The organism is Kitasatospora sp. NPDC047058, assembly GCF_040643935.1.
In the GTDB taxonomy this organism is placed as follows: Bacteria; Actinomycetota; Actinomycetes; order Streptomycetales; family Streptomycetaceae; genus Kitasatospora.
In genome coordinates, this window is the sequence record NZ_JBEYVJ010000023.1 from 1 (window position 1) to 46,167 (window position 46,167).

Consider the following 46,167-nt stretch of genomic DNA (forward strand, 5'->3'; position numbering starts at 1 on the left):
GTCGGCCTGCGTCCAGCGGGCGGTCTTCACCGAGCGGCCGGGCTTGGGCCAGAGCACCGCCTGCTGCTCCTCCCCGGTGAGGACGCCGTCCGCGCACGCGGCGAGGAACTCCGGATCGGAGAGCAGCCGGAGCACCAGCTTGGCCGGGTCGACCAGGGGCCAGCACTCCTTGACCACCGCCTTGACCGCGGAGTTGCGGGCCACCGCGTCCTGCACCCGGTCGTCCGGGGCCTCGCCGCCCTGCTCCATCTTCAGCAGCACGGCGTGGGAGATCCGCTGCGGGAGGGCGTCCCGGGCGGCGCCGTAGCGGATCTCCCGGCCCTTCAACTCCTCGATGATCTCGACCAGTTCGTAGGCGGGTACACGCCAGCGCCGGGAGCCGCGGACCACCACGCAGGGCTCGGTGGGCAGCGTGATGCCGGACCGGACCGCCCGCCGCAGCACCTCGGCCATCCGGGCGTCGCCCTTCAGCCGGGCCGCCTCGGCGCCGTCCTCGCCCCTCACCTCGACGTGCGCGACCAGCTGCTGCACGGTGGCCTGCGCGACGTCCAGCTCGCCCAGGGCGGGCAGCACCTGCTCGATGTAGGAGAGGAAGGCGTTGTTCGGGCCGATCACCAGGGTGCCGGTGCGGGCCAGCCGCTCGCGGTGGGCGTACAGCAGGTACGCCACGCGGTGCAGGCCGACGGCGGTCTTCCCGGTGCCGGGGGCGCCCTGGACGCAGACGGTGCCGGAGACGTCGGCGCGGACGATCTCGTCCTGCTCGGGCTGGATGGTGGCGACGATGTCGCGCATCGGGCCGACACGGGGCTTCTCGATCTCGGCCGCCAGCAGGGCCGAGGCGGAGTCGGACTCGGCCGGGTCGGTGAGGTGCTCGTCCTCGTACGCGGTCAGCTCGCCGCCGGTGTAGCCGAACCGGCGGCGGCGCTCGACGTCCATCGGCTCGGTCCGGCTGGCCCGGTAGAACGGCTGGGAGACCGGCGCGCGCCAGTCGATCACCATCGGGTCGCCGTCGGCGTCGTGGACGTGCCGGCGGCCGATGTAGAAGCTCTCTCCGCCGGAGCCCTCCGAGAGCTCCTCACTGATCGCGTGCAGGTAGTCGAGGCGGCCGAAGAACAGCGGGGTGTGCGAGAGGTCGGCCAGGGCGGCGATCCGGGCCTCGATCTGGTTCTGCAGCACGACGGCGGTGACCCAGGTGCCGGTGACGTCGCGGATGTCGAGCGACTGGACGTCCTCGCGCATGGCGCGCAGTGCGGCCCGGGAGGCGGCGAGGTGGTCGCGTTCGCGCTGGAGGGGGTCGGTGGTGGGGGTGGCAGGCACAGCGAACCTTCCCGGCTGCCCCGGAGGCGGGCGCAGCGGATCGTAGGAGCTCACGGTGGATACAGCCGGCCGGTTGCCGAGCGGTCGGCGCCTCCCCCGGCTGCCTGCGCGACTCAGCAGGTACCACGGTTCGGGAGGGGGCAGGCGAACGATCTTAGACCCGGCGGGGTCAGGGTTCCAGCCCGGATGCCTCAGGGGCCGCCGTACACCCGGAGGACGACCTCCGTCCCGGCGGATACGGCCTTTGGGGTGATGTCCGTGGCGCGTCGGGTGCCTACGGTGGAGACATGAGCACACAGAAGACCACCCCCACCGCCCCGGCCGGCGCCACCGCCGTGCCCGGCCACCGCCGCAACCCGCTGCTCACCGCCGTCCGCAACGTCGGGATCGCCCTCGACACCGCCGCGCGCGTGGTGTTCCTCGGGCGCGACGGTGTCGGGTACTGACGTCCGTTCCGGCAGGGCCTACAGGACGTCGTCCGCGTCGATGATGCGGTAGGCGTAGCCCTGCTCGGCCAGGAAGCGCTGCCGGTGGGCGGCGAAGTCCTGGTCGACGGTGTCGCGGGCCACCACCGAGTAGAAGTGGGCCGCATGGCCGTCCGCCTTGGGGCGCAGCACGCGACCGAGGCGCTGGGCCTCCTCCTGGCGGGAGCCGAACGTCCCGGAGACCTGGATGGCGACGGTCGCCTCGGGCAGGTCGATCGAGAAGTTGGCGACCTTGGAGACCACCAGGACGCTGATCTCCTTGGCGCGGAACGCGTCGAACAGCTTCTCGCGCTGGGCGTTGCTGGTCTCGCCCTTGATCACCGGGGCGTCCAGGACCTCGCCGAGTTCGTCCAGCTGGTCGATGTACTGGCCGATGATCAGCGTCTGGTCCTTCTCGTGCTTCCTGACCAGCGCCTCGACCACCCGCCGCTTGGTGGCGGTGGTGGCGCAGAAGCGGTAGCGCTCCTCGGGCTCGGCGGTCGCGTAGGCGAGCCGCTCGGAGTCGGTCAGGGTGACCCGGACCTCGCAGCAGTCGGCGGGCGCGATGTAGCCCTGCGCCTCGATCTCCTTCCACGGGGCGTCGAAGCGCTTCGGGCCGATGAGCGAGAAGACGTCGCCCTCCCGGCCGTCCTCGCGGACCAGGGTGGCGGTCAGGCCGAGCCGGCGGCGGGCCTGCAGGTCGGCCGTGAACTTGAACACCGGTGCGGGCAGCAGGTGCACCTCGTCGTAGACCACCAGGCCCCAGTTGCGGGCGTCGAAGAGTTCCAGGTGGGCGTAGACGCCCTTCCGCTTGGTGGTCATCACCTGGTAGGTGGCGATGGTGACCGGGCGGATCTCCTTCTTCGTCCCGCTGTACTCGCCGATCTCGTCCTCGGTCAGCGAGGTGCGCTTGACCAGCTCGTGCTTCCACTGCCGGGCCGAGACGGTGTTGGTGACCAGGATCAGCGTGGTCGACTTGGCCTCGGCCATGGCGGCGGCGCCGACCAGCGTCTTGCCGGCGCCGCAGGGCAGCACGACCACGCCCGAGCCGCCGTGCCAGAAGCCCTCGACGGCCTGGGCCTGGTACGGGCGCAGCTGCCAGCCGTTCTGGTCCAGCTCGATCGGGTGCGCCTCGCCGTCCACGTAGCCGGCGAAGTCCTCGGCGGGCCAGCCGAGTTTGAGCAGCACCTGCTTGATCTGGCCACGCTCGGACGGGTGGACGACGACGGTGTCCGGGTCCACCCGGGCGCCGACCAGCGGGGCGATCTTCTTGGAGCGCAGCACCTCCTCCAGCACCGGACGGTCGGTGGTGGTGAGCACCAGGCCGTGGGTGGGGTGCTTGCTGAGCCGGAGCCGCCCGTAGCGCGCCATGGTGTCGGCCACGTCGACCAGCAGCGCGTGCGGCACCGGGTAGCGCGAGTACGTCACCAGGGCGTCGACCACCTGCTCGGCGTCGTGGCCGGCGGCGCGCGCGTTCCACAGCCCGAGCGGGGTCACCCGGTAGGTGTGCACGTGTTCGGGCGCGCGTTCCAGCTCGGCGAACGGCGCGATCGCACGGCGGCAGTCGGAGGCCTTGGGGTGGTCGATCTCCAGGAGAAGAGTTTTGTCGCTCTGGACGATGAGCGGTCCGTCGTTCACGCGGGGGAGCCCTCCACTGGCTGGCAGGTCTGTCGGGACGCAGACCCTCCAGTGTCGCGCATCCGACGGGGAAGCCGGGAGGCTACTTCCATTCGTAGAGCTTGCCGGTGGACTTGCCCTCGGCGTCGGTGTCGAACTCGAAGAGGCCCGCCACGCCGTTCAGGCGTTCCAGCTGCGGGGCGGTGGTGGAGAAGAACAGCGACCCGCGGAAGCTGGTGCCGCCGTTCTCGGTGAAGTGGCCGACGCCGGCGCCGTGCCAGGTGACGCTCTGGCCGTCGGCGGTCATGTCGACGCCCTGGCCCTCGCCGTAGAGGCTGCCGTCGGGCCGAAGTTCGGACTCGTAGGTGCCGATGCCCTGGACCTCGATGCCGAAGTAGCTGCCGCTGCCCCGGAACGAGACCTCGACCGTGACGTGGCCGTCGCCGGCGTCGAGGACGCGCCGACCGGTCTCCTGGCCCTCGGTGTCGCCTATGTGATCGCCGAGCATGATGACTCCTTTCGGACTCCCCCCTGCCGGACTCCCCCTCTCTTCCGGACTACGCCGGGGTGCCGGGCCCGTCAAACGGAGGGCGGTGACCGGTGCGGAGGCCGCTCGTTAGAGCAGGTCATGAACAAGCCGAAGCGTGTCCTCACCGCTCTCGCCCTCGCCGGCACCGCCTTCGCCGCGACCGCCTCCTCCGCCGGTTCCGCGTACGCCCTCGCGGGCGTGGGGGAGGGCCCGGGCGGGCTGCTGGCGTCCCCCGCCTTCCTGCTCGCGGACCTGACCGGCGCGGGAAACCTGCCGGTCGGCCAGGGCCAGATCGGCACGCTGGCGGACCAGGCGGTCAAGGAGAAGATGAAGGAGGCCCAGGGCGGGCACTGATCCCGTGCCGGCTCCTCCGCCGACGCGGGCCCCCGCCGGCGCGGCTCCTCCGGGCGCGGCTCCTAGGGGCGGCGGCTACTCCTCCAGCTCGGCCACGCCGGTGATCCGGTGCAGGGCGAAGGTGCGGAGCTCGTCCGCGTGGTGGTCGAAGGCGGTGACGAAGCCGCCTTCGACCTTGACCGGGTCGATGATCCGCTGGCTGGCGAGCCCCTCGGCGTTGAGGTAGCCGATCCACATCCGCTCGCCGAGCAGGACGGCGGTCTGCAGCGCGGCCAGCGTCTCGGCGGCCGGGGTGCGCGGGAGGTGGCGCGGGTCGGTTGTCGGCTCGCGGCGGACCGCGGTGGCGGCGCGGTCGCCCGCCCGGATGGCCTTGACGGCCGCCGCGAGCAGGGTGTCGTCGGGGGTGGGCGGGCCGTCGGGGACGGGGACGGGGGCCGCGCGCGGCGGGGTGCGGTGGCTGTCCGGCCGGGTGATCAGGACGTCGCCCTCGGCGGACTCGGCCGCGGGCGCGTAGCCCATGGTGCGCAGGGCGGCGAGCAGCACATCGGGCGCGGCCTGGGCGGCGAGGACGGTGGGGGCGAGCAGGCGCAGCCGCAGGTCGGCGGAGCGTCGGTCGGCCAGCACCTCGCCGAGCAGCTGCGGGTCGTCGCAGCGCAGGTACGAGGAAGCGGCGCCGACCCGCAGGATGCCGTGCCGGCGGGCCACGTCGTCGATCAGGTAGGCGAGCGGCTGCGGGACGGGCGTGCGCGAGTGCTGCTCCAGGAAGGACTGCAGGTCGGCGGCGGTGCGGCCGGCGTCCAGGGCGCGGCGGACCGACTCGGGCGTGAACCGGTAGACGGTGGCGCCGCCCTTGGACTCGATGTCGGCGCAGAGCGCGAGCGCCTGGGCGAGCGGGGTGAGCAGCGGGCCGGGCGCGATCGCGGTGAGGTCCGGCTGCAGGATGACGTGGTCCAGCGGCTGCGGCAGCAGCGGGGCCAGCACCTCGGCCGGGTCGGCCTCGGCGGTGAGCAGTGCGCGGGCGGGGGCGGAGAGGGCGCCGCGGCCGGTGACGCCGAGCAGTTCGGCCTCGGCGAGGGTCCAGGCGGTGAGCTCGTCCCGCAGGTCGCGGGGGTGCCCGGTGGCCGGGTCCTGGCCGGTGGCCGGGCCGCCGCGCAGCGGGCGCTGCCAGCGCAGGGTGGGCAGCAGCTCGTCGGCGGTGGGGGCGGTGCCGGGCGGCAGTTCGGCGAGCAGGGCCAGGGTGCCGCGGCGGACGGACGGGGCGAGCGTGCGGTCCAGTTCGGGGCCGAGCGGGGCGCGCGCCTTGCCCTTGGCGTCCGCGGTGCCGGTCAGGGCGGACACCCGGGTGGCGGCGAGCCAGCTCTCGGCCAGCAGCACCCAGCGGTCGGCGGTGTCCTGCTGCAGCCAGCCGTCGTACGCCGGGGTGGGCGCCCAGCGCTCGTCGGCCTCGCCGTCCGGGGCCAGCAGGCCCGCGGTGTGGGCGAGTTCGAGCCAGAAGGCGGCCTGCTGCTCGGTGGTCTCCAGGGCCTGCGCGGTGCGCTTGAGGTCGCGCACGCCGAGGCCGCCGGCGCGCAGGGTGGGCGGCGGGTTGAGGCCCCAGAGGTCGAGCAGCTCCTCGACGGTCCGGACGGCGGTGTGGGCCTGCCCGGCGGCGGCCCGGTCCACCACCTGGGGATCGCGCGGGGCGGAGGCCGGGGCGGGCTCGGGCTGGACCGGCTCGACCTCGCGGTGGGTGCGGCCGCCGCGCAGGTGCAGGGCCAGTTCGCGGGGCAGTACGACGCTGCCGGGGCTGCTGGGCAGCAGCAGGCCGCGGGCCAGCAGCCATTCGACCGGGCTCTGCGCGTCCTCGGCGGTGACCGGGCGGGTGGCGTCCGGGACGGTGCCGGTGGGCGGCCCCCAGACCAGCCGGTCCAGCAGGCGCAGCGCCGGTTCGGGGGCGGTGGCGAGCAGCGCGTCGCAGCGGGCGCGGTCGGTGAGCAGCGCGGTGAGCGCGGCGACGGCGGTGACCGGGTCCGGGGTGGCGGGCTGCCCGGCGGAGGCGAGGAGTTGCTGCAGCCGGGCCGGGGACATGCCGGTGGTGGCGTCGGCGAACGTCGGGCCGAGGCCGGTCCGGCCCGGGTTGGCGGCGGTCGGCGCGAGTGCCTCGCGGGCGGCGATGACCAGGCGCAGCCCGTTGTCCGGGCCCCAGAGCAGGGCGCGGTCGCGCAGGGTGACGAGCGCCCGGGGGAGGGCGGCGGCGACGGCGGACCGGTCGGCCGGGGTCAGCGGGGTCGCGCCCGGGTGCGGCTTGACCTTGGCCGGGCCGCTGAGCAGCGACTTGACGGCGGCGGGGGTGGCGCCGTCCGGGGCGGCCGCCAGCGCCTCGGCGACCTGCAGGGTGAACCGGTCGAGCCGCTCCAGGGCGCGCAGCGCGGACGCGCGGGAGGAGAGCCGGGCGGCGAGCTGGGTGAGGTCGCCGGGGACGGGGTTGAGCAGGTCGGGGCGGGACCGGAGCAGGGCGGCGAGGTCGTCGTCCGCGCGGCCGCGGAGCTCCTCGGCGAGGGTGCGGGGGCCGGCGGGCGCCTTGCCGGAGCGTTGGGGGCCCTGCTGTGTGGTCATTCGACCTAGGTTAGTCGGGAGGACGGACGGTGGGGACCGGTCGGCGTGGCCCCGATTCCGGTGGGTACCGTCTGACCGGCGGCCTCACGGGGGCCGCTGCGGCACGGGTGAGGCGGGGTGTTGGGCGATGGCGGACGGCGAGTGGTGGCGCAAGCGGGGGCCGTGGAGCGGGCCGTCGGGGGGTGAGGCCTCCGGGGGGCCGGGACGCCCGGAGGCTTCGGGGGGTGGCGGGGCTCCGGAGGCTTCGGCGGGCGCCGGGGACGAGGACAGCGTGTACGCGGGGGGCGGGGCTCCGGTGCCGCCGCGTCCCTCCGCGCCGCCGTCCGTTCCGGCGGAGCCGCCGGCGTCCGGTGCCTCCGGTGCCTCCGGTGCGTCCGGGACCGCCGGGCCGTCCGGGCCGCGTCGGCCGGCGCGGGCCGCGGACGAGGCGGGCTCGCCCTGGGTCGCGCAGCCGGTCGCGGACGCGGACCCGGACCAGGACGGCGACCCGGAGGCCGTGCCGGCGCCGTACATGTCCGTCAACGCCAACGGCTGGATGGTCAGGCTCGACTTCTCGGACGGCCCGGCCCCGGAGACCAGGCCGGTCCCCGGGCAGCGGGCCGGGGAGCAGGCGGAGACCGCCCGTCCGGCCGAACCCGCCCGGGCCGCCGCGCCGGCGGAGCCCGCGACGGCTGCGGGTCCGGCGAGGAAGGCCCGCAGACGGGCGAAGGCCGCGGCGAAGGCCGCGGCGAAAGCCGCCGACGCTCCCGCGAAGCAGGGCGCGCTCTCCGGCCGCCGGCCGTCCCCGCTGCTCCTGCTCTCCTGCGGCCTGCTCGTCGGAGGCGCCGTCACCGGCTTCTTCCCGGCCATGCTGGCGGGCTGGGGCCTCGGCTACCTGTCCCGCCGGCTGAGCGACTTCATGCGCAAGTTCGTGATCCTGGGCATCCCGCTGATCACCATGAGCGCGACCACCTTCCTCGCCATGCAGCATGCCGGGAACGGCCAGGGCGGCGGCCTCCAGCCGGGCTCCCAGCTGGGGCAGATGACCTGGTCGGCGGCGCCGGGCGTGCTGCGCGTCTCGGCGGCCCTGTCGGCGCTCGTCCTGCTGGCCATCGCCCTCAAGCGGCGTCCCGTGCCGGAGGGTTGAGCAACGCGTCCGGGGCAGCCGGCGGCTTCCGTGGCCGGCCGTCGCCGGTCAGCCGTCGGCGATGGTGACCCGGCGGCCGAACGTCTCAGGGGCGCCGAGGTGCCCGACGATCCAGGCGGCGAGGGTGGCCCGCGAGGCGGTGCCGGCGCCGGGCAGCGGGTGGTCGTAGGCGACGCGCGGGGCCGCTGCGGGCGGGCCGTCCTTGAGCATCGGCGCGCGGACGACCGTCCAGGCCGTGCCGGAGGCGGCGAGCACCGCCTCCATCCGGGCCAGGTCGCGGTGGATCTCCCGGTAGAGCCGGTCCACCACCAGTCGGGTCACCACCCGCTGGGCGAACGGGAGATGGCCGGTCTCCAGCCCTGCCGAGGACATCGCGACCAGGTGCCGCACCCCGCCGGCCTCCGCGGCGGCCACCAGCTCCCGTGCGCCGTCCGAGAAGACGGTGGTGGCGGACCGGCCGGTCGTGCCGAGCGTGGAGACCACCGCGTCCTGCCCGGCCAGCGGTTCGTGCAGGGAGCCGGGGTGGTGGACGTCGGCCCGTGCGGTGAGCGGGGTGCCGTGGGCGAACTCCGGTAGCCGGGAGGGCGTGCGGGCGACCGCGGTGACGGTGTGCCCGGCGGCCAGGGCGAGGTCGACGACCAGGCGGCCGGTGCGGCCGGCGGCGCCGACGACGGCGATCTTCATCAAGTCCTCCTTGCGGTCCTGCGTGCGGTCCCAGGGCGCCTGCCGGGCCCTGCGAACGCTTGCCGATTCATTCAGACAGGCTGTATGACTGAATCCAGTGAACCACACCACCGAGCTCAAGGGAGCGAACAGCCATGGGAGTTCAGTACCCCGACCTGGCCGGCAAGGTCGTCGTGATCACCGGAGGCAGCCGCGGCATCGGCGCCGAGACCGCCCGGTCGTTCGCCCGGCAGGGGGCCTCGGTCGCCGTCCTCGGCCGCGACGCGGCGGCCCTGGACGCCGTCGCCGGGGAGCTGCGGTCCGCCGCCGACACGTCCGCCGCCGACGCGACCGCCGCCGGGGCGCTCGGCCTGGTCGCCGACTGCACCGACGCCGCGGCGCTCGCCCGGGCGGCGGCCCGGATCGAGGCGGAGCTCGGTCCGGTCGACGTCCTCGCGGCGTTCGCCGGCGGCGACGGCTACCCCGTGCCGACCGTCCGGGAGACCGAGGAGCACTGGCGTTCCGTGCTGGACGCCAACCTGACCGCCACCTTCCTCACCGTCCAGGCCTTCCTGCCGGGCCTGGTCGAGCGCGGCAGCGGCTCGGTGATCACCATGGCGTCCACGGCCGGCCGGCTGCCCAGCGGCTCCTCGGCCGCGTACGCGGCCGCGAAGGCCGGGGTGCTGATGTACTCCCGGCACCTGGCCCTGGAGTTGGCGGGCGCGGGCGTCCGGGTCAACGCGATCGCGCCGGGCGCGGTCCGGACCGAGCGGACGGCCGCCCTCATGCCGCCCGAGGTGCAGGCCGCGGTCGCCGCCGCCCACCCGCTGGGGCGGCTCGGCGAGCCCGGGGACGTCGCGGCGGCCACGCTCTTCCTGGCCTCCGCCGGGTCCTCCTGGATCACCGGACAGACCCTGGACGTCAGCGGCGGGCGGGTCATCGTCTGACGCTCCCGCTCCCGCCCGGGACTCCCGTTCGGGTGATCGGGGATACTGCCTGTTCACGGGAGTCCGACCCCCGGCGCGACGGCGGCGGGGCGAGCGAGTGGAGGCGAGCGCGATGACCCCCCGGGCCTACCGGATGGGACAGCGGCAGGCGGACGTGGACGAGACGCGCGCGCGGATCACCGACGCGGCGCGCGCGCAGCTCGCCGGGACGGGAACGCTCTCGCTGGACGCGGTGGCCAAGCGGGCGGACGTCGCCCGGGCCACCGTCTACTACCAGTTCGGCTCGAAGACCGGCCTGCTGGAGGCGGTCTGTGACGCGCTCGCCGCCCAGGGCGGGATGGCGCGGCTCGCCGAGGCGTTCATCCACCCCGAGCCGTGGCCGGCGGTGGACCTCTTCGTCGAGGTGATGGGCGGCTTCTGGGCGGTGGACCGGGTCTGCACCCGCCGGCTGCGAGCGCTGGCCGCCCTGGACGAGGAGGTCGGCCGGGTGATCGGGGAGCGCGACGCCCGGCGTCGCGGGGGCGCCGAGGTCCTGGCCGCCCGGCTCGACGGCGCACCGGAGGACGCGGCGGCGCTGCTGTTCGTCCTCACCGGCTTCGAGACCTTCGACGCGCTGGCGGGCGAGGCCGTCGGCCCGGACGGGGACCTGCGGGCGGCCGTCCCGGCGGTGACCCGGCTGGTGCGGAGCGCACTGGGCGGGCCCGCCGCCTGAGCCCCCGGCCCGCTGCGCCGGCGGCGGGTGGGGCGGGCGGCTCAGGCCCGCTCGCGCTCGACCATCAGCGCGCGGAGCAGCCCCGGGAAGGCCTCGTCGAACTCCTCGCGGCGCAGGGCGTTCATCCGCGAGGTGCCCACGTAGTACTGCCGGATCAGCCCGGCCTCGCGCAGCACGTGGAAGTGGTGGGTGGCGGTGGACTTGCTGACCGGCAGCTCGATCGTGCCGCAGGCGAGGTCCTCGCCGGCCGCGTACAGCTCGCCGACGATCAGGCGGCGCACCGGGTCGACCACGGCCTCCAGGACCTGCTGCAGGCTGATCGTCCGCACGTCGGGGTGGGGCGGGACGCGGTCCTGCTGTCCGCTGCGCCGTGCTGCCGTCATGGGTCTCCGCCCTCCTCCTGGCCCGTCCCCGGACCGTCCGCGCTCATGGTACGGCAGCCATCGAAGTATGCCAGCGGTCGAAGTATGACGCTCATCGAAGTTTGACAGCTGACGTACTTTCGGCTTCAGTGGAGGCACGGCGGCGCTGATCCCGCGTCACCGACCAGGACCGGAGGGGGAACGACGATGGCCAGGACGGTGCGGTTCCACGAGCTCGGCGGGCCGGAGGTACTGCGGCTGGAGGACGTGCCGGTCGGCGAGCCCGGCCCCGGCGAGCTGCTGATCCGGGTGGACGCGATCGGCCTCAACCGGGCCGAGGTGATGTTCCGCAGCGGCGAGTACGTCCAGCCGGTCAAGGAGTTCCCGGCCCGTCTCGGCAGCGAGGCCGCGGGCGTGGTCGAGGCGGTCGGCCCGGACGTCACCGGCTTCGAGGCCGGCCAGGCGGTCAGCGTGGTGCCGGCCTTCTCGATGAACGACTACGGCGTCTACGCCGAGCGTGCCGTCGTCCCCGCGCGGGCGGTCGTCCACCGCCCGGACGGGCTGGACGCCATCGGCGGCGCGGCGGTCTGGATGCCGTACGTGACGGCGTACGGCGCGCTGGTCGAGATCGGCGGCATGCGGCCGGGCGACACGGTCGTGCTCACCGCCGCCTCCAGCAGTGTCGGCCTGGCCGCGATCCAGATCGCCAACCGGATCGGCGCCGTCCCCGTGGCCACCACCCGTACCCGGGCCAAGCGGGACGCCCTGCTCAAGGCCGGGGCCGCCGAGGTGATCGTCACCGAGGAGGAGGCGGTCACCGACCGCGTGCTCGGCCTCACCGGCGGCCGGGGCGCCGAGTTCGTCTTCGACGCCATCGCCGGCCCCGGCGTGGTGGACCTCGCCAAGGCGCTCGCCCCCGGCGGCACCCTGTTCGTCTACGGGCAGCTCAGCGGCCAGGAGACGCCGTTCCCGCCGATGTCGGTGGTGACCGGCCGGAACATGCGCAGCTTCACCCTGCACGAGACGACCACGGACCCGCAGCGGCTCCGCCGGGCCGAGGCCTTCGTCGCCTCCGGCCTGCGCAGCGGTGCCTTCGTCCCCGTGGTGGACCGGGTCTTCGGCCTGGACGAGATCGCCGACGCCCACCGCTACATGGAGGCCGGCAACCAGCTGGGCAAGATCGTGGTCACCGTCGAGCACTGACGGCGGTCCGGCCGGGGCGCCGGTCCGGTCGGGGGCACCGGTCAGCCCTGGCGGCGGACGCGCTGCTCGACGCCCGAGCGGATCTGGCGGCTGAGCACGCCGGCCGCGGCGGCCAGGAAGACGAAGTTGTACGTGATCTGCAGGGTCACCACCAGCCGGGGCGCCTGGCCGGCCGGGGTGATGTCGCCGTAGCCGACGGTCGACATGGTGACGATGGTGAAGTAGATCGCGTCCAGCCGGGTCTGCAGGCCGACGAACTCGTCGGGCTGGGCGCCGAGGACGTAGTACGTGGCGGCGAAGACGGTCAGCGCGAGGCAGATCAGGAAGACCAGCCAGAGCCCGGGGTTGCGGCCGGTGCCGCGCAGGATGTCGATGACCCGGGCCACCAGCAGGCTGCTCAGCACGACCAGCGCGGCCACGAAGACGAGCCAGCTGACCAGCGGGCGGCGCTCGCCGAGGTACCGCAGCGGCAGGGTGAAGTAGCCGGCCATCATCAGTCCGAAGGCGCACAGCAGCAGGCACCAGGCCCGCACGTCGGTGCGGTTCGGCGGCGGCGGCGCGGGCTGGTCGGCGGACATCCCGCCCAGCCTCCCCCCGCGGCGGGGCACGCCGCCCGCCGGAGTGCTCCGCCCGGGGGAGGCCGCGCGGCGGGTGGGCGGGCTGATCGTGCCTCAGGGCGAGGGCGGGGGCTCCTCCTTCGGGGCGATCGCCCGGGTCCGTGTGGCCGCCCCGCCCCGCCCCGCCCAGAGCCGGACTCCGGACACGACGAAGCCCCCGCCGTGGCCGGCGGGGGCTTCGTCGGAAGCGTGCGAGGCTCAGGCCGTGGTGGTCGGCCGGGAGGTCTCGGTGGCCTTGGTCACGTTGGTCGGGGTGACCGCCGGGCGCGCCTGCTCGGCGGCCGGCTGCTGCGGGGCGGCGGTGCTCTGCGCGGTGCCCTGGGCGGCCGCGTCGGCCGGGGCCTCGTCCTCGCGCAGCGCCTTGGTCTCCGCCTTGAGGATGCGCATCGACTTGCCGAGGCCGCGTGCCATCTCCGGCAGCTTCTTCGATCCGAACAGCAGGACAACGACAGCCAGCACCACCAGGAGGTGCCAGGGCTCAAGACCGTTCCGCAGCATCCCTGGCCACCGGTCCCTTCTCTTCTAGAGTCACAGGAGGGCAAAGCGCCCGACCTGGCCAGTATGCCTGGCCGCGGCGGCGAACGTATACACCGGCCGGGAAACGCTGGTCAAAAACCAGATGTTGTCCGGGCGGCCTGCCGGAGGTGGTCTGAACCACCCCGTGACCAGCGGTCCCTTGCTCAGTTCGCGTACCCGATGATCAGGACGCAGAACACCACCGCCACCAGGGCCACCCCGGCCGACAGCACCAGCAGCACCGGCGTCCGCGGCAGCGGCGCCCCCGCCCGCATCGCCGCCTCCACCCGGGCCCACCGCCGGTACGCCGTCACCCCGAGCAGCGCGCCGCCCAGCGAGCAGACCACGGCGAGGGCGATCCGCAGCGGCTCGGGGGCGACCCCGGGGGTGAGCTGGTCCACGGCGATGCCGCCCGCGAGCAGGCCGAGCGAGGTGCGGATCCAGGCCAGGAAGGTCCGCTCGTTGGCCAGCGAGAAGCGGTAGTCCGGCGCATCGCCGCCGCCCGGCGGCCCGTCCGGATCCGGCTCGGGGTCAGGATCCGGCTGCCGTCCCGGCTCCCGTTCCGACCGTGGCATCGGCCCTCCAGCTCCGCCCGGCATCGTCGTCCCAGGCCAGTCTCGCCGGGGCGGCCCGGCGGCGCAGCCCGGCCAATTCGGGTGCGGCCGCCGTCCGCCGTCCGGGACACTGCGGCGATGAGCCCAGAAACGCCCCGCACCGCGCAGGAGCGCGCCCTCCGGCACGTCGCCGACCGGTCCTCCGGACCGCCGCTCGACCCCGGCCTGCGCGTCACCCTCAACTTCCACCCCGACCGGGCCGCCGGCGACCGGCCGATCCTGGCGGCGCTCGCCGAGGGCGGCGTCTACCGCTCCCAGTTCGTCACCGGGACGAGCAACGGCGGCCTCACCGCCCACCCGGGCGGCGACCGCTGGCGCTGGGAGAGCCGGATCTTCGGCGGCGCGTACGACGGGGCCCCGGCCGAGCAGCGCCCGGTGTACGGGGCGCTCGACTTCCGCCGCAAGCCGCTCGGCGCGGCGCCGCGGTTCGGCTCGGCCCACTTCCGGCTGACCGCGCAGGCGCTCGCGCGGTCCACGTTCTGCTACCCCGACAGCTACCTCGAGCCCGCGGACTTCGGCGTCGCCGACCGGATGCCCCTGGTCGCGCTGGCCGAGGCCGACGACGCGGACGCCCTGGACGACTACATCGAGACCCAGGTGCACGGCGAGGTCCGGCTCGACCGGGACGTCGAGGCGCTGGTCCTCGACCCGAGCCACCGCGGCACGCCGGTCGAGGAGCAGGCCCGCCGCCTGCCCTGCCCGGTCGAGTGGCACCCCGGTGTGCGCCTCTCCACCGACGAGCTGCGCCGCCACCCGGACTACCGCGGCCCCGAGTACGTCGCGCTCGGCGTGGCCGTCGCCGAGGACGGCCACCTCGACCCGCGCATCCTCGGCGACGCGGTCCGCACCGGCCGGTACGACCCGCAGGACCTCAAGAAGGTCTGGCACTACCTCGCCCGCTTCGGCTCCCCGGCCTGAGCCGGGCACCGGCGGTCTGTCCGGCGGACCCTAGTCGCGGCGGGCCAGCAGGTAGCCGCGGCGGGTCTCGGCCTCCTCGGGGAGCGGTGCCCGCTCCAGCCGGGCCTCGACGGTGAACCCGGCGTCGGCCAGCAGGCCGGCGACGGCGTCCGGCTGCAGGAAGTGGAAGTCCACGTCCACCCGGTGGCCCCACCACTCGTCGAGCCGGCGGACCTCGGTGCCGATGTGGAACGAGACCAGCACGGTGCCGGACGGCCGCAGCACCCGTCGCAGCTCGGCGAAGGCGGGCGCCAGCTCGGCGGGGGCGAGGTGGATCACCGAGTAGAGCGCGACCGCGGCGGCGAACTCCCCGTCCGCCGCGGGCAGTCGGAGCAGGTCGCCCTCGCGGAACTCGGCGCCGGGGTGCTCGCGCCGGGCGAGCTCCACCATGGCCGGCGACAGGTCGATCCCGACCACCTCGGCCCCCTGCCCCGTCAGCCACCCGGCGACGTGGCCGGGCCCGCACCCGAGGTCGGCCACCGGCCCGCCCGCGGCCGCCTCCACCACCGCCCCGAGCAGGGCCCGGTCCACCGGCTTGTACGCCAGCTCGCCGCCGATCCGGTCGCGGTACTCCTGCGCGACGAGGTCGTAACTGTCCCGAACCCGCTTGTGGTCAGCCGTATGTGTCATGGCGGCAGCCTGCCACCGGGCGGGCCCCGGCGGGACCGGTTTTCCGCGGCCGGGGCCTTCCCGGCGGACGTGCGAGAGCCCCCGTCCGTCCGGACGGGGGCTCTTGATGACGCGCAAGCGGTGGGATCAGACGGTGGCGGCCTCGGTGGCCGGTTCGGCGGCGGGCCCGGCGGGGCGGGCCGGGAGGTGGGCCATCAGGCGGTAGGCGAGGACCGAACCGCCGATCGTGAAGACCAGGCCGACCACCGCGGCGACGTGCAGGCCGTCGGTGAAGGCGGTGCGGGCGGTGTCGAGCAGCTCGGTGCCGAGCCGGCCGGGCAGGTGGGCGGCGACGTTGACCGCGCCCCCGAGGGTGTCCTGGGCGGTGCGGGCGGCCTCGCCGTCCAGGCCGGCCGGGAGGGCGCCGTCGAGGCGGGAGCGGTAGACCGCGGCGCCGGCCGCGCCGAGCAGGGCGATGCCGAGCGAGCTGCCGAGCTCGACGGCGGTCTCGGAGGTGGCGGAGGCGGCACCGGCCCGCTCGACCGGGGCGGCGGAGACCACCATCTCGGCGGTGAGGGTCATGGTGCCGACGGTGCCGGCGGCCAGCACGCCCGCCGCGGTGAGGATCAGGGCGAGCGGGGAGTCGGCGCCGACCTGCGTCATCATCGCGAAGCCGGCCGCGCCGACCAGGAAGCCGCCGGCCATCAGCACCGCCGGGCGGACCTTGCCGGCGAGCGCCGAGCTGACGCCGATCGCGGCGCCGACGCCGACGCTGGGGACGAGCGCCCAGAGCGAGGCGGTCAGCGGGCTCATGTCCTTGACCAGCTGCAGGTACTGCGAGGTGAAGAGGGTGAAGCCCATCATCGCGAACATCGCGACCGTGTTGACGCTGATCGCCCCGCTGAAGGCGCGGATCCGGAACAGGCCCAGGTCGAGCAGCGGCGCGGCGGCGGTGCGCTGCCGCTGGACGAAGGCGCCGGCGAACAGCAGGCCGGCCGGGACGGCCAGTGCGGGGAGCAGGCTCCAGCCGTCGACGGCGAGCGTCTTCACGCCGTAGACCAGCGGCAGGATCGCGGCCAGCGAGAGGACGGCACCGGGCAGGTCGAAGCGGCCGCGCTGCGGGGAGCGGTACTCGGGCAGCAGGACGGGGGCGGTGACCAGCAGCAGGGCCATCACCGGAATGGCGATCAGGAAGGCCGAGCCCCACCAGAAGTGGTCCAGCAGCAGGCCGCCGACGACCGGGCCGAGGGTGGCACCCGCGGTGAGGACGCCGCCCCACGCGCTGAGCGCGACCTGCCGCTGCCTGGCGTCGTGGAACATGTTGCGGATCAGCGCGAGGGTCGAGGGCATCACGGTCGCCCCAGCGGCGCCGAGCACGGCCCGGGCGGCGATCAGCTGGCCGGCGCCGTCCGCGTAGGCGGCCAGCAGCGAGGCGCCCATGAAGCCGGTGGCGCCGATCATCAGCAGCCGGCGGCGGCCGATCCGGTCGCCGAGCGCGCCCATCGTGATGAGCAGCCCGGCCAGCAGGAACGAGTACATGTCCATGATCCACAGCTGCTCGGTGCCGCTCGGCGCCAGCGTCGTGGAGATGTACGGGACGGCGAAGAAGAGCACGCCCATGTCCATGGTCAGGACGAGGGTCGGGAGCAGGAGGACGGCGAGGCCGATCCATTCGCGACGGCCTGCGCGGCCGGTGGTTGCGGTCATGAGGAAGACGGTACGCACGTGTCAGACGCTTGTCTAGTACAAGCGTCTCAATCGATCGTGCGAGACGTTCGTGCAAGACAAACGTCCGGATCTTCCGTAGCATCGACGTCATGGGAAACCGCGAAGACCTGATGGCCGGCGCCAAGCGCTGCCTGTACGAGAAGGGCTACGGGCGCACCACCGCCCGGGACATCGCCACCGCCTCCGGGGTCAGCCTGGCCGCGATCGGCTACCACTTCGGCTCCAAGGAGGCGCTGCTCAACGCGGCGCTGATCGAGGCCACCGGGGACTGGGGCGAGGGACTGGTCACGGTGGTCGCGAGCGCGGCCTCGATGTCGGACGACCCGGAGGAGCGCTTCGTCGCGGTCTGGGACGGCGTGAAGGAGACCTTCGTCGAGCACCGGGGGCTCTGGGCGGCCCAGTTCGAGGCGGTCGTGCAGGTCGAGCACGCGCCCGAGCTGAGGCAGGCGCTCGCCGCGACGCAGAAGGAGGCCCGGCTCGGGCTCGCCGCGCTGTTCCAGGGGCTCGCCGAGGTGTCGGACACCGAGGAGGAGCTGGCCCGCGGCACGTTCTACCAGGCGCTGCTCGCCGGGATGGCGCTCCAGTGGATGGCCGCGCCGGAGCAGGCGCCCACCGGCAGGGACTTCCTGCAGGGGCTGCGGCTGGTCGGCGGCAGCGTGCTGAAGCCGGCCACCGCCTAGGGGCTGCCCGGCTGACCGGCCACCGCGTAGCCACCGGGCCGGGCGCGCGTCACGCGGTCACCGCCGTCAGCAGCACCACCGAGTCGACGTGGGCCAGCAGCCCGTGCCGTTCCTGCGGCACCGGGTGCAGCTGGCCCGCCGACAGCTCCTGGAGGTGGCCGGTGATGGTCAGCGAGACCCGGCCGCGCAGCACCTGGATCGAGGCGGCGGCCGGGGCGTTGTGCTCGTCCAGGGACGTCCCCGCGGTCAGCGCGATCACGGTCTGCCGCAGGACGCCGTCGTGCAGCACCAGATGGGCGCTACGCCCGTGCGGGCTCTCGGCGGCCCTGGCGGCGTGCTCCACGGCGAGCAGTTCGAGATCGACCATCGCGCGTCCTCCTGGACCGGCCTGCCGGGGCCGGGCGGTGACCCCTTCGGCCCAGCCTCGCGGACGCGGTCGGCTCCCGCACCCCGGAGCCGCGCGCCGGGCGGTGAGGCCCCGGTGAGGCCCTGCCGGGGCCCCGCCGGGCCTCCGCCAGGCCCTTGAAGAGGCCCCGGCGCCCGGCCCGGACCGCCCGGTCGGAGTCGCTCGGGGTGCGGGAGCCGCCGACTGCCCCGATGGTGGATGCATGGCGACCAACGAGAGTCTTCAGAACGGGTTCCAGGTCAACCGCTCGCTGCTGGCCGGCGGTGCGGTGCTCACGGGCATCGGTGCGGTGCTCGGTACGGCCGGGGCGATGATGGTGTTCGCGGCGCTGGCGACGGCCGGCCGCAACTGGATGCGCACGATGGACAAGCCTCCGACGGCCGTGGCGCACCGGGCGCTGCACGAGGCGAAGGTGGCATCGGCGGCGGGCTGGGACGCCTGGCGGCACGAGCACGCGTCCCCCAACTGACCGGATGACGGCGGGCCGCCGTGGGGGTGCGGCCCGCCGCCTTCCGTGCTCGCGGGGTCAGCCGGCCGGGGCCGTCACAGTCCGAGCGACTTGGCGACGATGCTGCGCATCACCTCGCTGGTGCCGCCGTAGATCCGGAACACCCGGTTGTCGGTGTAGAGGCGGGCGATCGGGTACTCCAGGATGTACCCGTAACCGCCGTGCAACTGCAGGCACTTGTCGATCACGCCGGACGCCGACTCGGTGCAGAACAGCTTCGCCGCCGCTGCGTCCGCGACCGTCAGCCCACCGTGCTGGTAGAGCTCCAGCGCGCGGTCGACCACGGACTGCTGGGCCACCACCTGGGCTTCGCAGTCGGCCAGCGTGAACTTGGTGTTCTGGAACTCGGCCACCGTCTTGCCGAAGACCTTGCGGTCCTTGACGTACTGCACGGCGAACCGGACGGCGGCCGCCGAGGCCGCGTACGCGCCGACCGCGATGGCCAGGCGCTCCTGCACCAGGTTGTGGGTCAGGTAGGAGAAGGCCATGCCCTCCTCGCCGAGCAGGTTCTCCACCGGCACCTTGACGTCGCTGAACGCCAGCTCGGCGGTGTCCGAGGTGCGCAGGCCGATCTTCTGCAGCTTGCGGCCGACGGTGTAGCCCTCGGAGGCGGTGTCCACGCAGAGGATCGAGAGGCCGGCCCGGCGGTTCTGCGGGTCGTACGGGGAGGTCCGGCAGATCACCAGGACCAGGTCGGCGAGCACGCCGCCGGTGATGAAGGTCTTGGCGCCGTTGAGGACGTAGTGGGTGCCGTCCCCGGAGAGCCGGGCGGTCGTGGTGATGCCCGCGAGGTCGGAGCCGGCGCCGGGCTCGGTCATCGCGATGGCGGTCATGATGTCACCGGAGACGAAACCGGGCAGCCAGCGCTGCTTCTGTTCCTCGTTCGCGTACTCCAGCAGGTACGGCAGCACCAGGCCGGTGTGCACGCCGGAGGAGCCGAAGCTGACCCCTGCCCGGGCGGTCTCCTCGGCGATGACCGCCTGGTACTTGAACCCGCTCTCGCCGGCGCCGCCGTACTCCTCCGGCACCTCGATGCCGTAGACGCCGAGCTCGCCGAGCTTGCGGTAGAAGTCGCGCGGCGGGTGGCCGTCGGTCTCCCAGCTCTCGTAGACCGGGACGACCTCGTGGGCGATGAAGTCCCGGATGGTCTCCCGGAAGGCCTCGTGGTCCTCGGTGAACACGGTGCGGCGCACGGCGGCGCTCCCTTCGGTGGTGCCCAGGTGATCGCCCCACAAGTTAATCCCGGGTAGCTTCCACTGTCCAGGGTCGGCGCTCCGGTGTCCTCGCGGCGGTCAAGCCCGGCGGGCCGGGCCTCGGGCCGCGCGAAGTGAATCCTTGCTAGCCTACGGACGGACACCGGCGGCGGGACGGGCGAGGGAGTGGCGGCATGGTGGTACGGCGGCCGCCGGCGCGGTCCCGGCAGGCGCAGATCCTGGCCGTGGCCGCCGAGCGCTTCCACCGCAGCGGGTACCACCAGGTCTCGATGACCGAGGTCGCCGCCGGGGTCGGCATCACCGCGCCGGCCCTCTACCGGCACTTCCGGGGCAAGCCCGAACTGCTCGACCGGGCGGTCCGGTTGGGCCTGGACGAACTCGCCGGCGGGCTGCGCGCCGCCGGCTCCACCGCGGACGTGGGTGCCGCGCTGGCCGCGGTCGCGGTCGGGCACCGGCCGCTCGGCACGCTGGTGCAGCGTGACGCCCGGCTGCTGCCGCCGGACCGGCGGGCCGCGCTCCGCCGCGAGCTGCGGGCGGACGTCGCGCTGATGGCGGCGGTGCTCCGCGACGAGCGGCCCGGACTCGCCGTGCGGGATTGCGAGTTGCTCTGCTGGGCGGCGCTCTCGGCCTGCTCGGGCCTGTCCTACCAGTCGGCCGTCCCGCAGCCGCGCCGGGCCGAGCGGCTGCTGCGCGAGCTGGTCACGGCGGTGCTCGCGGTGTCGCTGGAGGGGGCCGCGCCCGACCCCCGGCCGGCCGTCGTGGCGGGGGAGCCGCGGCCGCAGCCGCGTCGCGAGGAGCTGCTCGCCGTGGCCGTCCGGCTGTTCCACCAGCGCGGCTTCGACAACGTCAGCACCGACCAACTCGGCGCCGCGGTCGGCATCTCGGGGCCCAGCGTGTACCGGCACTTCGACAGCAAGCAGCAGCTGCTGGCCGCCTCGCTGGTGCGCAGCCGGGAGCGGCTCTGGCACGAGGTGGCGGGGGCGGTCGACGGGGCGGCGTCCGGGCCGGCGGCGGCGCTGGAGGCCGGGCTGGCCGCGTACGTGGGCTTCGCGCGGGGCAACAGCGACTACCTCGGCGCGATGCTGAGCGAGACCGAACGGCTGGCCGCGCCGGACCGCCGGGCCGCGGTGGACTTCCGGCGGGACTTCCTGCGGACCTGGGTCGACCTGCTCTGCCGGGTGCGGCCGGAGTCCGACGCGGCGGAGGCGCGGATTCGGGTGCACGCGCTGTTCGCGCTGGTCAACGACGGGGTGCGGAACCGGCCGCACAGCGACCGGGCCGACCTCGGGGACTGTCTGCGCCGGCTCGGCCGGGCCGTCCTGGGCGTGTCCGGAGGGGCCTGAGCGGGTGCCCGGAGGAGCGTGAGCGGGCGCGGCCGGGTGCCCGCCCCCCGGCGTGCGGGGACGGGCACCCGGCCCGGGACCCGGTCGCGCGAGGGGCGGTCGCGCGACCGGACGCCTTCCGGCGAAGGGGTCGTCAGGGGGTCGCGACGGGGTAGAACACCGCGGTGCCGACGTTGCCGTTGCCCTGCAGGGCACCGATGTCGCCGCCGTTGCCGGTGACGGCGAGGCCGTTGTTCTGGTTGCTCGCGCCGGAGCCGGTGGCCGTCTGCTGGGTGTTGGCCACGTTGCCGACGACACCGCCGAGGATGTTGCCCGAGCCGGTGTTGCTCACCACGCCGCTGTTGGAGTGGTGGTCGGCACCGGCGCCGTTGTCGGCGTACGCGGCGGCGGCGCCGGCTCCGACGAGGAGGAAGGCCGCGAGGGCGGTGACGGCGGCTGCGCGAATACGGGACACGCTGGTCTCCTGAAGGGGGGAGTGCGAATGTGGCGCCTTCCGGGGTGGCCGCCCCGGAGCGCCGTTGCCTGACGTCGCACGACCAGCATTCACCAGCGCCGTGGACGAACTCCACCGAACGGGTGGCAATTCGCCCGATGGTGTCACCGAGCGCGCAGAGCGGGATTCCGGGCGAGGTCACGCGGCATGCCGTGCGACCGGCCGGATTCCTTCGGACGCAGGGCAGTTGGCCCATCCGGACGGCCCAACCGGGAACCGGCCCGTCGTCCGCTTCTGTCAACGCCGGGTTGACCGGGCCTCGGGCGCCGGAAAGAAATGGTCGGCGGATAGTCGCACTGGCACACTGGGGACCCATGTCTCAAGGTCTCCCGCCCGAGCCCGTCCCCGCCGAGGATCTGCGTACGACCGAGGTCGATCTCGGCGGACTGGTGAACGTCCTCGCCACCCACCTCTACTCCACCCCGCTGGTCGCCCTGCGCGAACTCGTCCAGAACGCCCACGACTCGCACACCCGGCGCCTGCTGGAGGACCCGGACGGCGACCACCGGGCGGTGATCCGGGTACGGGCCGACGCGGACCGGCGCACCGTCGCCATCGAGGACACCGGCGCCGGCCTCACCGAACCGGAGATCCACGCCTACCTCGCCACCGTCGGCACCGGCTACACCCGGATGCTGCGCGAACTGACCGGCAACCAGGAGCTGATCGGCGCCTTCGGCCTCGGCTTCCTCTCCGCGTTCTCGGTCGCCGACGAGGTCGTCGTCACCACCACCTCGCACCGGGAGCCGCAGCTCGGACACCGCTACCGCAGCCGCGGCGGCGAGCAGTACACCGTCGAGCCCGCGGCCCCGCGGCCCGGCGGCGGCACCGTCGTCGAACTGGCGCTGAAGGCCGAACACGCCCACCTGGCCGACGAGTACGCGCTGCGCGAGGTGCTCGGCCGGTACTGCGTGCTGCTCCCGATACCGGTCTTCGTCGGCGACGACGAGCAGCCCGTCAACGCCGTCCCGGTGCCCTGGCGCCGGCCCTCCCACCCGGCGTCAGCCGCGCCCCCGGCCGGAGGCGGCCCCGGCCGCCCCTCGGACGGGGACGAGTACGCCGCCCGGATGCGGTTCGCCGCCGCCTTCGGCCGCCGCTTCGAGCCGCTGACCGCCTTCCCCGTCCGGCCCGTCGAGGGCGGCAGCGACGCGATCGGCCTGCTCTGGGTCCAGGACGGCGGCAGCTACGCCAGCAGCGACAACCGCGACCTGGCCGTCTACCTGCGCGGCATGCTGCTCGCCGAGGACGCCCGCGACCTGCTGCCCAGCTGGGCCGGGTTCATCGGCGGCGTGGTCGAGTCCAACCGGCTCACCCCGACCGCCAGTCGCGAGGACCTCCAGCGCGACGAGCACTACCGCGCGCTCCAGCAGTCGCTCACCGACGCCGTGGTGGACGGCCTCTACGAGACCGCCCGGCTGCGGCCCGCCGTCTGGCGCCGCATCCTGGCCCGGCACGGCCAGGACCTGCTCGGCGCCGCGCTCTGCGACGACCGGCTGTTCACCCTGCTCGCCGACGACGTCCCGGTGCCCACCTCGCAGGGCGACCTGACGGCCGGTGCGCTGCGGGCGGCCGGGGGAGGCGCGGTGCACGTCGCGCTCGGCGGCAACGGCGGCTTCGAGGAGATGCTCTACCGGGCGATGCAGGTGCCGATCGCACGCGGCGACCGCTACGCCGTCCTGCCGTTCCTGCGCCGCTACGCCCGGCTGCGGGGCTGCCGGATCGTCGAACTCGGCAGCGAGAGCGGCAACCGCGAGCTGTTCCGCGACCCGGAGCGCCCGCTGCCCGCCGGGGAGGCCGCCTGGCTGGCCGGCGCGCTGGCCGACCCGGGGGAGCAGCTCGTCCCGGCCCGCTTCGACCCGGCCGGCCTGCCGCTGGTCCTGGTCCCCGACCGGGAGGCCGAGCTCAAGGCCCGGATCGAGGACGACCAGGCGGACGCCCGGATCCCGTCCGCCGCGCTGCGGCTGGCCCGGGCGTTCACCGCCCGCAGCGACGGAGAGGTGAAGGCCCGGCTCTACCTCAACCTGTCCTGCCAGGCCGTCCAGGACCTGCTCACCGCCTACCGCGACGGGCACACCGGCAGCGCCACCGCCGCCGGGCTGCTTCGCTCGCTGAAGGTGATCATGGCGGCGGCCTCGGCCGGCCCGTCCGGCGGCGACCTCACCGGTGCGCTGGCGGGCATCGGCACCGCGGTCTCCGCGCTGACCGCCGCCGTCCCGGCCGGCCTGCCCGCCGTCCCGGACAGCCCGGACGGGCTCGACGGGCTCGACGGGCTCGGCCGTCCCGACGGCTCCGGCGACGGGGACTGACGGGGTGGCCGAGGCCGCCGTTCCGGACGGATTGTCAGTGGCCCACGCCACACTGTTCACCAGCACAGCGCACGACCAGCAGGGGGAGACGGAAGCCGTATGACGACCGACATCTGGGCCTGGGTGCGGGACACCCACGAGCAGCTGGCCGAGACCGGCCACCGGCGGCTGGCCGACGCCATCTACGAGCTCCCCGGCCACGCCAACGAGGGGCGCAACGCGCAGCTCGACGCCGTCTACCCGGAGGCGGTCGCCGCCGCCCGGGCGCTCGGCCTGCCCTGGGTCGAGGTCTACCTGCGGCACTGGCGGATGCAGAACCTGCTGAACAAGCGCCACCAGGGCGAGCAGGCCCTGGCCGAGGCGGTCGACCTGCTGGAGTTCGCGCACCGGGAGGAGACCGCCGGCTGCCCGCAGTCGGTCTGCGTCGTGCAGGACTTCGCGATCTGCCACGCCCGGGTCGACGGCCCCGGCTACGTGCCCGAGCGGCTCGCCGTGCTGAGCGAGACGCTGGAGCGGATCGAGCCCGCCCGGGCGTGCTTCGACTGCCTCTCCCGGGAGTACTCCGACGCGCTGGAGGACGACGGCCGCCCGGCCGAGGCGCTCGCCCACCTGGACACCGCCGCCGCCCGGATCCAGGCGGCCGGCCAGCGGCTCTCGCTGCACTTCCACCACTCCCGGGCCGGCACCCTGCACCTGCTCGGCCGGCACGAGGAGGTGCTGGCCCTGCTCGACACCGCCGAGCAGGCCGAACGCGCCCGCGGCCGCCAGCTCGACGAGAGCGACCAGCGCTGGGGCGCCCTGGCCCGCGCCCGCGCGCTCGCCTCGCTCGGCCGGACGGAGGAGGCGCTCGCCCTGCTGCCGGACCGGGCGGACGCCGAGCGCCACGCCGACCTGCGGGCGGCCTGGACCGAGACCGTCGAGCTGCTCGTCGCGGCCGGCGCCCGGGAGAACGACGCCGAGCTGGGCGCCGTCCTGGCCGGCTGGGTCGGCTACCTCGACGGCACCGGGTCGCACCGCCCGTGCGTCGACCTGCTGCTGGCCGCCGGGCGGCTCGCGCTGGCCCGCCAGGCCCGGACGGTCGCCCTCACCCTCGCCGCCACCGGCGAGCGCAAGCTCACCCGGCTGCGCCGCCCCGAGGCCGTCGCCGGGCAGGTCGCGCAGCTGCGCGCGGCCGCCGAGGCGCTGCCCGTCCCGGAGCCGGCCGTTCCGCCGGCCGGGCTGCTCGCCCACCTCGCCACGGCGGGCGTGCCCGTCGAGACCGCCGCCGACCTGCTCTCCGCCGCCCTGGACGACTGCCGGAAGGGGCAGGCCGGCCCGGACGGCCAGGCCGGTGCCGCCGCGCTGGCGGTGCAGCTGGCCGGGGTGCTGGGCAGCCTCGGGCACGCCCGGGCCGCCGCCGACCTGCTCTGGCGGCAGCTGGACGCCGACCCGTCCGACGAGGACGTGATCGGCATGCTCGGCGTCGCCCTGGTCGAGTCGGGGGACGGTGACGGTGTGCGCCGGCTCGCCGACCGGCTGGCGGAGACCAGCCCCGCCGACGGCCACTGGGTCCGCGCCCGCTGGGCCGGCGCGGAGGGCCGCTGGGCCGAGGTGGTGGAGCACTGCGAGGCGATCCTGGCCGAGCACCCGGACCGGATCAACACCCGCCGGGTGGCCGGCGCCGCGGCCACCGAGCTGGGGGACCACGCCGCCGCACAGCGCTACTACCAGGACCTCCTGGCGCACGCGCTGCCCGTCGAGGGCACGCCGGAGGAGGAGCTGCACCGCACGGCCGGCCGGCCCGACCTCTGGCACCTGATCACCGCCGCCACCGCCAACCGCGACTGGGCCGTGGTCCGGTCCACCGGTGCCCTGCTCGGCATCGAGTTCGACGAGCCCGAGGGCCCGGTCGACGAGGAGTGGCAGCTGGTCACCGTCCGGGCCACCCGGACCGACGGCGCCACCGCCGACGTCCCGGCGCTCCGCACCGGCCCGGCCACCGCCCGCATCCTGCCGGTGCTGGGCGACGACCTGACGCTCAACCACGGCGACGTGGTGGTCTTCGCCCCGGCCCTGCTGACGGATCCGCCCGCCGAGGACGCGCCGGAGGAGGAGCGGCGGCGCTGGCGCCCGGTGTTCGAGCTGCTCACCCTGCTCGACCCGGCCGGCTACACCACCTACTGGATCGACGGCGGCTGGCCCGGCGACGAGGCCTGGAACGAGCTGCGCGAGCAGCTGGGGCGGTCCGGCTACGCGGTCTGGGCCTACAGCGGGGACCACTACGGCATCACCGACCCGGCGGAGGACGGCGGCACCCTGCCGGGGATCTACGCCGCCGTGGGGGTGCCGCCCACCGCGCACGCCGCCGACGCGGACGCGCTGCTGCACCGGCTCACCGGTGCCTGGCCGCACCCGCTGGCCTGGCTCGACCTGGCCCGGGCGGCGGGCGCGGAGACCGCCCGGCACGAGGAGGTCATCGAGCGGTACGGGCTGTAGCGCCCCGCGCCGCGGCGGGCCGGGGCTGGACAGGCCGATCCGGGGCAGGACTCCCTATTTAGATCTTCTTGGTGATTGCTTTACTGTTTCATTGCCAAGAGTCGACCTCCAGGAGTGCCTGCCCCGTGACCAGCCTCGCCCTCGGCCCGTCCTGGCTCGATCCGACCCACCTGATCTCCACGTTCGGGTTGATCGGCATCCTGGCCGTCGTCTTCGCCGAGTCCGGACTGCTGATCGGCTTCTTCCTCCCCGGGGACTCCCTGCTCTTCACCACCGGCCTGCTGGTGGCCGGCGGCACCTACCTGCACCAGCCGCTCTGGCTGGTCTGCGCGCTGATCGTGGCCGCCGCCGTGGCCGGGGACCAGGCCGGCTACCTCTTCGGCCGCAAGGTCGGCCCGAGCCTGTTCCGCCGCCCCGACTCCCGGCTGTTCAAGCAGGAGAACGTGGAGAAGGCGGCGGCCTTCTTCGACCGGCACGGGCCCAAGGCGCTCGTACTGGCCCGCTTCGTGCCGATCGTGCGGACCTTCACCCCGATCGTCGCCGGGGTGAGCAGGATGAACTACCGCACCTTCGTCGTCTTCAACCTCGTCGGCGGCGTGCTCTGGGGCGCGGGCGTCACGGTGCTCGGCTACTTCCTCGGGCGGATCCCGTTCGTCGAGGAGAACATCGAGGCGATCCTCGTCGGCATCGTGCTGATGTCGGTGGTCCCGGTGGTGGTCGAGGTGCTGCGCGCCCGCCGGTCCGGCGCCGCGGCCCCGACCCGGCACCGCGCCGGGTAGGCACCCGGGCCCGCCACCGCCCGCCGGGACGTACATGTGCGTCCAGCAGTTCGATCAGGCAAGGTGTATCCGGAGATCGAGCGGCGGCCCGGGGAGCCCGGAGCCATCAGGGGCGGCAAGGAGCGGAAGTGCCTAAGCGGGGCCGACCGGGCGGAGGCAAGCGGGCCAGGGGCGGCAAGGGGGCCCGGCCGGCGCGGCCGGCTGCGGAGAAGCAGCCGCTGCACCCCTCCGAGGCGCCGCCCACCGAGGGCCTGCTCGGCCACCCCGCCCCGGCCGTCGAGCCGGCCACCGTGATCCCGTTCGCCCCGCCCGTCCCGGAGACCAAGGGCCTGCTGGCCCCGGAGCCCACCCCGGAGCCCACCCCGGAGCCCGTCGAGGAGCCCGCCGGGCAGTACGCCGACTGGTTCGTCGGGGTGCACGGGGAGCACGGGGAGCAGGCCGCAGCGGACGGGCCGGTCGCGGAGCCCGAAGGCCTCGCCCCGGTGTACCGGCGGCGCTCGGTCGCCGAGGACACCCTCACCCCCGAGGAGTGGCAGGCGGCCGGCTACACCCCGCCCACCGGCATCGCCGTCCCGACCCTGAAGCCCGGCGCCCCCGGCGAGGCACCCTGGCCGGACCGGATGCGCACCCTGCTGCGCACCCCGATGTCCGAGCGCCCCGCCTTCGAGCGCACCCCCCGCGACCTGCACCCCTCGGCCGCCCGCAACGTCCCGCGCATCCTCGACCTGACGCTCCGGATCGGCGAACTGCTGCTGGCCAGCGGCGAGGCCGCCGAGGACGTCGAGGCCGCCATGCTCGGCATCGCGCACGCCTACCGGCTGGACCGCTGCGAGCCGCAGGTCACCTTCACCCTGATCGGCATCTCGCACCAGCCCTCGCTGGTCGAGCCGCCGGTCACCGCGGACCGGGTGGTGCGCCGCCGCACCTCCGACTACACCCGGCTGAACGCGGTGTACGAGCTGGTCGCCGACATCACCGCGGAGAAGGTCACCGTCAACGACGCGTACCGCCGGCTCGCGCTGATCCGCCGCAACCGGCACCCGTACCCGGCCTGGCTGCTCGCGCTGAACACCGGACTGCTGGCCGGCGCGGCGACCTTCCTGGTCGGCGGGCGGACGGACGACAAGGGGTGGCTGGTCTTCGCCAGCGCCTTCATCGCGGCCGTCCTCGGCGACCGGCTGGCCTCGCTGATCGCCCGTCGCGGCCTGCCGGAGTTCTACCAGTTCGTGCTGGCCGCGATGCCCGCGGCGGCCTCCGGCATCATCCTCTCCTTCAACGACTGGGACCTGCACGGTTCGGTGGTGATCACCGGTGGGCTGTTCGCGCTGCTCCCCGGGCGGGCCCTGGTCGCCGCCGTGCAGGACGGCCTGACCGGCTTCTACATCACCGCCGCCGCCCGCCTGCTCGAAGTGATCTACCTGGTGGCGGGCATCGTGATCGGCGTGATGCTGATCCTCTACCTCGGGGTCGGCTTCGAGGCCAAGCTCCGGCCGGACGAGAGCCTGGTCGGGGCGAACTACCCGCCGGTCCAGATGATCGCCGCATTGGTGCTGACGCTGGCCTTCGCGATGCTGCTGCAGACCGACCGCCGCTCGCTCGCCCTCGTCACCCTGAACAGCGGCATCGGGTGGTCCAGCTACGGCGTCCTGGTCTACAACGCGGGCATCTCGCCGATCGTGGCCACCGGCGTCGCGGCCGGCCTGGTCGGTCTCTTCGGCCAGCTGATGGCCCGCTACCGCTACGGCTCCGCGCTGCCGTACGTGACGGCGGCGATCGGGCCGCTGATGCCGGGTTCGGCGCTCTACCTCGGCATGCTCTCCTTCGCCCAGGGCCACTCCGCCGCCGGCATCGTCCAGATCACCCGGGCCGCGGCGATCGCCCTGGCGCTGGCGATCGGCGTGAACCTCGGGGGCGAGATCGCCCGGCTCTTCATGAAGCTGCCGGCCGGCGCCGAACTGCTGCCGCCGCAGCCGGCCGTGCCGCGCCGGGCGGCCAAGCGCACCCGGGGCTTCTGACCGCGCGTCGGGCCGCCGGCCGCCGCTGCCCCGTCCCCCGCGCCCGTTGCCGCCGTCGCCCGCCGCGCGGTCGTCGCCCGTCCCCGCCGCGCCGTCCGGTGCCGCGCTGCCCGGTGCCGGGTGGGCGCCGCCCCCGGACCGCAGTCGTTGGACCGTGTCGGCCCCCGGGCCATGTCGCGGCAGGCCCTACGCAGGACCAGGAACGAAGGTAAGACCTATGACCACACTGCTGGACGGCTACCGCGAGCACATCGTCGCCGCGCACAAACAACCGCTGCTCCTGCTGCTGGTCGGATTCATCACGTCCTTCGTCTTCATCCGGTTCAGCGTGCGGATGATCAGGGCCCAGGTGCGCTGGTGGCCCGGCAACGTCACCCCCGGCGGGCTGCACATCCACCACATGGTGTTCGGCCTGGGCTTCCTGCTGGCCGGCGGCATCGGGGTGTTCGCGACCTACGGCGGCCACCCCTGGATCGACGTGTTCGGCCTGCTCTTCGGCATCGGCTGCGGCCTGGTGCTGGACGAGTTCGCACTGATCCTGCACCTGGACGACGTCTACTGGGGCGAGCAGGGCCGCAAGTCGGTGGACGCGGTGATCTTCGGCATCCTCTTCACCGGACTGCTGCTGGTCGGGTACGTGCCGCTCGGGGCGGAGCCCGGCGAGGACACCCGCTGGGGCCTGGTCACGGTGATCTCGGTCAACGCGCTGGCCATGATCGTCACCCTGCTCAAGGGCAAGGTGTGGACCGGCCTGCTCGGGATCATGGTGCCCGGCCTCTCCTGGATCGGCGCGATCCGGCTGGCCCGGCCGAGCAGCCCGTGGGCGCGCTGGCGCTACACCACCCGCCCGCGCCGCCGGGCCCGGGCACTCCGGCGCGAGCGTCGGCTGCACCGGCGTGCGGACGTCGCCCGCACCTGGCTCTTCGACCTGATCGCCGGTGCCCCGGACAAGGTGCCGGCCGGGCACCCGGCCGCCCACCGGGTCGCCGAGCGGATGGCGGCCCGGGCCTCCGCCCACCTCGACGCACACGCCGCCCGGGCGCTGGCCCGGCGCTCCGCCCGGCTGGCCGACCGCCGCTCGGCGGCCGCCACGCCGGGGTCGGCGGCCCCCGCCCCCGGCGCCGGCGGCGGGAGCCGTGAGCCCGGCACCCGGCACGGGGCCCAGCAGCGGCGGCGCTCCGTCCGGGCAGGCCGCACCCGCACGTACGCGGTGCGGCCGACCGGCCTGGAGCCCCGGCCGGACCGCCACCCCCGCCTGCGACCGCACACCCGCCGGATCCGCCGGTAGTTCGTACGCCCCGCACGGCCGACGGGAGTTGACGCCGGATCGGATCATCCGACGGGTCACCCGGCCGGCGGTGCGGGCTTGGGGCTCGAAAGCCGCCCGGCTTGAGACCATGGCGATGCGTAAGCGATCTGTCATAGGACGGGATGCTTTGCCGGGTTCCGCTCGACCCCCGCCACCACCCCGGCGCTCCCGTCCGAGACCCGAGAAGGGATGTCTCGTGGCGCGCAGGTTCCTGCCGGTCCTCCTGTTGTCCCTCACCGCACTGTTCGGGCTGCTCCCCGTGGCCGCGGCCGCTCCGGCGGACCCCGACCCGGCCACGGGCACCGCCCTGGACGGTGAGCCGTACCCCTCCGCCGAGGACGTCGACCGGGCCCGGGCCGAGGCCGACCGCCGGGCCGTCGCGGTGGCCGTCATCGAGGCCGGGCTGACGGCGGCCGAGGCTGAACTCGACCGGGCCGCGCGGGAGGCCGAACAGGCCGTCGAGGCCTACAACGGCGCCCGGCTCGCGCTCACCCGGGCCCGCGGCGAGGAGTCCGCGGCGACCGGCCGGGCCGCCGCCGCCGAGGCCGAGCGGTCCGCGGCAGCCGAGGACGCCGCCGCACTGGCTGCGGAAACGTACCGCCAGGGCACCACCGCCGAACTCTCCGCCGTCAACGCCCTGATCGGCGCCCGCGGTCCGCGCGAGGCCGGCGACCAGGCGGTGGTGGTCGGTGTGGCCGGCGACCGGACCCGGCAGATCCTCGACGCCGCCACCTCCACGGCCGCCGCGGCGGCCCGCACCTCGGCCGCCGCACGTGCCTCGGCCGAGGCCGCCGAGAGGGCCGCCACCGAGGTCGGCGCCGCCCGGGAGCGGGCGGAGGCCCGGATGTCCGCCCGGCAGGTCCAGGTCGCCGACGCCGGCCGCCGCCGCGAGCAGCTCCTCGCTGACCTCGCCGCCGCCCGCCACACCACCGTCGGGCTGGAGCGGCAGCGGCGTGAGGCCCTGGAGGCGATCGCCGCCCGTGAGGCCGAGGCGGCCGCCCGCGCCGCCGCCGAGAAGGCCGCTGCGGAGCAGGCCGCCGCGGAACAGGCCGCTGCCGAGCGGGTCGCCGCGGAACGAGCTGCTGCGGAACAGGGTGCCGCCGGGGCGGCCGCCGCCGGGGCCGCCCCGGCGGAGGTGGAGCGGGCGGACGCGGCCGGAACCGCCGTGGCCGGACCGCCGCCGGCCGCCCGGCCCTGGTCGGCGGAGGGTGCGGCCGCCGCCGTCGACTTCGCCCGCTCCAAGATCGGCCTGCCGTACGTCTGGGGCGGCGAGGGCCCCGGTGGCTACGACTGCTCGGGCCTGACCATGATGGCCTGGCGCCAGGCCGGCCGGCCGCTCAACCACTTCGCCGCCGACCAGTACGCGCAGAGCACCCCGGTCGGCTACCGCCAGCTCCGCCCCGGGGACCTCGTCTTCTGGAGCGACACCGGCCGCGCCGCCGACATCCACCACGTCGGCCTCTACATCGGCGACGACCAGATGATCGAGGCCCCGCGGGCGGGCATGCCGATCAAGCAGGCCAGCCTCTGGATCATGGGCACCCCGGACTTCTACGCCCGGCCCTGACGGCACCGCGGCTCGTGCCTGGGTCGGGGCCGGAGCCGGGGCCGGTGTCGGGTCCGGAACCGGCGGGCCGGTGCCCGGCCGTTGTCGGTGGCCCGCCGTACTCTGGCAGGCGGCGGAAGGGGTGTCGGATGAGGCTGCGGAACGTCGAGCCGGGGGATGTCGGGGCGTACGTCCGGATGCGCTGCGACCCGGTGATGATGGCGGAGCTGGGCGGGCCGTTGCCGGAGGAGGGGATCGCAGACAAGGTGCGCCGGGACGTGCTGGACGCGGCGGCGGACCGCTCCTGGATCAAGATGATCGTCCCGGACGGGGCCGCGCCTGGCGTGGTGGCCGGGTCCGTCGCGCTCTGGTCGCACGGGGACGAGGACGCCGAGGGGGAGGGCGCCGAGGGGGAGGGCGGGGTGATCTCCGAGATCGGCTGGATGGTGCTGCCGGAGTTCCAGGGCCGCGGCCTCGGCAAGGCGGCCGTCCGGGAGGTGCTCGACCTGGCCGCCCGGGACGGCCGGTGGGGCCCGGTGCACGCCTTCCCGGGGACCACCAACGGGCCGTCCAACGGCATCTGCCGGGCCCTCGGCTTCCGGCGGGTTGGTGAGCGGGAGGTCGAGTTCGTGGGCCGGCCGCTGCGGGTCAACCACTGGATCGCGGACGCGGGGCCGGGCCCGGACAGGCCCTGACCAGCGGCGGATAAATGGGATGCCGTCCTCGGAGGCCCGCCGTACCGTGGCCCAATGGGCAACGATGCGAACGGCGGGCCCCGTGACCCGGGGAGCGGCCGACCGGACGAAGGCGTCGGCGGGATCGTCGTCAGGGCGGTCACCGAGGACGAGGTCGAGCGCTGGGACCGGGCGCTCGCGTTGGGCTTCCTGCGCTCGCACGTGGAGAGCGGGACCGACTACCGCCGCCGGCAGTGGGAGCCGGGCCGGATGCTCGCGGCCGTGGACGACGGGCGCTTCGTCGCCACCTACCGGAGCTACGACGTCGAGCTGACCGTCCCGGGCGGCGCCGTCGTCCCGGCGAACGCGATCACCGCCGTCACCGTCACGAGCACCCACCGCCGCCGCGGCCTGCTGAGCCGGATGATGCGGGGGAACTTGGCGGCCGCCCGCGAGCGCGGTTCGGCCGTCGCCGTCCTGATCGCCGCCGAGTACAACATCTACGGCCGGTTCGGCTTCGGCCCGGCCACCCGCGGCCACGGCTGGAACATCGACCTGCAGCGCACCCGCGGTCTGCGCGAGGGCTTGCCCACCGTGCCCGGCGGCCGGATCGAGTTCCTCACCATGGCCGAGGTGCGCAAGGCGGGCCCCGAGCTGCACGACCGCTGGCGGCTCACCCAGCCCGGCGCCCTCGCCCGCGACGAGCTGTTCTGGCAGCGCCACACCGGCGGGATCGCCGTTCCGGGCTTCGACTGGAAGGAACCCTTCGCGGCCCTCCACCGGGACGCCGAAGGCAACCCGACCGGTCTGGTGGCCTACCGGGTCGACGACACCTGGGACGGCAGCTACCCGAACTGCACGCTCACCGTGCTCGACTTCCTCGCCCTCGACCGGGCCACCGCCGCCGAGTTGTGGCGGTTCGTGTTCTCGGTCGACTGGGTGCGCAAGGTCGTGGTCGAGAACATCGGCCCGGACGACCCGCTGCCGCTGCTGCTGAGCGACCCGCGCGCCGCGACGCCGTACGTGGACAACGCCGACTTCATGTGGCTGCGGGTGCTCGACGTCGAGGCCGCGTTCAACGCCCGGACGTACGGCGCCCCCGGCCGGACGGTGCTGGAGGTGGAGGACCGGGACGGCTTCGCCGCCGGGCGGTGGGCCGTCGAGGTCGCCGCCGACGGCACCGGCCGCTGCACCCGCACCACCGGGGAGGCCGACCTCGCGCTGGACGCCTCGATGCTGGGCGCGCTGTACCTCGGCGGCGAGACCGTCCCGCGGCTGGCCGCGGCCGGTCTGGTCACCGAGCTGCGCCCGGGCGCGGCGGCCGCCGCCGACCTGCTGCTGCGGACGCCGCTCTCCTCCTGGAACCCGGACGGCTTCTGAGCCTCCGGCTCCCCGGGCGCGGGGCCCTACTTCGCCGCGGACTTGCCGATGGTGGGGAGGATGAAGTCCTGGATCAGGCCCTTGGCGTCGCGGACGATGGGCCGGAACACCCGGTACCGGGACAGGTTGATGATCCGGGCCACCATCGGGGTGGAGCGGCGGACGTACTCGCGCGTGCGCTCGGTGTCCGGGGTGCGGTCGAAGACCCAGTACAGGACGACGATCATCAGGTTGAGCCAGAGCAGGTCGGGCAGCAGCTCGGCCAGTTCGGCGTCCAGCTTGGGCGCGAGTTCGGAGCCGGTCAGCACCTCGCGGAAGAGTTCCACCGCGGTGGCCCGGGCCGGGTGTGACTCGTTGGAGAACGGGCTCAGCGAGCTGGCCGGGTCGGCCGCGGTGCGGAAGAACTGGGCGGCGAACTCGTGGTACGGCTCGGCGCAGTCGATCCAGGAGGTGACGGCGATCTCCAGCCGCTCCGCGAAGTCCCTGGTGCCGGCCAGCCGGCGCCTGGCGTCGGCGGCGTGCTCGTACGTCATCCGGTCGTAGAACCCCTGGATCAGGAATTCCTTCGACGAGAAGTAGTAGTAGGCGTTGCCGACCGAGACCCCGGCCTCGGCGGCGATGGCCCGCATGGTGGTCTTCTCGTAGCCGCGTTCCTGGAACAGCCGCATGGCCGTCTCCAGGATCAGCGCCCGGGTCTGTTCGCTCTTGTCGGTCTTCGGCTGGGCACGGCTGCCGCGCACCTCGGCGGGCGGTGCCGCCGGGGCTTCCGGCGCACCGGCCGCACCCGTGGTGCCGTCCGTGCCGCTCGTGCCGTTGGTTCCGTTCGTCGCTGCCAGGTCGTCCACGCCCCGAGCCTAGCCGGAGCGGCGTCCGCGTCCGGAGTGGTCAACTCCGGGGCCGCCGGGCCCGGCCGGATCGGTCAGCTCCACCCGGTGTCGGTGCGTGCGGTACCGGATGTCCCCTCCACATCCGGTACCGCCACTCCGCCCCCGGTTCTTTCGAACGCGTTCAAAAGCATGGGCATGACTCTAGGGCCTCGGATTGAACATGTTCAAGTCTGGGTGTGTGGGAGGCTCGTCACATGAACGCCACCATCCGCCGCGGCACCGCCCGGGACGCCGAGGCCGTCGCCGACCTGCACGCCCACAGCTGGCGCACCGCGTACGCCGGCATCGTCCCGGCCCCGGCGCTCGGTGACGGGCTGTCGGCCGAACGCCGCGAGCTCTGGTCGCTGCGGCTGTCCGCCGACTACGGCGAGCCGGCCAACACGCCCGAACTGCTGATCGCCGAACTCGACGGCGGCACGGTCGGGTTCGCCTACCTGGTGCCGCAGCCGGACGGGCGGGTGCTGCTGGACAACCTGCACGTCCGGCCCGGCCGGACCGGTGGCGGCATCGGCCGGGCGCTGCTGGACGCGGCCCGGGCGCACGTCTCCCGACGTCACCCCGGGGCCGCCCTCTACCTGGAGGTGCTGCGCGACAACACCCGCGCGGTCACGTTCTACGAGCGCGCCGGCGGCCGCCGGACGGCCGAGCAGGAGGGCGTCTTCCCCGGCGGCCACGTGCTGCCCGAGTACGAGTACAGCTGGCCGGCCGCCGGGTCTCAGTCGTGGTCGTAGACCGTCACCGGTACTCCCCGCTCCACCAGCCGGGCCGTCACCAGCGGCTCGACCGACTCCCAGCGCCCGCCCGCCAGTCCGCAGCCGATCCGGGGCATGTGGACGGAGGCGCCGAGCGCGAGGGCCTGGTCGGCCAGCGTGGCCAGTGCGGTGTCGATCGCCTCGTACCGGACCGGCACGCCGCTCGACCGGCCGGTCCGGATTCCGCGCTGGCCGACCAGGTTCGCCACCCAGACGTACGGCTCGACCTGCACCACCTGCACGGCGCCCAGCCCGAAGTCGTTCCCCGCACGCTCCCGGTGCCAGCGCCGGTACGCCGCCTCCGGCTCCGGCCAGCGGCGGGACACCGCCAGCACGAAGCCCTTGCCCCAGCCCCCGAGGTCGTTGCAGACATGGGCGATCACCTTGGGGCCCTTCGCCTGCGGTGAGGTCGCATCGCCACGGAGGTACCGGATCGATTCCATGACGGGAAGCTATCCCGCGGTACCGACAAGCTGTTCGGATTTTTCTGCTGCCGCTGCCGCTGCCGGGGCGTCCGCGCCGGTGTCCGCGGTGGTGTCCGCGGTGGCGTCCGCGGTGGTGTCCGGGGTGGTGTCCGGCGCTGCGGCGGCGTCCGGGATCCGCAGATGGCGGCGTCCGGCCAGGGCGATCAGCAGGGCCAGCGCGGCGGCGCCGGCCGGCAGCCAGTAGCCGGTGCCGGGCGGTGCCTGCTCGGCGACCGCACCGGCCAGTGAGGCGCCGGCCGAGATGCCGACCACGATGCCGGACACCGCGACCGCCATGCCCTCGTTCAACTGCCGCTGCGGCAGCAGCCCCTGGATCAGCATCATGCCGGTGACCATGGTCGGCGCGGTGCCCGTCCCGGCCACGAACAGCGTGACGCCGAGCACCGCCAGGCCCGCGCCGCCCACCCCGGCGGCCAGCGGCAGGAGCAGCAGCCCCGCCATCGCCGCGACGCCGAGCAGGAACCGGACCGCCGGCGCCCGGCGCGGCCGCAGCAGCCCGAAGACCAGCCCGGTCACGCAGGACCCGGCCGCGACCAGCGCCAACAGCCCGCCCGCCACCGGCTTCTGCCCGAGCGCGTCGGCGTACGCCACGGTGGTCAGCTCCGTCGCGCCGAAGACCACGCCGGTGGCGAGGAAGGTCAGCAGCAGCACCCGCAGCCCGGGCACCCGCAGCGGCGAGCCGTGGCGGGCGCCCGCCACCCGCTCCGCGAGCGGGGGTTCGGTCCGCCGCTGGGCGGCGAAGAGCAGGGCGCCGGTGGAGCCGAGCACCGCGGCGGCGACCAGGCCGGCCTCCGGGGCGACGGCGGTGCACAGCAGCATCGCGAGCACCGGCCCGGCCATGAAGCAGAGTTCGTCCAGCGACTGTTCGAAGGAGTTGGCGAGGTGCCGGGCGGCCGGGTCGGCCCGGTACAGGTGCGCCCAGCGGGCCCGCGCCATGCCGCCGAGGTTCGGCGTCGCCGCGCCGGCCGCCCAGCAGGCGTACAGCGTCCAGTCGGGGGCGCCGGAGCGGACGCAGAGCAGCAGGCCGGCGAACGGGACGGCGTTGTACAGCGTGGCCGGGACGGTGACCCGGGCCTGCCCGTACCGGTCCACCAGGCGGCCGAGCAGCGGCATCCCGATCGCCCCGGTGAGCAGGCCGGCCGCCGAGACGGTGCCGGCCAGGGCGTACGAGCCGCGCCGTTCGGCGATCAGCACCACCAGGGAGACGCCGGCCATCGACATGGTGAGCCGGCCGAGCAGTCCGGCGAGGGTGAAGGCGGCGGTGCCGGGAAGCGTGAACAGCCGTCGGTAGGACGCGAGCATGGGACTCCGAAGACGTGGGGGAGGGGATGCCTCCAGCCTCACGCAGCCGCCCGACGGCGGTCCAACACCTGTTTCGCCGCACTGACAACACGGTGTTGTTAATCTGCCGCCATGCCCTCCGACCTGCACCCCCGGCTGCTCCGCGGCTTCGTCACCACGGCCGAGACCCTGCACTTCGGCCGGGCCGCCGAACGCCTGCACGTCGCGCAGCAGGCGCTCAGCCGGGACGTCCGCGCGCTGGAGCGGCTGCTCGGCGACGCGCTCTTCACCCGGACCACCCGCAGCGTCGAACTCACCGCGGCCGGGCACCAGTTGCTGCCGAAGGCGCGGCAGCTGCTGGCCCTGCACGACGAGATCCTGACGGCCGCCGAGCAGCGCCCCCTGCTGCTGGACGTCAACAGTGACGTCAGCGGCCCCGACCTGACCTCCGACCGGCTGCTCGGGCCGGCCCGGGCGGCCTGGCCGAAGGGCGACATCCTGGCCCGCTACCTCGGCGGCCTCGCGGCGGCGGCCGAGGCGCTGATCGCCCACCGGCTGGACGCCTCGCTCGGCCGCTTTGCCGGGCTGGACGCCCGGGTGCGCTCGCAACTCGCCCAGGTACCGGTGCGGTTGGAGCGGGTCTCGGTGATGATGGCGGCCGCCCACCCGCTGGCCGGCCGCCCGGTGCTGCGGCTCGCCGAGCTGGCGGGCCACCCGGTCGACATCTGCGCCGGGAACCCGGCCACCACGGAGTGGGCCGACCTCGGCGCCCGGCTGCTGCGCGAGCACGGGCTGACGGCGGCCGTGCCGTACGTCCCGCCGGTCGGGGTGGAGGAGACCGCCCGCTACCTCGTCCGGCGCGGCGACCCGATGCTGACCACCACCAACGGGCCGATGATCCCCGGCGTGGTGAACGTGCCGCTGGTCGACCCGGTGCCGCTGAGCCTGGTCAGCCTGGTGCACCGGCCGGGCCTGCGGCACCCCGGTCTGACCGCGCTGCTGACGGCGGCCGCCGAACTCGGCGCGAGGGAGGAGTGGTTGCGGCGTCCGGCGGGCAGCTGGCTGCCGGCGGCCGATGCCGCGCTGCTGGAGGCGTCGGAGCGCTGAACGCCGTACGGCCGGGCCTCGTCCGGCGGGGGGTTCGTGCGGTGGGGGTTCGTGCGGTGGGGGTTCGTGCGGCGCGGGCCCCGAGGTGCCGGTTCGCTTTCCTGTCGCAGGGCCGGAATTCGGCGGCGGGGCCGGGTGTTGGGGCTCGGAGACGACCCCACCCCTGCCGCTCGGGGGTCGGCAGGGGTGGGGCGTGTGCGGGGCGGTCGCGATGGCGGCCGCCGTGGCGCGGTGCGGGGCAGTGGCCTCGGTCGGCCGGTTCAGGCCGCCTTGACGGCGGAGATGTCGAAGCTGAGCTTGACCTTCTCGCCGATCAGCACGCCGCCGGTCTCCAGCGCCGCGTTGTAGGTGAGGCCCCAGTCGGTGCGGTCCAGCACGGCCGAGCCCTCGAAGCCGACCCGCTCGGCGCCGTACGCGTCGGTGGCGCTGCCGGTGTAGTCGAGGTCCAGCACGATCGGCCGGGTGGTGTCCTTGATGGTGAGCTCGCCGGTCATCCGGTAGGTGTCGCCGCGCAGCCGCTCGGCGGAGGTGCTGCGGAAGCGGATCTCCGGGTGGGTCTCGGTGGCGAAGAAGTCGCCGGTGCGGAGGTGCTCGTCGCGCTGGGCCTGGTTGGTGTCGATGCTCGCGACCTTGATCACGAGTTCGGCGCTGGAGTTGCCCGGCGTGGTGCCGTCCAGGTGCAGCTTGCCGTCGTACTCGGTGAAGCGGCCCTTGACGTTGGTGACCATGGCGTGGCGCACCGAGAACCCGACCTCGCTGTGGGTGGTGTCGATGGCCCAGTCGCCCGTCAGATGGCTCAGGTCCGGGCTCGCCGGGGCCTCGATGACGGCGGTGGCGGTCGTGGCGGCGTTCTTGGTGCGGTTGAAAATGCCCATGGCTCCTCCTCGGGTTCGAAGCCAGTTGTTTAGGCTTCAACTTCTTGGCTCCACTGTAGGACGCTTTCGTTCAAAGTTCAACCATGAGTCTGGGGCAATCTGCGCGAACCGCCCGGACGGGGAGGGGCGCGGTGGGTGCCCGGTACGGTCGACACCGGTCCGGCCGTGCGGCTTGACCCTCGACCCGGTCGAGGCCCCAGAGTCCCAGGCATGGAGAGCGACCTGCGCAGCATCGGTGAGCTGGCCCGCGACAGCGGCCTCGGTGTCAGCGCGCTGCGCTTCTACGACGGCGCCGGCGTCCTCGCCCCCGCCTGGGTCGACCCGCAGACCGGCTACCGCTGGTACGCGCCCGGCCAGCTCGCCGACGCCCGGTTGCTCTGCCGGCTGCGGCGGGTCGGGCTGCCGCTGGCCGACATCCGGGCCGTGCTCGACGCGGCCCCCGGCTCCGGCGCCGGACGGCAGGTGGTCGACGCGCACCTGCGGCGGCTGGAGGACGGCCTCACCGACGCCCGCCGGGAGCTCTCCCTGATCCGCACGCTGATCGACCAGAGGGAGAACCCCGTGACCACAGCCCCTGCCGAGCACCGTTTCACCGTTCCCGCCGACGAGCTGGCCGCCGCCCTGGACGCGGTCCGCTTCGCGGTCGGCAGCGACTCCGGGGTGCCGATGCTGTCCGGCGTGCTGTTCGACCTGGACGGCGGCCTGCTGCGGCTGGTCGCCACCGACCGGTACCGGATGGCGCTGGCCGAACTCCCGGTGGTGTCCGGGCCCGTGTCCGGGCTTCCGGAGGCGGCGGACTCCGGCGCCGCCGCGGACCTCTCGGCCGCCGCGATCGTGCCGACCGCGCTGGTCGACGGTGTCCGGGCCCTGCTCGGCTCGGGTGCCGAGCACGCCGAGCTGACCCTCGGGGCCGGCCGGTTCCGGGCCGGCACCGGCGGCCACCTCATCGAGGGCGCCACCCTGGACCACGACTACCCCGACTACCGCTCGCTGGTCCGGCTCGACCCGGTCCACCGGGTCGGCCTGCCCGCCGCCGAACTGCGCGGCGCCGTGGAGTCCGGGGTCACCCGCAGTCTGCCCTCCGGCCCGCACGGCGCCGCCTGCGAGGTCACGGTGCTCACTCTCGACGGGGACGGACGACTCACCGTCGCCGCCGACGACGCCGAGCCGGCCCCTGGGGACGTCCGGGTGGCGGTCAACCGCGACTTCCTGCTGGACGCCCTCCGGGCCGGCGGCCCCGAGCAGCTCGTCCTCGAAATCACCGGCCCGATCGCCCCGTTGGCCATTCGGACGGCCGGGCGTGACGGCACCTTCTCGATCCTGATGCCGATCCGCGTGCCCGAGCCGGCCTGACCGACCGGCCCCGCGCGCCCACGCCGAGCTGAACGCGCTCGCCCGCGCGCACCGACGGGGACCTCGCTGTCCACACCCTGTGGAGCAATCCCCGGCCGTTCGCGACGTGCGCTGCCGCCGCGTCCCCCACCGGCGTCGGCGCGGTCCGTCATCTCGCCCCGGATCCGTGGGTCGTCGCCGCCGGGCGCGCCGCGGAGCCCGGTCGGGCCGGCCCGCGGTGGGCGGGCGTGGTGACCGACCTGCTCTACCCGGCCGACGCCGTCCGGGCCGGCGTCCCGGAGCACCGCGCCGCCCCCGGCCCCGCTCGCCACCGGCCGCCGCACCGTTACTCGCTACCCGTTCCCCGTTACCCGGACTGGGGGCACGTCGCGCGACGCGTTTGCTGCTGCTAGCACCCTGCTTGCAATTGCAAGCAGGGTGGGGCAGGCTGGTCGCATGGCCTCACTGAATGTCGGTTCGCTGGGCGAGTACATCCGCGAGCAGCGGCGGAGTGCGCAGTACTCGTTGCGGCAGCTGGCGGAGGCCGCCGGCGTGTCCAACCCCTACCTCAGCCAGATCGAGCGAGGGTTGCGCAAGCCGAGTGCGGAGATCCTCCAGCAGATCGCCAAGGCGCTGCGGATCTCGGCGGAGACGCTGTACGTCCAGGCCGGGATCCTGGAGGAGCGGCGGGGCGAGGGCCTGGAGTTGCGGGCCTCGATCCTGGCCGATCCGCTGATCAACGAGCAGCAGAAGCAGGCGCTGCTCGCGGTCTACGACGCCTTCCTCAAGGAGAACGCCGCCCGCAAGGACACGGACGCGGTGCCCGACGACCCCGAGGCCGACGGTCCGAAGACCGCCGGCCCGGCAACCTAGACCCACGGGAGACCAGTCATGGCGATCACGGACGAGCTCAAGAAGACCCTGAGCGACCCGACCCCGCTCTACGCCCTCGCCGGCGCGGGCGACCTCGCGTACGAGAAGCTCCGCGAGGTGCCCGGCAAGGTCGAGGCGCTGGCCGCGGACCGCAAGGGCACGCAGGAGAAGGCCACCGCGAAGCTCCAGGAGGCGCAGACCCGGCTGGTGGACGCGCAGGCGAAGGTCGCGGGCACGGTGGGCACCCTGCCGGCCGACCTGAAGGAGCTCCAGGAGAAGGCGCAGAGCTTCGCGCTCCAGCAGGTCGGCCGCGCGGTCGAGCTGGCGGTGAAGGCCAAGGAGGCCTACGACGAGCTCGCCGAGCGCGGCAAGGGCGTGGTCGACCGGAGCCGTCCCGCCGAGGCCCCGGCCGCGGTGAAGCCGGCCGGTGCGGAGCCGGTGGCCGGGGTCTCCGAGCCTGCCGGTGCCGATCCGGTCGACGCCGAGCTGGTCGAGGACGACGAGCCCGCCGCGCAGACGGAGGAGCCGGCCGCCAAGAAGCCCGCCCGGGGCCGGAAGAGCGCCGAGTAGGGCACCTCGGCCGGCCACGGAACGTTGACACCGTGGCGGGCGGGTCGTCGTGCCAGGATGGGCGGCGGCCGGAGTGCCGGAGCCGGGACGCACCGGACGTGCGAGGCGCGCGAGACGCAGAGGAGACCGGAATGGGCCAGATCCTGGGCCTGCACTACCTCAACCCGTTCTGGTGGGTGGGCATCGCCATCCTGGGCTTCAAGCTGTTCGCCCTGGTCGACGCGGCCGTCCGCCGGGAGGACGCCTACCGGGCGGCCGACAAGAAGACCAAGGGGTTCTGGCTGGCCGTCCTGGGGGCCGCGTTCGGCCTCGACCTGCTCTTCGGGGTGGACCTCCTGTACAGCTTCCTGACCATCGCCGGTCTGGTCGCCGCGATCGTCTACATGGTCGACGTGCGCCCCGCGATCAAGGAGCTGACCGACCGGGGCGGCGGTGGCGGCCGGCGCAACACGGGCCCGTACGGCCCCTGGTAGGCCGGTGGACCGGTAGGCCGGAACAGCCGGAACGACGACGAGCCCCGGCGCGCGGATGGTCCCGCGCGCCGGGGCTCGGTCGTGCCGCCGGACCGATCCCGGCCGGTCAGCCCAGGAGCAGCTGCACCGGGTTGCGTTCCAGCAGCAGCACGGCGACGTCGTCCGTCAGCGCGCCGCCGTTCAGCTCCTCGACCTCGGCGATCGCGCTGTCCACCAGGCGGCCCCTGGTCAGCCCGGCGGACTGGTGGTCGCCGATGAGGTCGGCAAGCCCGTCCTGACCGAGCCGGCGCGAGCCGGCGCCGACCCGGCCCTCGATCAGCCCGTCGGTGTAGAGCAGCAGCCGCCAGCCCGGGTGGAGTTCGAGCCGGTGCGGGGGCCAGGTGGCCCCGCCGTCGTCGCAGGGCAGCAGGCCGAGTGCGGGGCCGGCGAGGTCGGCCGACAGCGTCACCGGCTTGCAGTCGGCGCCGAGCAGCAGTGGTGCGGGGTGGCCGGCGAGGTAGAGCCGGGCGTGTTCGAGGGCGCCGGTCGAGCCGGTCCGGCCGGCGGCGTCACCGGGCTCGATGACCAGCATGCAGAGCGTCGCGAAGATCTCGTCGCTGCGCCGCTCGTGCTCCAGCACGTGCTGGAGGGTGGTCAGCAGGGCCTCGCCGGTGAGCCCGGCGAAGACGAGGGTGCGCCACGCTATCCGGAGCGCCACGCCGAGCGCGGCCTCGTCCGGGCCGTGGCCGCAGACGTCGCCGATCACCACGTGGACGGTGCCGTCGTCGGTGCGCACCGCGTCGTAGAAGTCGCCGCCGAGCAGGGCGCGGCGGCGGCCGGGACGGTAGCGGCGGGTGAAGGAGAGCCCGGCGCCGTCCAGCAGCGGGGTGGGCAACAGATGGCGCTGGAGGCGGGCGTTCTCCTGGCCGCGCAGTTCTGCCTCGACCAGCCGGCGCTGGGACTCGTCGGCGCGCTTGCGCTCGACCGCGTAGCGCAGGGCACGGGCGAGCAGCGGACCGTCCGTCTCGTGCTTGATCAGGAAGTCCTGGGCGCCGGCGGCCACCGCGGCGGCGCCCAGCTCGGCGCCGGCGGCGTCGGTCAGCACCACGACGGCGGTGTGCGGGGCCCGCCGGAGCAGCTCGTGCAGGCCCTCCAGACCGTCCGAGGCGTCCGAGGGGTGGGGCAGGTCGGCGGGGGCGGCGAGGTCGAGCAGGACGCAGCTGAAGCCGGCGCCGCGCGGACGGCCGCGCCGTGCCGGGGCCGGGGCCAGCAGTTCGGCGGCCTGGTCCAGCCCGCGGGCCCAGTGGATCTCGATCGGGGCGCCGCTGTCGGCCACCGCGGCCTTGAGCAACTGGGCGTCGGAGGCGTCGTCCTCGATCACCAGCAGCCTGAGCGGGGCGGCCGGAGCTGTGGCGGCCGGCCCGGCGGCGCCGGTGTCCGACCGGGGGTGGGGTATCGGGGGAGGCGCCGTGGCCGGGCCGGCCGGCCGGTGGTCGGACCGGCCCCGTGGGCGGTCGGAACGGGCACCGTCGAGGGTGCCCGGCGGGTCGGCGGCACCAGGTGCCCGCCCGTCTCCCGTTGCGGGCATCGGCTGATCCTTCCTTTCCCCGAGTGCGTAACGGTCGGCGTCCGTCCGCAGTGCCCGCCTGGCACCCTGCGTCGGGGAACTTCTCGCGACCATAACGTGATCTCCGGGGAACTCTCTGGCCGACCGGCACGGTTGTGGTAGGTGCCACGCCGGTGGCGGTGTGGTGAAACGGGACTGGGGCCACGGCTGGAGCCCGTACCGGCGGGCGTCGGCGCGGGCCGGAAAGGACGGTCACGGTGGTGACACGGATCACCCTGGTCGAGGGTGACATCACGGAACAGCAGGTGGACGCGGTGGTGAACGCCGCCAATTCCTCTCTGCTCGGCGGCGGCGGGGTGGACGGTGCGATCCACCGCAGGGGCGGGCCGCAGATTCTCGAGGAGTGCCGCAGGCTCAGGGCCTCGCACTGGGGCCGGGGTCTGCCCACCGGGCAGGCGGTGGCGACCACGGCCGGGCAGCTGCCGGCCCGCTGGGTGGTGCACACGGTGGGGCCGGTCTACCGGGAGGAGGAGTACGACGAGCGGGCGGAGCTGTTGGCCTCCTGCTACCGCGAGTCGCTCCGGGTGGCGGCGGAGCTGGGCGCGCGGACGGTGGCCTTCCCGGCGGTGTCCGCCGGGGTGTACGGGTGGCCGCTGGAGGACGCGGCCCGGATCGCGCTCGCCACCGTCGTGGCAGCAGGCCCCGGGCCGGTGGGGGAGCTGGCGGAGGTGCGGTTCGTCCTGTTCGGCGCCGCGGCGTACCGGACGTTCGAACAGGTGTGGCAGGGGATAGAGTCGGAAGGGCGGGAGGGGCAGGACTGAGGTGCCGGCGGGACGTCCCCATGGTGGCGTGACGGGGCGTCAACATGCCAGAGATATTCGATAACTCGTTCGAGTGAATCCCCGGGCTCGATCACCAGCTCAGCCCGGTTCAGCGGGGCCCGGCCCGGCCCGGGTCCGCCCGGCCCGGCCCCGTCGGGGCGGCGGGGGCGGCCCTGCCTACGGGGCGAGCGCCGTCCAGGGCACGGTGACCTCGCCCTGCCGCCACCGCCCGCGCGCGTCCACCAGCGGCCAGCTGCCCGCCAGCGCCGTGCACGCGGCCACCCAGCGCTGCCGGGCGCCGAACGCCCCGTAGGGCGCGGCCGCCGCCCAGGCCCGGTCGAAGTCGGTCAGGAAGGCGTGCACCGGCCGGCCCGGCACGTTGTGGTGGATCAGCGACTTGGGCAGCCGTTCGGCCAGCTCGGACGGCTGCCCGAGCCCGCCGAGCCGGGCCGCGAAGGTCACCGTCCGCGGGCCCTCCGGCCCCAGCGCGACCCAGACGTGCCGGCGCCCGATCTCGTCGCAGGTGCCCTCGACCAGCAGCCCGTCCGGCGCCAGCCGGGCGCGGAGCCGGTCCCAGACCGCGGCCACCGCCGACTCGTCGTACTGCCGCAGCACGTTGGCGGCCCGGATCAGCTGCGCGGGCGCCCCGCCGTCCAGCGGCACCTCGAAACCGCCGCGCCGGAAGCCCAGCAGCGGCGGGTCGGCGTACGGCAGCGCGGCCGCGACCCGCTCCGGCTCGATCTCGATCCCCACCACCCGGACGTCCGGCCGGACCGCCCGCAGCCGGCCGGAGAGCTCGACCGCCGTCCACGGCGCGGCGCCGTACCCGAGGTCGACGGCCACCGGCGGCCGGACGGCGGAGCGCAGCGCCGGACCGAGCGTGTGGGCGATCCAGCGGTCCATCCGCCGGAGCCGGTTGGTGTTGGTGGTGCCGCGCGTCACGGTTCCCACCGGCCGCGCCGTCCGCCCGCGGGCAGGCGTGGTCACGGAGTCGAAGGAGGCGGCCATGCCACCGGCCCGTCAGATCCAGCTGTCGAACCACATCCGCCTGCGCCAGTCGTCCATCGGAATGGTCTCCCCCGTATACAGGGGGTGGAAGAAGAGGAA

44 protein-coding genes and 1 pseudogene are annotated in these 46,167 nt (G+C 74.8%); 25 read left to right on the forward strand and 20 right to left on the reverse strand.

What is annotated here, in order from left to right; all coding sequences use genetic code 11:
* A pseudogene (locus ABZ885_RS05660) lies at window positions 1–1,317 on the reverse strand (AAA family ATPase); the annotation flags it as partial.
* A 287-nt stretch (window positions 1,318–1,604) separates the two neighbouring features.
* On the opposite strand from ABZ885_RS05660, the gene ABZ885_RS05665 reads away from it, so the two are divergent.
* Window positions 1,605–1,763 carry a hypothetical protein gene (locus ABZ885_RS05665; protein WP_360183706.1) on the forward strand — a complete coding sequence of 53 codons (159 nt, stop codon included), beginning with the start codon at window positions 1,605–1,607 and terminating at the stop codon, window positions 1,761–1,763.
* Window positions 1,764–1,781: 18 nt separating this feature from the next.
* Here the strand turns inward: ABZ885_RS05665 and ABZ885_RS05670 are convergent, their stop codons facing one another.
* Window positions 1,782–3,419 (reverse strand): DNA repair helicase XPB, encoded by a 1,638-nt coding sequence (locus ABZ885_RS05670; protein WP_360183708.1) that lies wholly within the window; start codon window positions 3,417–3,419, stop codon window positions 1,782–1,784.
* An 82-nt stretch (window positions 3,420–3,501) separates the two neighbouring features.
* Window positions 3,502–3,906 carry a hypothetical protein gene (locus tag ABZ885_RS05675; protein WP_360183710.1) on the reverse strand — a complete coding sequence of 135 codons (405 nt, stop codon included), beginning with the start codon at window positions 3,904–3,906 and terminating at the stop codon, window positions 3,502–3,504.
* A gap of 120 nt (window positions 3,907–4,026) precedes the next feature.
* Here ABZ885_RS05675 and ABZ885_RS05680 point away from each other — a divergent pair, with 120 nt between their 5' ends.
* Complete coding sequence (locus tag ABZ885_RS05680) at window positions 4,027–4,281, forward strand: hypothetical protein (RefSeq protein ID WP_360183712.1); 255 nt, start codon at window positions 4,027–4,029, stop codon at window positions 4,279–4,281.
* A 75-nt stretch (window positions 4,282–4,356) separates the two neighbouring features.
* On the opposite strand, the gene ABZ885_RS05685 is transcribed toward ABZ885_RS05680, so the two are convergent.
* Entirely contained in the window at window positions 4,357–6,876 is a 2,520-nt protein-coding gene (locus ABZ885_RS05685) for a helicase C-terminal domain-containing protein (protein WP_360183714.1), read from the reverse strand.
* Between the two features lie 295 nt (window positions 6,877–7,171).
* Here ABZ885_RS05685 and ABZ885_RS05690 point away from each other — a divergent pair, with 295 nt between their 5' ends.
* Complete coding sequence (locus ABZ885_RS05690) at window positions 7,172–8,002, forward strand: hypothetical protein (protein ID WP_360183716.1); 831 nt, start codon at window positions 7,172–7,174, stop codon at window positions 8,000–8,002.
* A 48-nt stretch (window positions 8,003–8,050) separates the two neighbouring features.
* On the opposite strand, the gene ABZ885_RS05695 is transcribed toward ABZ885_RS05690, so the two are convergent.
* Window positions 8,051–8,686 (reverse strand): NAD(P)H-binding protein, encoded by a 636-nt coding sequence (locus ABZ885_RS05695; RefSeq protein ID WP_360183718.1) that lies wholly within the window; start codon window positions 8,684–8,686, stop codon window positions 8,051–8,053.
* 134 nt (window positions 8,687–8,820) lie between these two features.
* On the opposite strand from ABZ885_RS05695, the gene ABZ885_RS05700 reads away from it, so the two are divergent.
* Together ABZ885_RS05700 and ABZ885_RS05705 are read left to right on the forward strand one after the other, a co-directional pair.
* Window positions 8,821–9,612 carry an SDR family NAD(P)-dependent oxidoreductase gene (locus tag ABZ885_RS05700; RefSeq protein ID WP_360183720.1) on the forward strand — a complete coding sequence of 264 codons (792 nt, stop codon included), beginning with the start codon at window positions 8,821–8,823 and terminating at the stop codon, window positions 9,610–9,612.
* Window positions 9,613–9,724: 112 nt separating this feature from the next.
* Window positions 9,725–10,324, forward strand: coding sequence for a helix-turn-helix domain-containing protein (locus ABZ885_RS05705; RefSeq protein ID WP_360183722.1), 600 nt, complete (start codon window positions 9,725–9,727; stop codon window positions 10,322–10,324).
* A gap of 41 nt (window positions 10,325–10,365) precedes the next feature.
* Here ABZ885_RS05705 and ABZ885_RS05710 read toward each other — a convergent pair whose 3' ends face one another.
* Window positions 10,366–10,707, reverse strand: coding sequence for a helix-turn-helix domain-containing protein (locus tag ABZ885_RS05710; protein WP_360183724.1), 342 nt, complete (start codon window positions 10,705–10,707; stop codon window positions 10,366–10,368).
* Between the two features lie 186 nt (window positions 10,708–10,893).
* On the opposite strand from ABZ885_RS05710, the gene ABZ885_RS05715 reads away from it, so the two are divergent.
* Entirely contained in the window at window positions 10,894–11,889 is a 996-nt protein-coding gene (locus ABZ885_RS05715; RefSeq protein ID WP_360183726.1) for a zinc-dependent alcohol dehydrogenase family protein, read from the forward strand.
* Between the two features lie 41 nt (window positions 11,890–11,930).
* Here ABZ885_RS05715 and ABZ885_RS05720 read toward each other — a convergent pair whose 3' ends face one another.
* The 3 genes from ABZ885_RS05720 to ABZ885_RS05730 all read right to left on the reverse strand — a co-directional run bounded on the left by ABZ885_RS05720 (window position 11,931) and on the right by ABZ885_RS05730 (window position 13,597).
* A complete protein-coding gene (locus tag ABZ885_RS05720; RefSeq protein ID WP_360183728.1) occupies window positions 11,931–12,467 on the reverse strand; it encodes a potassium channel family protein in 537 nt (178 codons plus the stop codon).
* A 237-nt stretch (window positions 12,468–12,704) separates the two neighbouring features.
* On the reverse strand, window positions 12,705–13,004 hold the full coding sequence (tatA, locus tag ABZ885_RS05725; protein WP_360183730.1) for a Sec-independent protein translocase subunit TatA: 300 nt from the start codon (window positions 13,002–13,004) through the stop codon (window positions 12,705–12,707).
* Between the two features lie 182 nt (window positions 13,005–13,186).
* Window positions 13,187–13,597: a DUF202 domain-containing protein gene (locus tag ABZ885_RS05730; protein WP_360183732.1), complete on the reverse strand. Its 411-nt coding sequence runs from the start codon at window positions 13,595–13,597 to the stop codon at window positions 13,187–13,189.
* Between the two features lie 117 nt (window positions 13,598–13,714).
* On the opposite strand from ABZ885_RS05730, the gene ABZ885_RS05735 reads away from it, so the two are divergent.
* Entirely contained in the window at window positions 13,715–14,554 is an 840-nt protein-coding gene (locus tag ABZ885_RS05735) for a DUF3626 domain-containing protein (RefSeq protein ID WP_360183734.1), read from the forward strand.
* Window positions 14,555–14,584: 30 nt separating this feature from the next.
* Here ABZ885_RS05735 and ABZ885_RS05740 read toward each other — a convergent pair whose 3' ends face one another.
* Both ABZ885_RS05740 and ABZ885_RS05745 read right to left on the reverse strand, forming a co-directional pair.
* Entirely contained in the window at window positions 14,585–15,223 is a 639-nt protein-coding gene (locus ABZ885_RS05740; protein ID WP_360183736.1) for a class I SAM-dependent methyltransferase, read from the reverse strand.
* Window positions 15,224–15,349: 126 nt separating this feature from the next.
* Window positions 15,350–16,909: an MFS transporter gene (locus ABZ885_RS05745; protein ID WP_360183738.1), complete on the reverse strand. Its 1,560-nt coding sequence runs from the start codon at window positions 16,907–16,909 to the stop codon at window positions 15,350–15,352.
* 110 nt (window positions 16,910–17,019) lie between these two features.
* Between ABZ885_RS05745 and ABZ885_RS05750 the strand changes: the two genes are divergently transcribed.
* Entirely contained in the window at window positions 17,020–17,610 is a 591-nt protein-coding gene (locus tag ABZ885_RS05750) for a TetR/AcrR family transcriptional regulator (protein ID WP_360183740.1), read from the forward strand.
* 49 nt (window positions 17,611–17,659) lie between these two features.
* Here the strand turns inward: ABZ885_RS05750 and ABZ885_RS05755 are convergent, their stop codons facing one another.
* Window positions 17,660–17,977 carry a cupin gene (locus tag ABZ885_RS05755; protein WP_360183742.1) on the reverse strand — a complete coding sequence of 106 codons (318 nt, stop codon included), beginning with the start codon at window positions 17,975–17,977 and terminating at the stop codon, window positions 17,660–17,662.
* Window positions 17,978–18,218: 241 nt separating this feature from the next.
* Here ABZ885_RS05755 and ABZ885_RS05760 point away from each other — a divergent pair, with 241 nt between their 5' ends.
* Window positions 18,219–18,485: a hypothetical protein gene (locus ABZ885_RS05760; RefSeq protein ID WP_360183744.1), complete on the forward strand. Its 267-nt coding sequence runs from the start codon at window positions 18,219–18,221 to the stop codon at window positions 18,483–18,485.
* A 74-nt stretch (window positions 18,486–18,559) separates the two neighbouring features.
* On the opposite strand, the gene ABZ885_RS05765 is transcribed toward ABZ885_RS05760, so the two are convergent.
* Window positions 18,560–19,717 (reverse strand): acyl-CoA dehydrogenase family protein, encoded by a 1,158-nt coding sequence (locus tag ABZ885_RS05765; RefSeq protein ID WP_360183746.1) that lies wholly within the window; start codon window positions 19,715–19,717, stop codon window positions 18,560–18,562.
* Window positions 19,718–19,911: 194 nt separating this feature from the next.
* On the opposite strand from ABZ885_RS05765, the gene ABZ885_RS05770 reads away from it, so the two are divergent.
* On the forward strand, window positions 19,912–21,081 hold the full coding sequence (locus tag ABZ885_RS05770) for a TetR/AcrR family transcriptional regulator (RefSeq protein WP_360183748.1): 1,170 nt from the start codon (window positions 19,912–19,914) through the stop codon (window positions 21,079–21,081).
* A 133-nt stretch (window positions 21,082–21,214) separates the two neighbouring features.
* Here ABZ885_RS05770 and ABZ885_RS05775 read toward each other — a convergent pair whose 3' ends face one another.
* On the reverse strand, window positions 21,215–21,535 hold the full coding sequence (locus ABZ885_RS05775) for a hypothetical protein (RefSeq protein WP_360183750.1): 321 nt from the start codon (window positions 21,533–21,535) through the stop codon (window positions 21,215–21,217).
* 353 nt (window positions 21,536–21,888) lie between these two features.
* Between ABZ885_RS05775 and ABZ885_RS05780 the strand changes: the two genes are divergently transcribed.
* The 8 genes from ABZ885_RS05780 to ABZ885_RS05815 all read left to right on the forward strand — a co-directional run bounded on the left by ABZ885_RS05780 (window position 21,889) and on the right by ABZ885_RS05815 (window position 34,058).
* On the forward strand, window positions 21,889–23,880 hold the full coding sequence (locus ABZ885_RS05780; RefSeq protein ID WP_360183752.1) for an ATP-binding protein: 1,992 nt from the start codon (window positions 21,889–21,891) through the stop codon (window positions 23,878–23,880).
* A gap of 99 nt (window positions 23,881–23,979) precedes the next feature.
* A complete protein-coding gene (locus ABZ885_RS05785; RefSeq protein ID WP_360183754.1) occupies window positions 23,980–26,355 on the forward strand; it encodes a hypothetical protein in 2,376 nt (791 codons plus the stop codon).
* Between the two features lie 125 nt (window positions 26,356–26,480).
* Entirely contained in the window at window positions 26,481–27,134 is a 654-nt protein-coding gene (locus tag ABZ885_RS05790) for a VTT domain-containing protein (RefSeq protein ID WP_360183756.1), read from the forward strand.
* 128 nt (window positions 27,135–27,262) lie between these two features.
* Complete coding sequence (locus ABZ885_RS05795; RefSeq protein ID WP_360183758.1) at window positions 27,263–29,149, forward strand: threonine/serine exporter family protein; 1,887 nt, start codon at window positions 27,263–27,265, stop codon at window positions 29,147–29,149.
* Window positions 29,150–29,366: 217 nt separating this feature from the next.
* Window positions 29,367–30,437, forward strand: coding sequence for a hypothetical protein (locus tag ABZ885_RS05800; RefSeq protein WP_360183760.1), 1,071 nt, complete (start codon window positions 29,367–29,369; stop codon window positions 30,435–30,437).
* A gap of 217 nt (window positions 30,438–30,654) precedes the next feature.
* The gene (locus ABZ885_RS05805; protein ID WP_360183762.1) at window positions 30,655–32,025 is read left to right on the forward strand and encodes a C40 family peptidase; all 1,371 of its coding nucleotides are present in this window, start codon (window positions 30,655–30,657) and stop codon (window positions 32,023–32,025) included.
* Window positions 32,026–32,153: 128 nt separating this feature from the next.
* On the forward strand, window positions 32,154–32,699 hold the full coding sequence (locus ABZ885_RS05810; RefSeq protein WP_360183764.1) for a GNAT family N-acetyltransferase: 546 nt from the start codon (window positions 32,154–32,156) through the stop codon (window positions 32,697–32,699).
* Window positions 32,700–32,753: 54 nt separating this feature from the next.
* Window positions 32,754–34,058 carry a GNAT family N-acetyltransferase gene (locus ABZ885_RS05815; protein WP_360183766.1) on the forward strand — a complete coding sequence of 435 codons (1,305 nt, stop codon included), beginning with the start codon at window positions 32,754–32,756 and terminating at the stop codon, window positions 34,056–34,058.
* Window positions 34,059–34,084: 26 nt separating this feature from the next.
* Here the strand turns inward: ABZ885_RS05815 and ABZ885_RS05820 are convergent, their stop codons facing one another.
* Window positions 34,085–34,798 (reverse strand): TetR family transcriptional regulator, encoded by a 714-nt coding sequence (locus tag ABZ885_RS05820; protein ID WP_360183792.1) that lies wholly within the window; start codon window positions 34,796–34,798, stop codon window positions 34,085–34,087.
* Window positions 34,799–35,139: 341 nt separating this feature from the next.
* Here ABZ885_RS05820 and ABZ885_RS05825 point away from each other — a divergent pair, with 341 nt between their 5' ends.
* Window positions 35,140–35,676, forward strand: coding sequence for a GNAT family N-acetyltransferase (locus tag ABZ885_RS05825; RefSeq protein ID WP_360183768.1), 537 nt, complete (start codon window positions 35,140–35,142; stop codon window positions 35,674–35,676).
* On the opposite strand, the gene ABZ885_RS05830 is transcribed toward ABZ885_RS05825, so the two are convergent.
* Both ABZ885_RS05830 and ABZ885_RS05835 read right to left on the reverse strand, forming a co-directional pair.
* Complete coding sequence (locus ABZ885_RS05830; protein WP_360183770.1) at window positions 35,661–36,140, reverse strand: macro domain-containing protein; 480 nt, start codon at window positions 36,138–36,140, stop codon at window positions 35,661–35,663. The genes ABZ885_RS05825 and ABZ885_RS05830 overlap by 16 nt on opposite strands.
* Window positions 36,141–36,149: 9 nt before the next feature.
* Window positions 36,150–37,484 carry an MFS transporter gene (locus ABZ885_RS05835; RefSeq protein ID WP_360183772.1) on the reverse strand — a complete coding sequence of 445 codons (1,335 nt, stop codon included), beginning with the start codon at window positions 37,482–37,484 and terminating at the stop codon, window positions 36,150–36,152.
* Between the two features lie 111 nt (window positions 37,485–37,595).
* On the opposite strand from ABZ885_RS05835, the gene ABZ885_RS05840 reads away from it, so the two are divergent.
* On the forward strand, window positions 37,596–38,570 hold the full coding sequence (locus tag ABZ885_RS05840; protein ID WP_360183774.1) for a LysR family transcriptional regulator: 975 nt from the start codon (window positions 37,596–37,598) through the stop codon (window positions 38,568–38,570).
* A gap of 260 nt (window positions 38,571–38,830) precedes the next feature.
* Here the strand turns inward: ABZ885_RS05840 and ABZ885_RS05845 are convergent, their stop codons facing one another.
* Window positions 38,831–39,445, reverse strand: coding sequence for a YceI family protein (locus ABZ885_RS05845; RefSeq protein WP_360183776.1), 615 nt, complete (start codon window positions 39,443–39,445; stop codon window positions 38,831–38,833).
* A 210-nt stretch (window positions 39,446–39,655) separates the two neighbouring features.
* Between ABZ885_RS05845 and ABZ885_RS05850 the strand changes: the two genes are divergently transcribed.
* The 4 genes from ABZ885_RS05850 to ABZ885_RS05865 all read left to right on the forward strand — a co-directional run bounded on the left by ABZ885_RS05850 (window position 39,656) and on the right by ABZ885_RS05865 (window position 42,693).
* Complete coding sequence (locus tag ABZ885_RS05850; RefSeq protein ID WP_360183778.1) at window positions 39,656–40,798, forward strand: MerR family transcriptional regulator; 1,143 nt, start codon at window positions 39,656–39,658, stop codon at window positions 40,796–40,798.
* A 435-nt stretch (window positions 40,799–41,233) separates the two neighbouring features.
* A complete protein-coding gene (locus tag ABZ885_RS05855) occupies window positions 41,234–41,650 on the forward strand; it encodes a helix-turn-helix transcriptional regulator (protein WP_360183780.1) in 417 nt (138 codons plus the stop codon).
* Between the two features lie 18 nt (window positions 41,651–41,668).
* Entirely contained in the window at window positions 41,669–42,220 is a 552-nt protein-coding gene (locus ABZ885_RS05860) for a hypothetical protein (RefSeq protein WP_360183782.1), read from the forward strand.
* 131 nt (window positions 42,221–42,351) lie between these two features.
* Entirely contained in the window at window positions 42,352–42,693 is a 342-nt protein-coding gene (locus tag ABZ885_RS05865) for a DUF2516 family protein (protein ID WP_360183784.1), read from the forward strand.
* A 106-nt stretch (window positions 42,694–42,799) separates the two neighbouring features.
* Here the strand turns inward: ABZ885_RS05865 and ABZ885_RS05870 are convergent, their stop codons facing one another.
* Entirely contained in the window at window positions 42,800–44,260 is a 1,461-nt protein-coding gene (locus ABZ885_RS05870; protein ID WP_360183786.1) for a SpoIIE family protein phosphatase, read from the reverse strand.
* A gap of 239 nt (window positions 44,261–44,499) precedes the next feature.
* Between ABZ885_RS05870 and ABZ885_RS05875 the strand changes: the two genes are divergently transcribed.
* Window positions 44,500–45,060 carry an O-acetyl-ADP-ribose deacetylase gene (locus ABZ885_RS05875; RefSeq protein ID WP_360183788.1) on the forward strand — a complete coding sequence of 187 codons (561 nt, stop codon included), beginning with the start codon at window positions 44,500–44,502 and terminating at the stop codon, window positions 45,058–45,060.
* 177 nt (window positions 45,061–45,237) lie between these two features.
* Here ABZ885_RS05875 and ABZ885_RS05880 read toward each other — a convergent pair whose 3' ends face one another.
* The gene (locus tag ABZ885_RS05880) at window positions 45,238–46,068 is read right to left on the reverse strand and encodes a class I SAM-dependent methyltransferase (protein ID WP_360183790.1); all 831 of its coding nucleotides are present in this window, start codon (window positions 46,066–46,068) and stop codon (window positions 45,238–45,240) included.
* Window positions 46,069–46,167: the final 99 nt, after the last annotated feature.

What these genes read in the sequence shown, in the direction of transcription:
- ABZ885_RS05665 (WP_360183706.1), top strand. Translation starts at nt 1,605, where the DNA reads ATGAGCACACAGAAGACCACCCCCACCGCCCCGGCCGGCGCCACCGCC.
- ABZ885_RS05675 (WP_360183710.1), bottom strand. Translation starts at nt 3,906, where the DNA reads ATGCTCGGCGATCACATAGGCGACACCGAGGGCCAGGAGACCGGTCGG.
- ABZ885_RS05680 (WP_360183712.1), top strand. Translation starts at nt 4,027, where the DNA reads ATGAACAAGCCGAAGCGTGTCCTCACCGCTCTCGCCCTCGCCGGCACC.
- ABZ885_RS05685 (WP_360183714.1), bottom strand. Translation starts at nt 6,876, where the DNA reads ATGACCACACAGCAGGGCCCCCAACGCTCCGGCAAGGCGCCCGCCGGC.
- ABZ885_RS05695 (WP_360183718.1), bottom strand. Translation starts at nt 8,686, where the DNA reads ATGAAGATCGCCGTCGTCGGCGCCGCCGGCCGCACCGGCCGCCTGGTC.
- ABZ885_RS05700 (WP_360183720.1), top strand. Translation starts at nt 8,821, where the DNA reads ATGGGAGTTCAGTACCCCGACCTGGCCGGCAAGGTCGTCGTGATCACC.
- ABZ885_RS05705 (WP_360183722.1), top strand. Translation starts at nt 9,725, where the DNA reads ATGACCCCCCGGGCCTACCGGATGGGACAGCGGCAGGCGGACGTGGAC.
- ABZ885_RS05710 (WP_360183724.1), bottom strand. Translation starts at nt 10,707, where the DNA reads ATGACGGCAGCACGGCGCAGCGGACAGCAGGACCGCGTCCCGCCCCAC.
- ABZ885_RS05715 (WP_360183726.1), top strand. Translation starts at nt 10,894, where the DNA reads ATGGCCAGGACGGTGCGGTTCCACGAGCTCGGCGGGCCGGAGGTACTG.
- ABZ885_RS05720 (WP_360183728.1), bottom strand. Translation starts at nt 12,467, where the DNA reads ATGTCCGCCGACCAGCCCGCGCCGCCGCCGCCGAACCGCACCGACGTG.
- tatA (WP_360183730.1), bottom strand. Translation starts at nt 13,004, where the DNA reads ATGCTGCGGAACGGTCTTGAGCCCTGGCACCTCCTGGTGGTGCTGGCT.
- ABZ885_RS05730 (WP_360183732.1), bottom strand. Translation starts at nt 13,597, where the DNA reads ATGCCACGGTCGGAACGGGAGCCGGGACGGCAGCCGGATCCTGACCCC.
- ABZ885_RS05735 (WP_360183734.1), top strand. Translation starts at nt 13,715, where the DNA reads ATGAGCCCAGAAACGCCCCGCACCGCGCAGGAGCGCGCCCTCCGGCAC.
- ABZ885_RS05740 (WP_360183736.1), bottom strand. Translation starts at nt 15,223, where the DNA reads ATGACACATACGGCTGACCACAAGCGGGTTCGGGACAGTTACGACCTC.
- ABZ885_RS05745 (WP_360183738.1), bottom strand. Translation starts at nt 16,909, where the DNA reads ATGACCGCAACCACCGGCCGCGCAGGCCGTCGCGAATGGATCGGCCTC.
- ABZ885_RS05750 (WP_360183740.1), top strand. Translation starts at nt 17,020, where the DNA reads ATGGGAAACCGCGAAGACCTGATGGCCGGCGCCAAGCGCTGCCTGTAC.
- ABZ885_RS05755 (WP_360183742.1), bottom strand. Translation starts at nt 17,977, where the DNA reads ATGGTCGATCTCGAACTGCTCGCCGTGGAGCACGCCGCCAGGGCCGCC.
- ABZ885_RS05760 (WP_360183744.1), top strand. Translation starts at nt 18,219, where the DNA reads ATGGCGACCAACGAGAGTCTTCAGAACGGGTTCCAGGTCAACCGCTCG.
- ABZ885_RS05770 (WP_360183748.1), top strand. Translation starts at nt 19,912, where the DNA reads ATGGTGGTACGGCGGCCGCCGGCGCGGTCCCGGCAGGCGCAGATCCTG.
- ABZ885_RS05780 (WP_360183752.1), top strand. Translation starts at nt 21,889, where the DNA reads ATGTCTCAAGGTCTCCCGCCCGAGCCCGTCCCCGCCGAGGATCTGCGT.
- ABZ885_RS05785 (WP_360183754.1), top strand. Translation starts at nt 23,980, where the DNA reads ATGACGACCGACATCTGGGCCTGGGTGCGGGACACCCACGAGCAGCTG.
- ABZ885_RS05800 (WP_360183760.1), top strand. Translation starts at nt 29,367, where the DNA reads ATGACCACACTGCTGGACGGCTACCGCGAGCACATCGTCGCCGCGCAC.
- ABZ885_RS05810 (WP_360183764.1), top strand. Translation starts at nt 32,154, where the DNA reads ATGAGGCTGCGGAACGTCGAGCCGGGGGATGTCGGGGCGTACGTCCGG.
- ABZ885_RS05815 (WP_360183766.1), top strand. Translation starts at nt 32,754, where the DNA reads ATGGGCAACGATGCGAACGGCGGGCCCCGTGACCCGGGGAGCGGCCGA.
- ABZ885_RS05825 (WP_360183768.1), top strand. Translation starts at nt 35,140, where the DNA reads ATGAACGCCACCATCCGCCGCGGCACCGCCCGGGACGCCGAGGCCGTC.
- ABZ885_RS05830 (WP_360183770.1), bottom strand. Translation starts at nt 36,140, where the DNA reads ATGGAATCGATCCGGTACCTCCGTGGCGATGCGACCTCACCGCAGGCG.
- ABZ885_RS05835 (WP_360183772.1), bottom strand. Translation starts at nt 37,484, where the DNA reads ATGCTCGCGTCCTACCGACGGCTGTTCACGCTTCCCGGCACCGCCGCC.
- ABZ885_RS05840 (WP_360183774.1), top strand. Translation starts at nt 37,596, where the DNA reads ATGCCCTCCGACCTGCACCCCCGGCTGCTCCGCGGCTTCGTCACCACG.
- ABZ885_RS05845 (WP_360183776.1), bottom strand. Translation starts at nt 39,445, where the DNA reads ATGGGCATTTTCAACCGCACCAAGAACGCCGCCACGACCGCCACCGCC.
- ABZ885_RS05850 (WP_360183778.1), top strand. Translation starts at nt 39,656, where the DNA reads ATGGAGAGCGACCTGCGCAGCATCGGTGAGCTGGCCCGCGACAGCGGC.
- ABZ885_RS05855 (WP_360183780.1), top strand. Translation starts at nt 41,234, where the DNA reads ATGGCCTCACTGAATGTCGGTTCGCTGGGCGAGTACATCCGCGAGCAG.
- ABZ885_RS05860 (WP_360183782.1), top strand. Translation starts at nt 41,669, where the DNA reads ATGGCGATCACGGACGAGCTCAAGAAGACCCTGAGCGACCCGACCCCG.
- ABZ885_RS05865 (WP_360183784.1), top strand. Translation starts at nt 42,352, where the DNA reads ATGGGCCAGATCCTGGGCCTGCACTACCTCAACCCGTTCTGGTGGGTG.
- ABZ885_RS05870 (WP_360183786.1), bottom strand. Translation starts at nt 44,260, where the DNA reads ATGCCCGCAACGGGAGACGGGCGGGCACCTGGTGCCGCCGACCCGCCG.
- ABZ885_RS05880 (WP_360183790.1), bottom strand. Translation starts at nt 46,068, where the DNA reads ATGGCCGCCTCCTTCGACTCCGTGACCACGCCTGCCCGCGGGCGGACG.